Origin of the sequence: Streptomyces sp. NPDC055243 (assembly GCF_044544025.1) — a bacterium.
Classification (GTDB): Bacteria; Actinomycetota; Actinomycetes; order Streptomycetales; family Streptomycetaceae; genus Streptomyces.
On the sequence record NZ_JBITWR010000013.1, the window covers coordinates 1 to 55,829 of the forward strand.

At 72.5% G+C, this 55,829-nt stretch carries 50 protein-coding genes, 2 pseudogenes and 2 riboswitches (1 of these 54 running past the window's edge); of the genes and pseudogenes, 24 read left to right on the top strand and 28 right to left on the bottom strand.

The genetic code is table 11. The features are described 5' to 3' along the window. Positions 1–147 (bottom strand): annotated as a pseudogene (locus ACIGXX_RS31455) (IS110 family transposase); the annotation flags it as partial. Position 148: 1 nt separating this feature from the next. Between ACIGXX_RS31455 and ACIGXX_RS31460 the strand changes: the two are divergent. Next, positions 149–244, top strand: a pseudogene (locus ACIGXX_RS31460) (pirin family protein); the annotation flags it as partial. A gap of 108 nt (positions 245–352) precedes the next feature. On the opposite strand, the gene ACIGXX_RS31465 reads toward ACIGXX_RS31460, so the two are convergent. Continuing rightward, the gene (locus tag ACIGXX_RS31465) at positions 353–1,576 is read right to left on the bottom strand and encodes an FAD-dependent monooxygenase (RefSeq protein WP_399980659.1); all 1,224 of its coding nucleotides are present in this window, start codon (positions 1,574–1,576) and stop codon (positions 353–355) included. Between the two features lie 71 nt (positions 1,577–1,647). Here ACIGXX_RS31465 and ACIGXX_RS31470 point away from each other — a divergent pair, with 71 nt between their 5' ends. Continuing rightward, complete coding sequence (locus tag ACIGXX_RS31470) at positions 1,648–2,541, top strand: LysR substrate-binding domain-containing protein (RefSeq protein WP_399980662.1); 894 nt, start codon at positions 1,648–1,650, stop codon at positions 2,539–2,541. Between the two features lie 97 nt (positions 2,542–2,638). Here the strand turns inward: ACIGXX_RS31470 and ACIGXX_RS31475 are convergent, their stop codons facing one another. Continuing rightward, positions 2,639–3,844, bottom strand: a complete 1,206-nt coding sequence (locus tag ACIGXX_RS31475; protein ID WP_399980665.1) for a cytochrome P450 — start codon at positions 3,842–3,844, stop codon at positions 2,639–2,641. An 84-nt stretch (positions 3,845–3,928) separates the two neighbouring features. Next, positions 3,929–4,171, bottom strand: a complete 243-nt coding sequence (locus ACIGXX_RS31480; protein WP_399980668.1) for a hypothetical protein — start codon at positions 4,169–4,171, stop codon at positions 3,929–3,931. A gap of 332 nt (positions 4,172–4,503) precedes the next feature. On the opposite strand from ACIGXX_RS31480, the gene ACIGXX_RS31485 reads away from it, so the two are divergent. After that, positions 4,504–5,301 (top strand): VOC family protein, encoded by a 798-nt coding sequence (locus tag ACIGXX_RS31485; protein ID WP_399980671.1) that lies wholly within the window; start codon positions 4,504–4,506, stop codon positions 5,299–5,301. 156 nt (positions 5,302–5,457) lie between these two features. Here the strand turns inward: ACIGXX_RS31485 and ACIGXX_RS31490 are convergent, their stop codons facing one another. The 6 genes from ACIGXX_RS31490 to ACIGXX_RS31515 are packed head-to-tail and all read right to left on the bottom strand — an operon-like array spanning position 5,458 to position 12,119. Beyond that, entirely contained in the window at positions 5,458–6,873 is a 1,416-nt protein-coding gene (locus ACIGXX_RS31490) for a hypothetical protein (RefSeq protein WP_399980675.1), read from the bottom strand. Next, on the bottom strand, positions 6,870–8,267 hold the full coding sequence (locus ACIGXX_RS31495; RefSeq protein WP_399980678.1) for an MFS transporter: 1,398 nt from the start codon (positions 8,265–8,267) through the stop codon (positions 6,870–6,872). Before ACIGXX_RS31495 ends, ACIGXX_RS31490 begins: the two co-directional genes overlap by 4 nt. Before the next feature lie 13 nt (positions 8,268–8,280). Continuing rightward, positions 8,281–8,736 carry a MaoC family dehydratase gene (locus ACIGXX_RS31500; protein ID WP_351164216.1) on the bottom strand — a complete coding sequence of 152 codons (456 nt, stop codon included), beginning with the start codon at positions 8,734–8,736 and terminating at the stop codon, positions 8,281–8,283. Continuing rightward, entirely contained in the window at positions 8,733–10,307 is a 1,575-nt protein-coding gene (locus ACIGXX_RS31505) for a long-chain fatty acid--CoA ligase (protein WP_399980682.1), read from the bottom strand. The genes ACIGXX_RS31500 and ACIGXX_RS31505 overlap by 4 nt, the downstream gene beginning before the upstream one ends. A gap of 10 nt (positions 10,308–10,317) precedes the next feature. Next, positions 10,318–11,190, bottom strand: a complete 873-nt coding sequence (locus ACIGXX_RS31510; protein WP_399981038.1) for an amidohydrolase family protein — start codon at positions 11,188–11,190, stop codon at positions 10,318–10,320. 5 nt (positions 11,191–11,195) lie between these two features. Continuing rightward, on the bottom strand, positions 11,196–12,119 hold the full coding sequence (locus tag ACIGXX_RS31515; RefSeq protein WP_383821654.1) for an SDR family NAD(P)-dependent oxidoreductase: 924 nt from the start codon (positions 12,117–12,119) through the stop codon (positions 11,196–11,198). A gap of 250 nt (positions 12,120–12,369) precedes the next feature. Between ACIGXX_RS31515 and ACIGXX_RS31520 the strand changes: the two genes are divergently transcribed. Next, entirely contained in the window at positions 12,370–12,795 is a 426-nt protein-coding gene (locus ACIGXX_RS31520; RefSeq protein WP_351164475.1) for a MarR family winged helix-turn-helix transcriptional regulator, read from the top strand. A 21-nt stretch (positions 12,796–12,816) separates the two neighbouring features. Here the strand turns inward: ACIGXX_RS31520 and ACIGXX_RS31525 are convergent, their stop codons facing one another. Next, positions 12,817–15,930, bottom strand: coding sequence for an NACHT domain-containing protein (locus ACIGXX_RS31525; protein WP_399980685.1), 3,114 nt, complete (start codon positions 15,928–15,930; stop codon positions 12,817–12,819). A 101-nt stretch (positions 15,931–16,031) separates the two neighbouring features. Further along, positions 16,032–18,353, bottom strand: a complete 2,322-nt coding sequence (gene metE, locus ACIGXX_RS31530) for a 5-methyltetrahydropteroyltriglutamate--homocysteine S-methyltransferase (protein WP_399980688.1) — start codon at positions 18,351–18,353, stop codon at positions 16,032–16,034. Positions 18,354–18,514: 161 nt separating this feature from the next. Continuing rightward, a riboswitch (cobalamin riboswitch) is annotated at positions 18,515–18,733 on the bottom strand. Between the two features lie 254 nt (positions 18,734–18,987). Continuing rightward, positions 18,988–19,172, top strand: a riboswitch (cobalamin riboswitch). A 29-nt stretch (positions 19,173–19,201) separates the two neighbouring features. Here metE and ACIGXX_RS31535 point away from each other — a divergent pair. The 4 genes from ACIGXX_RS31535 to ACIGXX_RS31550 are packed head-to-tail and all read left to right on the top strand — an operon-like array spanning position 19,202 to position 21,983. Beyond that, entirely contained in the window at positions 19,202–19,957 is a 756-nt protein-coding gene (locus tag ACIGXX_RS31535) for an energy-coupling factor ABC transporter permease (RefSeq protein ID WP_399980691.1), read from the top strand. Further along, positions 19,957–20,349 carry an energy-coupling factor ABC transporter substrate-binding protein gene (locus ACIGXX_RS31540; RefSeq protein WP_366464402.1) on the top strand — a complete coding sequence of 131 codons (393 nt, stop codon included), beginning with the start codon at positions 19,957–19,959 and terminating at the stop codon, positions 20,347–20,349. Before ACIGXX_RS31535 ends, ACIGXX_RS31540 begins: the two co-directional genes overlap by 1 nt. A gap of 6 nt (positions 20,350–20,355) precedes the next feature. Further along, complete coding sequence (cbiQ, locus tag ACIGXX_RS31545; protein ID WP_399980695.1) at positions 20,356–21,105, top strand: cobalt ECF transporter T component CbiQ; 750 nt, start codon at positions 20,356–20,358, stop codon at positions 21,103–21,105. Continuing rightward, positions 21,102–21,983 carry an ATP-binding cassette domain-containing protein gene (locus tag ACIGXX_RS31550; RefSeq protein WP_351164224.1) on the top strand — a complete coding sequence of 294 codons (882 nt, stop codon included), beginning with the start codon at positions 21,102–21,104 and terminating at the stop codon, positions 21,981–21,983. Before cbiQ ends, ACIGXX_RS31550 begins: the two co-directional genes overlap by 4 nt. On the opposite strand, the gene ACIGXX_RS31555 is transcribed toward ACIGXX_RS31550, so the two are convergent. The 4 genes from ACIGXX_RS31555 to ACIGXX_RS31570 form a co-directional block, all read right to left on the bottom strand. Further along, positions 21,972–23,237, bottom strand: coding sequence for an MDR family MFS transporter (locus tag ACIGXX_RS31555; protein ID WP_399981043.1), 1,266 nt, complete (start codon positions 23,235–23,237; stop codon positions 21,972–21,974). The two genes, ACIGXX_RS31550 and ACIGXX_RS31555, sit on opposite strands and share 12 nt — an antisense overlap. 20 nt (positions 23,238–23,257) lie before the next feature. Beyond that, a complete protein-coding gene (locus tag ACIGXX_RS31560) occupies positions 23,258–25,087 on the bottom strand; it encodes an ABC transporter permease subunit (RefSeq protein ID WP_399980699.1) in 1,830 nt (609 codons plus the stop codon). A 7-nt stretch (positions 25,088–25,094) separates the two neighbouring features. Further along, positions 25,095–26,588, bottom strand: a complete 1,494-nt coding sequence (locus ACIGXX_RS31565) for an ABC transporter substrate-binding protein (RefSeq protein WP_351164226.1) — start codon at positions 26,586–26,588, stop codon at positions 25,095–25,097. 144 nt (positions 26,589–26,732) lie between these two features. Continuing rightward, entirely contained in the window at positions 26,733–27,266 is a 534-nt protein-coding gene (locus ACIGXX_RS31570; RefSeq protein ID WP_351164227.1) for a GNAT family N-acetyltransferase, read from the bottom strand. 161 nt (positions 27,267–27,427) lie between these two features. Between ACIGXX_RS31570 and ACIGXX_RS31575 the strand changes: the two genes are divergently transcribed. Next, a complete protein-coding gene (locus tag ACIGXX_RS31575; RefSeq protein WP_351164228.1) occupies positions 27,428–27,733 on the top strand; it encodes a PadR family transcriptional regulator in 306 nt (101 codons plus the stop codon). Positions 27,734–27,768: 35 nt separating this feature from the next. Here ACIGXX_RS31575 and ACIGXX_RS31580 read toward each other — a convergent pair whose 3' ends face one another. Then, on the bottom strand, positions 27,769–29,085 hold the full coding sequence (locus ACIGXX_RS31580; protein WP_399980705.1) for an APC family permease: 1,317 nt from the start codon (positions 29,083–29,085) through the stop codon (positions 27,769–27,771). 143 nt (positions 29,086–29,228) lie between these two features. Between ACIGXX_RS31580 and argG the strand changes: the two genes are divergently transcribed. Both argG and ACIGXX_RS31590 read left to right on the top strand, forming a co-directional pair. Next, positions 29,229–30,677, top strand: a complete 1,449-nt coding sequence (argG, locus tag ACIGXX_RS31585) for an argininosuccinate synthase (RefSeq protein WP_351164230.1) — start codon at positions 29,229–29,231, stop codon at positions 30,675–30,677. A 240-nt stretch (positions 30,678–30,917) separates the two neighbouring features. Next, positions 30,918–31,277 carry a hypothetical protein gene (locus ACIGXX_RS31590; RefSeq protein WP_351164231.1) on the top strand — a complete coding sequence of 120 codons (360 nt, stop codon included), beginning with the start codon at positions 30,918–30,920 and terminating at the stop codon, positions 31,275–31,277. Positions 31,278–31,334: 57 nt separating this feature from the next. On the opposite strand, the gene ACIGXX_RS31595 is transcribed toward ACIGXX_RS31590, so the two are convergent. Further along, positions 31,335–32,327, bottom strand: a complete 993-nt coding sequence (locus tag ACIGXX_RS31595; RefSeq protein ID WP_399980710.1) for a winged helix-turn-helix transcriptional regulator — start codon at positions 32,325–32,327, stop codon at positions 31,335–31,337. Between the two features lie 388 nt (positions 32,328–32,715). Here ACIGXX_RS31595 and ACIGXX_RS31600 point away from each other — a divergent pair, with 388 nt between their 5' ends. From ACIGXX_RS31600 to ACIGXX_RS31620, 5 genes are all read left to right on the top strand, one after another. Then, positions 32,716–33,504: an SMP-30/gluconolactonase/LRE family protein gene (locus ACIGXX_RS31600; protein ID WP_399980713.1), complete on the top strand. Its 789-nt coding sequence runs from the start codon at positions 32,716–32,718 to the stop codon at positions 33,502–33,504. A 79-nt stretch (positions 33,505–33,583) separates the two neighbouring features. After that, positions 33,584–35,566 carry a serine/threonine protein kinase gene (locus ACIGXX_RS31605; RefSeq protein WP_399980716.1) on the top strand — a complete coding sequence of 661 codons (1,983 nt, stop codon included), beginning with the start codon at positions 33,584–33,586 and terminating at the stop codon, positions 35,564–35,566. Between the two features lie 146 nt (positions 35,567–35,712). Continuing rightward, positions 35,713–36,753 (top strand): NAD(P)-dependent alcohol dehydrogenase, encoded by a 1,041-nt coding sequence (locus ACIGXX_RS31610; RefSeq protein WP_351164478.1) that lies wholly within the window; start codon positions 35,713–35,715, stop codon positions 36,751–36,753. 269 nt (positions 36,754–37,022) lie between these two features. Further along, the gene (locus ACIGXX_RS31615; protein WP_399980719.1) at positions 37,023–38,111 is read left to right on the top strand and encodes a ferredoxin reductase; all 1,089 of its coding nucleotides are present in this window, start codon (positions 37,023–37,025) and stop codon (positions 38,109–38,111) included. A gap of 17 nt (positions 38,112–38,128) precedes the next feature. Continuing rightward, positions 38,129–39,223, top strand: coding sequence for a fatty acid desaturase family protein (locus ACIGXX_RS31620; RefSeq protein ID WP_399980722.1), 1,095 nt, complete (start codon positions 38,129–38,131; stop codon positions 39,221–39,223). Here the strand turns inward: ACIGXX_RS31620 and ACIGXX_RS31625 are convergent. From ACIGXX_RS31625 to ACIGXX_RS31635, 3 genes are all read right to left on the bottom strand, one after another. Further along, positions 39,220–39,729, bottom strand: a complete 510-nt coding sequence (locus tag ACIGXX_RS31625; protein WP_399980725.1) for a hypothetical protein — start codon at positions 39,727–39,729, stop codon at positions 39,220–39,222. The genes ACIGXX_RS31620 and ACIGXX_RS31625 overlap by 4 nt on opposite strands. Beyond that, positions 39,726–40,349 (bottom strand): hypothetical protein, encoded by a 624-nt coding sequence (locus tag ACIGXX_RS31630; protein WP_351164238.1) that lies wholly within the window; start codon positions 40,347–40,349, stop codon positions 39,726–39,728. The genes ACIGXX_RS31625 and ACIGXX_RS31630 overlap by 4 nt, the downstream gene beginning before the upstream one ends. Before the next feature lie 181 nt (positions 40,350–40,530). After that, complete coding sequence (locus ACIGXX_RS31635; protein ID WP_366464862.1) at positions 40,531–41,481, bottom strand: helix-turn-helix domain-containing protein; 951 nt, start codon at positions 41,479–41,481, stop codon at positions 40,531–40,533. 108 nt (positions 41,482–41,589) lie between these two features. On the opposite strand from ACIGXX_RS31635, the gene ACIGXX_RS31640 reads away from it, so the two are divergent. Then, positions 41,590–42,657, top strand: coding sequence for a saccharopine dehydrogenase family protein (locus tag ACIGXX_RS31640; protein ID WP_399980729.1), 1,068 nt, complete (start codon positions 41,590–41,592; stop codon positions 42,655–42,657). On the opposite strand, the gene ACIGXX_RS31645 is transcribed toward ACIGXX_RS31640, so the two are convergent. Continuing rightward, entirely contained in the window at positions 42,654–43,250 is a 597-nt protein-coding gene (locus ACIGXX_RS31645; RefSeq protein ID WP_351164241.1) for a TetR/AcrR family transcriptional regulator, read from the bottom strand. The two genes, ACIGXX_RS31640 and ACIGXX_RS31645, sit on opposite strands and share 4 nt — an antisense overlap. A gap of 250 nt (positions 43,251–43,500) precedes the next feature. Here ACIGXX_RS31645 and ACIGXX_RS31650 point away from each other — a divergent pair, with 250 nt between their 5' ends. After that, positions 43,501–43,869: a hypothetical protein gene (locus tag ACIGXX_RS31650; RefSeq protein ID WP_351164242.1), complete on the top strand. Its 369-nt coding sequence runs from the start codon at positions 43,501–43,503 to the stop codon at positions 43,867–43,869. A 73-nt stretch (positions 43,870–43,942) separates the two neighbouring features. Here ACIGXX_RS31650 and ACIGXX_RS31655 read toward each other — a convergent pair whose 3' ends face one another. The 4 genes from ACIGXX_RS31655 to ACIGXX_RS31670 form a co-directional block, all read right to left on the bottom strand. Further along, the gene (locus ACIGXX_RS31655) at positions 43,943–44,203 is read right to left on the bottom strand and encodes a hypothetical protein (protein ID WP_351164243.1); all 261 of its coding nucleotides are present in this window, start codon (positions 44,201–44,203) and stop codon (positions 43,943–43,945) included. A 79-nt stretch (positions 44,204–44,282) separates the two neighbouring features. Continuing rightward, complete coding sequence (locus ACIGXX_RS31660; RefSeq protein ID WP_351164244.1) at positions 44,283–44,585, bottom strand: carboxypeptidase-like regulatory domain-containing protein; 303 nt, start codon at positions 44,583–44,585, stop codon at positions 44,283–44,285. 10 nt (positions 44,586–44,595) lie between these two features. Further along, on the bottom strand, positions 44,596–45,528 hold the full coding sequence (locus tag ACIGXX_RS31665; protein ID WP_351164245.1) for an endopeptidase: 933 nt from the start codon (positions 45,526–45,528) through the stop codon (positions 44,596–44,598). 384 nt (positions 45,529–45,912) lie between these two features. Next, on the bottom strand, positions 45,913–46,338 hold the full coding sequence (locus tag ACIGXX_RS31670) for a VOC family protein (protein ID WP_351164246.1): 426 nt from the start codon (positions 46,336–46,338) through the stop codon (positions 45,913–45,915). A 353-nt stretch (positions 46,339–46,691) separates the two neighbouring features. On the opposite strand from ACIGXX_RS31670, the gene ACIGXX_RS31675 reads away from it, so the two are divergent. From ACIGXX_RS31675 to ACIGXX_RS31695, 5 genes are all read left to right on the top strand, one after another. Then, positions 46,692–47,081: a BlaI/MecI/CopY family transcriptional regulator gene (locus tag ACIGXX_RS31675; protein ID WP_351164247.1), complete on the top strand. Its 390-nt coding sequence runs from the start codon at positions 46,692–46,694 to the stop codon at positions 47,079–47,081. A gap of 6 nt (positions 47,082–47,087) precedes the next feature. Then, positions 47,088–48,020, top strand: a complete 933-nt coding sequence (locus ACIGXX_RS31680) for a M56 family metallopeptidase (RefSeq protein WP_351164248.1) — start codon at positions 47,088–47,090, stop codon at positions 48,018–48,020. A 204-nt stretch (positions 48,021–48,224) separates the two neighbouring features. Beyond that, positions 48,225–49,562 carry a hemolysin family protein gene (locus ACIGXX_RS31685; RefSeq protein WP_351164249.1) on the top strand — a complete coding sequence of 446 codons (1,338 nt, stop codon included), beginning with the start codon at positions 48,225–48,227 and terminating at the stop codon, positions 49,560–49,562. Then, positions 49,559–50,584 (top strand): hemolysin family protein, encoded by a 1,026-nt coding sequence (locus ACIGXX_RS31690; RefSeq protein WP_351164250.1) that lies wholly within the window; start codon positions 49,559–49,561, stop codon positions 50,582–50,584. The genes ACIGXX_RS31685 and ACIGXX_RS31690 overlap by 4 nt, the downstream gene beginning before the upstream one ends. Before the next feature lie 151 nt (positions 50,585–50,735). Next, a complete protein-coding gene (locus ACIGXX_RS31695; protein WP_383821644.1) occupies positions 50,736–51,872 on the top strand; it encodes an acyltransferase family protein in 1,137 nt (378 codons plus the stop codon). A gap of 72 nt (positions 51,873–51,944) precedes the next feature. Here the strand turns inward: ACIGXX_RS31695 and ACIGXX_RS31700 are convergent, their stop codons facing one another. Beyond that, positions 51,945–54,161 (bottom strand): glycosyl hydrolase, encoded by a 2,217-nt coding sequence (locus ACIGXX_RS31700; protein WP_361466784.1) that lies wholly within the window; start codon positions 54,159–54,161, stop codon positions 51,945–51,947. 307 nt (positions 54,162–54,468) lie between these two features. Here ACIGXX_RS31700 and ACIGXX_RS31705 point away from each other — a divergent pair, with 307 nt between their 5' ends. Further along, complete coding sequence (locus tag ACIGXX_RS31705) at positions 54,469–54,717, top strand: holin (RefSeq protein ID WP_351164253.1); 249 nt, start codon at positions 54,469–54,471, stop codon at positions 54,715–54,717. Here the strand turns inward: ACIGXX_RS31705 and ACIGXX_RS31710 are convergent. Next, positions 54,702–55,829, bottom strand: the 3' portion of a protein-coding gene (locus ACIGXX_RS31710; protein WP_399980741.1) for an ABC-F family ATP-binding cassette domain-containing protein. Its footprint extends 519 nt past the window's final position; 1,128 of the gene's 1,647 nt are visible here — the last part of the coding sequence; its start codon lies beyond the right edge, outside the window; it ends in the stop codon at positions 54,702–54,704. The genes ACIGXX_RS31705 and ACIGXX_RS31710 overlap by 16 nt on opposite strands.

Sequence of the window (55,829 nt, forward strand, 5' to 3'; positions counted from 1 at the left end):
GGTGAAGACATCGTTGATCAGTCGCTCGGCCATCCGCGGGGCCTTCGGCCGGATCAGGTTGATCAGCCGTCGGCGTCCGGCTTTGCGGATCTGGGTCGGCGAGCCGAACTGGTCCAGCATTTTGAGCACGGCCGGGTGCTGCATGCGCTCGCGCTTCGGGGAGGTGAAGGGCTACGACGGCGACCGGATCCCTGCACCGGACTTGCCGCCGGTGCCGCTGAAGCCGCGGGGGCGGGTGCGCTGATCGTTCCCGTCGGCGGCCGGGCGGCAACTCCCGTCCCCGCGCGGTGTGTTCAGTGGTCGGGGCGAAGACTTCCGGCAAGACGTTCGGCGGGGGCGAGGCGCTCCGGTGTCACGCCTTCGCGTTGACCGTCGGTACGTCTCCGCCCGTCGTCCGCCGGTATCTGGCCGTGATCGTGGCGACCGAGTCGTTGCCCCTTCTTCCGCGCATGCTCCGGTCCATCTGCCGATTCGCGCGCAGCACGTCCCCCGTGGGTCCGATGCGCGCCTCCTCGTAGCGGGCGAGCGAGGCGGTCACGCCGCCCCCGGCCGCCAGTTGCGCCGCGAGGGTCCGGGCGTCCACGATCGCCTGGGAGGCGCCGTTGGCGCCCGTCGGGTACAGGGGGTGGGCGGCGTCGCCGAGCAGTGTCGTACGCCCCCGCCCCCAACGCGGCAGCGGATCACGGTCCACCATGGGGTACTCGAAGATGGCCGGGCTGCCGGTGACCAGCCTGTGGAGGTCCACGCCGAGCGCGGCGAAGTCCCAGCCCTCGAGGTGGCGCAGTACGTCGTCGGCGCTCCCCTCGCGATTCCAGCCCGCGCTCTCGATCAGCGGCCCCGGCCCTGCCTCGGGCGCCGCGCACACCCAGTTGACCAGCGGACGCCGCGCCGAGATCGGGTACACGACCAGCTGGACGTTCCGCCGGTCGTACGCGATGACCGAGGATCGGCCCGTCAGAAAGGGCGTCACCTCCGTGACGCCCCGCCACATCCGCGCCCCCGACCAGCGCATCGGGCCCTCCTGCGCGTGCAGCGCCGCCCGTACCGTGGACCGGGCCCCGTCCGCGCCGACCAGCGCCTGGGCCTCGATCACCGTCGGTAGCCCGGTCGCCCGGTCGGTCACCCGGACCCGTACCGTGTCCTGCTCGTCGACGAAGGACTCGAGGCGCGTTCCCGTGCGGACCGCGTCCGGGCCGAGCCGCTCGCGCACCGCGTCGAGCAGCAGGAGCTGCAATTCGCCCCGGTGGACCGCGTACTGGGGCCAGCGGTACCCGGCCGCCACGCCGACTGCCTCGGTGAATCGGCGTGCGCCGCGTTCGTCGGCGTAGACCTGTTCGGCGGTGGCGACGCCGGTCGCGGCGAGGGTGTCCCCGAGGCCGAGCCGGGTCAGTTCGCGCACCGCGTGCGGCTGGAGGGTGATGCCCACTCCGAGAGGAGCGATCTGCCGGACGCGTTCGACGACGGTCGCCCTGATGCCCTCCGCGTGGAGGGCGAGCGCGGCGGTCAGTCCGCCGATTCCGGCCCCCGCGATCAGTATGCCGGTCTCTTCGGCGCTGCCGAGTTCGTTGTTTTCCATGGATTCACTGTCGATCAGGGACAGTTCAGAAGTCCAAGTACTACTTCTTCGTCCAACTATGCTTCTCAGTTATGGAGTTGCGACAGCTCGAATACCTGGTGGCCGTGGTCGAGGAGGCCAGCTTCACCAAGGCCGCGGCCCGGCTGCACGTCACCCAGCCGGGGGTGAGTTCCCAGATACGCCAGTTGGAGCGCGAGCTGGGGCAGCGGCTGCTGGACCGTTCGGGCCGGGCGGTCCGCCCCACCGAGGTGGGTGCCACCGTGCTGGAGTACGCGCGCTCCGCGCTCGCCTCCGTGGCGGGCGCCCAACTCGCGGTCGACGAGTACACCGGGCTGCTGCGCGGCCGTGTCGCGGTCGGCACGGTCACCATGGCGTCCGCGCTCGATCTGCCCGGGCTCCTCGCCTCCTTCCACCGCCGCCATCCGGCCGTGGACATCAGCCTCTGGGAGGCCAGCTCGGACGAGCTGGCCGCGGCACTCACCGCCGGCCGCATCGACGCGGCCGTACTCGCCCCGGCCCAGGCATCGCCGCCCGGCGTCGAACTCCAGATCATCGCCGACGAACCGCTGGTGGCCGCCGTGAGCCGGGACGACCCACTCGCGCTGGCCGGGCGGGACCGGCTCGCGCTGACGGAACTGGCCGACCGAACGCTGATCACCTTCACGCACGCCACCGGCACCCGGGGAGACATCGACGCCGCCTGTGCCGCTGCCGGGTTCCGGCCGCGCATCGCCTTCGAGGCGAGCGACCCGAGGGTCCTGGCGCGGCTCGCGGCGCACGGCATGGGCGTGGCGATCCTGCCCGAGCCGATCGCCCGTGACCACCCGGAAGGGCTTCATGTGCTGTCCACCCGCCCCGCCCTGCGTGGTCGGCTCGCCCTGGGATGGCGGGCGGCGGGGGCCGAGAGCCCAGCGGCACGGGCGTTCCTGGCCCATGCCCGTATCACCTTGAAGCACCTCGCATGAGCACCGGCGACACCGCGAGACCGCGAGACCGCGAGACCGCGACACCGCGACGCCCGCCCCTCCAGGGTGAATGCGCCGGTGTGGCGGGGCCTCGTGGTTACCAGCGCACCGGCAGCTCTTGCAGGCTGCGCATGAGGCTGGGGCGCCACTGCGGTGTGCGGTCGCCGTCGGGGGACAGATCGGGGAAGCGGTCCAGCAGGGTGCGCAGGGCCAGGGTCGCCTCCAGGCGGGCCAGTGGGGCGCCGAGGCAGTGGTGCAGGCCGTGGCCGAAGGCGAGGTGGGCGCGGGTCGCGGCCGGATCGCGGTGGATGTCGAACCGTTCGGGGGCGGTGAAGCGCGCGGGGTCGCGGTTCGCGGCGGCGATGGAGAGCACGACACGTGCGCCCGCAGGTATCGCGGTGCCGCCGATGGTGATCGGCTCGGCGGCGTAGCGGTACGTACCCGCCGGCGCGGGTGACTCGAAGCGGAGCGTCTCCTCCACGGCGCCCGTCAGCAGCTCGGGGTCGGCCCGCAGGGCGGCGAGCTGCGCGGGGTGGCCGAGCAGCAGGTGGACGGCGTTGGCGATGAGGTTGACGGTGGTCTCGTGCCCTGCGACGAGCAGCAGGAAGGCCATGCCGAGCAGTTCTTCCGGGGTGAGCCGGTCGGGGCTCTCGCCGTGGTGGGCGCGGACCAGGGCGTGCAGCAGATCGCTCTCCGCCGCGTCCGGCAGCCGCCGCTTCTCCTCCGCGAGCCCCGCGAGATACACGGCCATCTCCTGCGAGGCGCGGGCCGACTGCTCCGGATCGTCGAGGGCGACGACCTTCGTGGACCACGCCCGGAAGGCGGCCCGGTCCGCGTCGGGCACGCCGAGCAGCTCGCAGATGATGGTGAGCGGCAGCGGATAGGCGTACGCGGCCACCAGATCGGCACGGCCGTCGGCGGCCACGGCGTCCAGGAGCGCGTCGGCGGCCTCCTGGACGCGGGGCCGCAGCGCCTGGACGCGGCGGGCGGTGAACTCGCGGGCCACCAGCGCCCGCAGGCGGGTGTGGTCGGGCGGATCGACCTGGAGCATGTTGCGGCCCACGGCGTACAGCCCGTCGTCCTCGAAGTCGGCCGAGTGCCGCACGTCGTTGCGCAGCCCGGGGGCCGCGAACGCGGCGCGCACCTCCTCGTGCCCGACCACCAGCCACGACTCGTCCCCGGTGGGGAAACGCACGTGGTGGACGGGTCCGCGGGAGCGCAGTGCGGAGAAGACGGAGTAGGGGTCGGCGGTGAAGTCGTCGGTGAGCTCGGCGAGTTCGACGGTGGGCTGCTGCGTGCGCATGGACGCTCCCGGACGGAAGTGGGGAGATCTCCCCGTTTCGAGGTCGAGGGCGACCGTAACATGAAGCGGGGAGTGGCCCCCACTTTAGGGATCGTCGATGAGCTGGGGAGCGCCGATGAGGTGTCGCGCCGCCGCGGTGAGGACGGCGGCCGTCACCTTCTCGGCGGCTGAACCCGTCCTCTCGGAGGCGTCGTCCACGTCGACGATCTCCCAGCCGTCCGCCGGCGCGAAGTCCTCGTACTCCCGGGCGCAGTCGGCCTGAACGTCGAGGAAGGTCCGGGCGGGATCGCCGCCGACGGCACGGTAGTTGTCGAACCCGACAGGCACCGGTCGGGCCCTCGCTTCTGCGCGAACGCCTCGTCCCGCTCGTTGAGGATCGCCGCCCCGGCCGTCCACAACTCGCCATCCGCCGCCTCGGGCACCTCGACGCCGGGGTCGACTCGGACCCACCCGGTCTCGAATAGATCGGACCGTCCGGTCTCGCATGGACATGCCGCCCAGCTTCCCCGCGCGGGGCATGCGGTGCCAGGCCTCGGGGGCGCGTCCCGGTGGGCGGTTCCGGTCCGGCGGGATGCCGACGCGCGACTGTCAGTGGTGAGTGCAAGGCTGGTCTTGCAAGGACCTGTGAAGGGAATCAAGGACCTGCGAAGGGAATCGTCGTGATCACCACTGATCTCACTCCCGGCTCCCCCTGTTGGCTCGACCTCGGTGCCCCCGACGTCCGGGCGGCCGCGGCCTTCTACGGCGCGGTGCTCGGCTGGGAGTACGAGTCCATGGGCGAGACCGAGGACATGGACGGCGGGATGTTCCAGAAGGACGGCAAGACCGTCGCCGGGCTCGGCAAGCTCACCGAGGAGGGCGCCCGCCCGGCCTGGATGATCTATTACACGGTCACCGACGCGGACGCCACGACCCAGGCCGTGGAGCGCGCGGGTGGCACGGTGCGGGTGGCGCCCAGGGACCTCGACGACTGGGGTCGGATGGCGCAGTACACCGACCCGCTGGGCGGCCAGTTCGCCGTCTGGCAGCCGGGCACGAACTCGGGCTTCGAGCTGGCGGACGAGCCGGGCTCGCTGTCCTGGACCGAGCTGTTGACGACCGACACCGCCGCCGCGAAGGAGTTCTACGGCGGTGTCCTCGGCTGGCAGTTCAGCGAGACGGAGCTGCCGGGCGGCGCCGGCACATACACCCTCGTCACCCCCGAGGGGCGTCCCGAGGAGCGCATGCAGGGCGGCCTGATGCAGCTCGGCAAGGAGGACCTCGCGCGGACGGGCGGGCGGCCGTACTGGCACCCGGTTTTCGCCGTCACCGACTGCGACGCCGCTGTCGCCCAGGTCACCAAGAACGGCGGCAGTGTGCAGATGGGCCCCGAGGACGTCGAGGGCGTCGGCCGCCTCGCCGTCTGCCTCGACCCGTCGAACGCGGACTTCGTAGTACTGACACCGGCTGAGAGCTGAGAGCTGAGAGCTGAGCGAGCAGGACGACCTGGCGGCCCACCGCGAGGTCGTCCTGCTCCACCCCGGTCCTGTGAACCCTTGCCGAAGTCCCGTTGGACTGGGGGTGGTTGTGGTCGAGGTGCGTGGCCTCGGACGTCGTGTCCTGGCCGTTCTCGCCTATCTGGACAACCCCTGAGGCGCCCCCTGGAAGGGGCGCGGGTACGGGCCGGGGCGGTACGTCGCGTAGCGGGCCGCGGTGGTCGGATCGGCTTGCCGGGCGCGGGAGTTGAGGGCGGCCGGTGAGGTGTCGGACCAGTGGCCCGTCGTGGTCCGGTGGTCGATCGTGTGCACGGCGGCGAGCTGTTCGGCCGGGCTGAAGGTGCAGTGCCCGGCGTTCTCGGTATAGGCCTGGCGCAGCAGCGGGGCGCGGCCCGCGGCGGTCACCGCCTGCCGGTAGGCGCTCTCCACCTCGACGGGGACGAGCGCGTCGCCGGTGGTGTGGACGGCGAGCTGGGGCTTGCTCAGGCGGCCGGAGGGCGCCGCGTGGTCGGCCATGTAGCGCACCGCGCGGGGCTCGGCGCCGACGCGCGGCGCGCGGGCGAGGTCGCGCAGGTCGCTCCGGAGGGACAGGCCGGCCGCCTTGTAGAGGGCCTTGACCTCCTTGTGGTGGGCGGAGCGGGCCAGCATCGCCGCGTAGTCGACGCCCGTGTTCCAGGACATGTTGCCGCCCGCGCGGCGTTCGGCCTCCTCCCGCCAGGCGAAGCCGGGCTGCGCCACCAGGCCGCGTACCGCCGTGTACTGGTTCGCCTGCTGGGCTGGGTAGTCGTCCGGGGCGGGGCGGGGCGTGGCCGGGTCGTTCCAGCCCGGGATGTCGTGCAGCGCGGCGGCGAGGGCGATGCGGGCCCGGCCATCCGGGGAGTTCTGCGCGGTGCCCAGCTTCTCGCCGAGCCGCTTGGCGGAGACGGCCGCGTCGGCGGCGTCCTTGAATCCGGTCAACCGGATGCTTCCGTCACCGGAGTCGGGCGCGAGGAGGGTGCGCAGGGCGAACGTGGCGTCCAGCGTGGAGTTCCAGTTGGCTACCGAGCCGTGCACGAGGCCGCACAGGGACAGGGAGCCGTCGATGCGCGCCGGGTGGCGCTCGGCGATGGTCGTGGTGACCAGACCGCCGAGCGACTGGCCCCAGGCGAGCGTCCGCCGGGCCTCGCCGACCTCCCCTCGGAAGGTGTCGAGCGCGGCCAGCTGGTCGGGCACCGCCTGCTCCACGGACCAGCCGGTCGTCGCGTACGAGGAGCCGACGAGTGCGTAACCCTCCTTCAGGAGCAGCTTCTTGGTGGGCTCGTCGGAGGTGTTCACGGCCGGGTTGGGGGAGCCTTCGGGGCGGTAGCCGTGGCTGAAGAGCAGGACGGTGCCGTTCCAGTCGTCCGGGGTGTCGATCACGTACGTGGCGCCGGACGGGAGGGTGCCCTCCAGGTGACGGGCGGCGGCGGATGGCGTGGCGGAGGCCGGGACCGCGGCGGACAGGAGGAGCAGCAGGGCCGCGGGAGCGACCACCGCGGACCGCCGGGTGGTGCGTGGCCGGGTGGTGCGTGTCATGTGGATTCTCCTTGTACGGAGGACGCGGCGGAGGGGGATGACATGGTGGGCGGCGCGGACGGTGTGGGCGAAGCGCCCTGCACGGCGAGATCGCGGGCGTTCGTCTCCTTGACCCGCCAGACGGCGAGCGCGGTGATCAGGCCCCCGGCCACGAGCAGCAGCGCTATGGCATCGCTGGAGTCGTACGCGGCGAGCAGCCCGCTGGCGATCAACGGAGAGAAGCCCGCGCCCAGCAGCGTCGCCGTCTGGTAGCCGAGCGAGGCACCGGTGTAGCGCACCCGCGTCGAGAACATCTCGCTGAACAGCGCGCCCAGCGGCCCGTACATCACGGACTGCGCGATCCCGTGCCCGATCACGCAGGCGAGGATCAGCAGGCCGGGCCGGTGGCTGTCCACGAGCGCGAAGACCGGGAAGGCGGTGGCCGCCGAGAGGAGCGCCCCGGCAAGGACCAGGGGACGGCGCCCGAAGCGGTCGGAGAGGAGGTTGGCGCACGGCAGCACGACCAGGGCCACGCAGGAGGCGACGGTGACCCCGGTGAGCACCTGCGGGCGCGTGTACCCCTCGTCGACGGCGTACGAGATCATGAAGCTGGTCATCAGCGCCTGCGCGGTGAACGGGCCGATGCCGACCGCCGAGGCGAGCAGGACCGGGCGCGGCGCGCGCAGGACTTCGAGCAGCGGCATCCGCGCGCGCTCGCGCCGCTGCGAGAGCGAGGTGAACAGCGGGCTCTCGGTGACCTTGAGGCGGATGTACAGGCCTGCGCCGAGCAGCAGGAAGGAGAGCAGGAACGGCACCCGCCAGCCCCAGGACCGGAAGTCGTCGTCGGGCAGGAGGCTCACCAGCGCGACGACTCCGGTGGAGAGCACCGTGCCCAGCGGGGCGCCGAGTTGGGTGAAACTGGTCCACAGGCCGCGCGGCCGGTCGCCCGCGTGCTCGGCGACCATGAGCGTGGCGCCGCCCCACTCGCCGCCGATCGCGATGCCCTGCACGACGCGGAGCAGGACGAGCAGGACGGGCGCCCAGACGCCGATCGCGTCGTACGTGGGCAGCAGTCCGATGAGGAAGCTGCCCGCGCCCATCAGGACCATGGTCAGGAGCATCATCGACTTGCGGCCGAGCCGGTCGCCGAAGTGGCCGAAGACGATGCCGCCGAGGGGCCGGGCGAGATAGCCCGCGGCGAACGTGCCGAAGGCGGCGACCGTGCCGACCGCCGGGTCGGCCTCGGGGAAGAAGAGGTCGCCGAAGACGAGCGCGGCGACGGTGCCGTAGACGAGGAAGTCGTAGAACTCGATGGCCGTGCCGAGCAGACCGGACAGGGCGACGCGGCGCAACTGCCGTGCTCTGTCGTCGGGTTCGGACGCGGGGCTCGCCTCTCCCGCGGGTGGGTGCGTCATGGTGCGGGGCTCCTCAGGCGTAGAAGCGGGACAGGCTGCGCAGGACGCAGGCGGGCTTGTCGCCGCCCTCGATCTCGACCGTGCCGTCGACGGCGATCTGCACTCCGCCGCGCACCTCGTCGACGGAGGCGAGCGTGGCGCGCAGACGTATCCGGGCGCCGGCCTTCACGGGGGAGGGGAAGCGCACCTTGTCCAGGCCGTAGTTGACCTTCGTGGTGACGCCCTGGACGTCGAGGAGATCGGTGAAGAGCGGGATGAAGAGGGAGAGCGTGAGATAGCCGTGCGCGATCGGCGCGCCGAAGGGGCCTTGTGCGGCCTTCTCGGGGTCGGTGTGGATCCACTGGTGGTCGTCGGTCGCGTCGGCGAAGGTGTCGATGCGGCCTTGGCCGACCTCCAGCCAGTCGGTGACGCCGAGTTCGCTTCCGGCGAGGGCGTGCAGTTCGTCAAGTCCGTTGGCGGTGACGGTCATCGGGGTGTCTCTCCTTCAGGTGTGGGTGTCTGTGGGGCGCCGCCGTGGTCGCGGCGCAGGCTGGGCTTGTGGAGCTTCCCGGAGGCGGTGCGCGGCAGTTCGGGCACGCACACCACCGACTTGGGGATCTTGTACTTGGCGAGCCGGCCGGCCAGGAAGCCGAGTACGTCGTCCGGGGCGGGGTCCGTGCCGTCGCGGGGCACGACGACGGCGCGCGGCACCTCGCCCCAGCGCGCGTCCGGCACGCCGATGACGGCGCACTCCACCACGTCGGGGTGGGCGAGCAGCGCGCTCTCGACCTCGGCGGGGTAGATGTTCTCGCCGCCGGAGATGATCATGTCTTTGAGGCGGTCGGCGATGGTGACGAAGCCGTCGGCGTCGACCCGGGCCGCGTCGCCGGTGCGGAACCAGCCGTCGGTGAAGACGGCGGCGGTCTCGTCCGGCAACTGCCAGTAGCCGAGCATGACGTGGGGACCGCGCACCAGGATCTCGCCGGTCTCCCCGGTGGCCGCCGGGCTGAGGTCGGGACGTACGACGCGTACGTCGGTGAAGAAGTGCGGCACCCCGGCCGTGCCCGCCTTGCGCTCCGCGTGCTCGGCGTCGAGATAGAGCGCGCCGGGCGCGGCCTCCGTCATGCCGTACCCCTGCTGGAAGGCGAGCCCGCGCTCCGCGTACGCCTCGATCAGCGGGGTCGGCACGGGAGCCCCGCCGCACATCAGAATCCGCAGCGAGGACAGGTCGGCCGTGTGCCAGGGCGGCTCGCGGGTGAGACGCTCGTACATCGTGGGGACCCCGAACATCGCGCTGACGCCGTGCCGTTCGACCAGGCCGAGGGCTTCGGTGGGGTCGAAGGACTCGACGAGCACGCAGTGGCCGCCCTTGAGGAGCACGGGCAGGGCGAGCATGCCCAGCGCCGCCGCGTGGAAGAGCGGGGCGGAGACCAGGGCCACGGTGTCGGCGGTGAGGTCGGCGTCGACGAGGACGTTGACGGCGTTCCAGGTGAGGTTGGCGTGGGTGAGCATGGCGCCCTTGGGGCGGCCCGTGGTGCCGGAGGTGTACATCAGGAGGCACACGTCGTCCCGGCTGACCGCTTCGTCCAGAGGTTCCTCGACGGACCGGGCTGCCTGGACCAACTCCTCGTACTGCGAGCCCACTTCGACGAAGAGGCCCACCTGTCCCGCTTCGACGAGGAGATCCCCGGGGCCAGCCTCCTGCCGCAGCTCCGCCACGACACCGGCCTGCGCGGGGGAGTGCACCAGCGTGCGGGCGCCCGCGTCGGCCAGTTGGTACGCGAGCTCGGGCGCGGCCAGGCGGGTGTTGAGCGGCACGAAGACCGCGCCGAGTGCTCCTGCCGCGAAGAAGGTCTCCAGGAAGGACGGATGGTTGGGCCCGAGGTAGGCGACCCGGTCCCCGCGCCGGACGCCTCGGGCGCGCAGGGCGTGCGCGAGCCGCAGGACGCGGGAGTGCAGGGCGGCGTACGTGATGGTGCGGCCCTCGTGGGTGAGGGCGGCGCGGTGCGGGGTCTTGCGGGCCCGGCGCGCGGGCCAGGAGCCGAGTCCTTCGTTGCGCATGGCGCCCCCTCTACTTGAGCCCGAGCAGACGGGCGGCGTTCTCCTTGAGGATCTTGGGGCGGACCTCGTCCTTGATCGCCAGCTTCGCGAAGTCGGCGAGCCAGCGGTCGGGGGTGAGCACGGGGAAGTCGGAGCCGAAGAGCACCTTGTCCTTGAGCAAGGTGTTGGCGTAGTGCACGAGTTGGGGCGGGAAGTACTTCGGCGACCACCCCGACAGGTCGATGTGCACGCCCGGCTTGTGCGTGGCGACGGCGAGGGCTTCGTCCTGCCAGGGGAAGGAGGGGTGCGCCAGGATGATCTTCAGATGGGGGAAGTCGGCGGCGACGTCGTCGACGTGCATCGGGTTCGAGTACTTCAGCCGGATGCCGCCGCCCCCGGGCAGGCCCGCGCCGATGCCGGTCTGCCCGGTGTGGAAGAGGGCGACGCAGCCGCTCTCCTCGATGACCTCGTACAACGCGTAGGCCAGAGCACGGTCGTTGGGGAAGAAGCCCTGGATGCTCGGATGGAACTTGAAGCCCTTCACCCCGTACTCCTGCACGAGCCTGCGGGCCTGTCGCACGCCCGCCTTCCCCCGGAACGGGTCGATGGAGGCGAACGGGATCAGTACGTCGGGGTGGGCGGCGGCGGCCTCGGCGACCTCCTCGTTCGGGACGGGCAGGGTGCCGGTGGCGGACTCGGCGTCCACGGTGAAGACGACGGCGGCCATCTTGCGCTCGCGGTAGTAGGCGGCCATCTCCTGGAGGGTGGGCTTGCGGTTGCGCCCCTCGACCTTGAAGTACGCGCTGGAGGCGGCGTCGAGGTCCTCGTCGAGGGAGGCGTGCCCCTGGGAGGAGACCTCGGCGTGCGTGTGGACGTCGATCGCGGTGAGTTCGGAGAGGTTCAACTCCCTCACGCTCCTGGGATCTTGGGCGCGGGGATGCCGACCGTCTCCGGGGCGCTGCCGACCGAGGTGTGCCAGGCGGCGGCGATGGTCTGCGGTGTCCAGCCGCCGTCCGCGTACGCCACGGACGCCTCCCGCGGATGCGACCACAGGGCGAGCCGGTCGCCGCCGATGCCGACGCACTGCCCGGTCACCTCGCGGGCGAAGCGGGAGGCGAGGAAGGGGACGAGTGCGGCACAGTCGTCGGCCGTCCCGAAGCCCTCGCCCTTGCGCAGGAAGTCCGGCAGCGGCTGCCCCTCCTTCATGGCCTCGATGTACGGGGCGAAGGCGGGGATGGTCTCGGTCATCGCGGTGGCGGCCACCGGCACGATCGCGTTGACGGTGATGCCGGCCCTGGCCAGCTCCATCGACCACGTACGCACCATGGCCGCGATCCCGGCCTTGGCGGCGGCGTAGTTGGTCTGCCCGAAGTTGCCGCGCTGTCCGGCGGGGGAGCCGACCAGGATCAGGCTGCCGCCCTCGCCCTGCTCCCGCATGCGTACGGCGGCGGCGCGGGCGCAGGTGAAGGTGCCGCGCAGGTGGGTGGTGACGACCGCGTCGAAGTCCTCGTCGGTCATCTTCCACAGCACCCGGTCGCGCAGGATTCCTGCGTTGGTCACCATCGCGTCCAGCCGCCCGAACTCCTCGACGGCGCGGGCGACAAGGCGGTCGGCGGCCTCGCCGGTGCCGACGGCGGCCACCTCCGCGACGGCGCGCCCGCCTGCCCCGGTGATGGTCTTGACGGCGCGTTCGGCCGCTTCGGCGTCGACGTCGTTGACGACCACCGACGCGCCGGCGCGAGCGAGGGCACAGGCGTAGGCGAGGCCGAGGCCGCGCCCCGATCCCGTGACGACGGCGACCTTGCCGCGCAGGTCCACGGTGTATGAGTCCAGCACTGGGAAACCCCTTCAACAGGCAGCGAAAGAGAGATGGCAGAAAGGAAGCTAAGACAAACCATTGTTGTCGTCAATGATTGTTTCCAACATCGATATTGCGGCATGCTGGACACTGTCACCGACGACCGCCGATGACCGCCGTACGCCCGCAGAGCACCGATCAGGGAGAGCGCCCCTCATGACCACCAGCCGGAAGACGACCGCCGAGCCCGTGGAGGAAGGGTCCGTCGACGAGGGCGCGCCCTGGATGCGCGGCCTGCACGCCGACGCGGGCTACCTGCTCTACCGCCTCGGCCTGCGCTCGGGGCAGCTCTTCAACGCGGCGCTCCAGAGATCCGGCCTGCGGCTGCGCCACTACGCGCTGTTGCGCTACCTGGCCACGGTGGAAGGCGCGGCCCAGCGCGAACTGAGCCAGGAGCTGGGCTACGACCCCAGCGCGATCGTCGGCCTGGTCGACGACCTGGAACGCCTCGGCTTCGTCGAACGCCGCCCGGCCCCCGACGACCGCCGCCGCCGCATCGTCGCCCTGGCCCCGGCGGGCCACGACTTCCTGCGCGACTCGGACGAGGTGGCCCGAGGCGTCACCGACGAACTCCTGGCCCCGCTGGACCGGGAGGAGCGGGAGACGCTGCACGTGCTGCTGTCCCGGGTGGCCCATACGGGCGGGGGCTGAGGGGTCACTGCTGGGCGGGGATCAGTCCGGATCGCCCATCAGGGCACTCTCTTGACGGTCGAGTTCCGGGCCCGCGGTGTTGCCGGAGTGATTGGTGCGCACGATGGCCATGGTCTGCTCGATCCACGCCTCGCCCGGGTCGTGTCCGATCGCCCGCCATTCGTGGAGCACGCTGCGGAGATAGCGTTCGATGAAGTCCTGGAACTCGGGCTCCGATCCGGGCAGGCTGTGCAGCGCGACATGGAGCGCGACGCGGTGCAGCTCCGAGGGCGGGGCCGGTGCGGAACCCGCGTGCCGGGCGGCCCAGAGCCCCAGCAGGACATGGGCGGCCGAGACGCTGTGATCCTCCCAGTAGCCCGCGAAGTCGGTGACGGCCATGCCGAGCCCGGCCTCGCACAAGGGCTCCAGCGCGTGCTGCAGGATGTCGCGGTCCATGTCGCACAGCAGGTGGGTCTCCCGGCGCCAGGGTTCCTCGTCGCCCCTCATCCAGGAGACGTGCCCACGCTGGTCGCTGCCGGGCTCGATGCCGTACGTCCAGTACGGATCGATCGCGGGGGCGACGGGAGCCGTGCCCGAATCGATGTCGGCCAGCGTGATGCGGACGTCCTTCAACTCCTCCAGCCAGGTGCGCTCCAGGGCGAGTGTGCGCCCGAACGTACGCCAGCCCTCGTACGTGAGCTGAGACTTGAGCAAGGTCGTCAACCGGTTCCAGTGATGCGCGGGCTCCTCCTCGGGAAACAGCTCCCGCCCCTGCACCGGTCGGCCGAGCAGGGCCAGGAGCAGCACCAGGTTCGCGGCCCAGGAGGCGTGCCGGGCCGGTACGGGAGAGTCCGCGGGCCGGTATCCGTCGAAGGCGCGTTCCTGCCTGGCATGGAGCGCGGAGTGGAAGAGCCGCAGGAGCAGCGGTCGCAGCGCCGAGAGCTGCTCCGTGGGCAGCCGCTTCAGGGCCTGGTGGAGGAAGGTGAGGGTGGCGGACCGGACGGAGAGCGCCTGGTAGGAGAGCAGCGCGTGGAGGAACGCGTCGTCGGGGGCGGGAACCCGGACCCGGTGGGCGTCAGCGCGAGCCGCCCTCGCGAGGTCTTCGAGTTCCCGCAGTGCCAGCCGTGCCACCAGGAATTCACCGAAGGTGGAGTGCAGGAACTCGAAGGACCGCAGCCGCACCCCGTCCCGCGACGCCTCGGCCCGGTGGATGAAGAAGAACCGGCCCACGACCACCTGCCCCGGCGTGAGCGCGGCCCGCAGATCGGCGGGACGTGTCGCGTGGGCGCGCTGTGGCAGAAGTACCTCCAGGTCTGCCGTCAGCTCCTCCTCGGTGACCCACTGCCTGCCGCGGTTGACCATGGCGAAGGCGGTCACGGACAGGCACAGCAGCTCGGCCTCCACCGCGTGGGCCAGCTGTTCTGCGGTCAGCCCCGGATCGCTCTTGCTGACCTCGCGTGCCGCGAAGCGGGCCAGGAGCCGTTCGTAGAGGTCGAAGCCCGCGAGTTCTCCGTGCTCGCGCCGGAACGCGTTGTTCTGCGCGTCGTACAGCGCGACCATCAGCAACAGCAGCGGCTGGGAGCCCAGTTCACGCTGCGTCAGCACATGCTCCGGAGACAGGGGCAGCAGGGACTGGTGACGGAAGTACCCCGCGTTGGTCCGGTTCCACAGGTCGAGCCACCGCGTCACCTGCTCGTCGCTGAAGGGCTCAAGGCGTACGGCGATGCCGCCCGGCGAGAGGCGGGCCCGGTCGGCGACCGCCGTACGGCTGGTGACGACCACGGCCAGCGGGCGGCCGTGCGCGGCCTCGCGCTGCTGGAAGGCGGCCACCTTCTGTATGTAGTCGGACTGGCTCACACCGGTGGCCTGGAGGAGTTCGTCGAAGCCGTCGAGCAGGACGACGGGCAGCGCACGGCGCACCGTGCGCGTCACGTCGGGCCAGGCCATGGCCTCCCCGGTGGCGTCGCGGATCGCTGTCTCGATCTGGTCCTGGATCGCCGCGTCCGCGGGTACGGCGGACAGCGGCACCCGTACGACGAGAAAGTCGTCGGCAGGCAGCCGCGCCGCCAGGACGCGGGTCAGCACGGACTTGCCCGACCCCGGCTGCCCCAGGAGCAGGAGCGGCGTCTCCACGGCCTGCGGCGCGGTGAACAGACCCGCCAGATAGCCTTCCAGGTCCTGGTGGACGGGGCGCTCCTCCCACCAGGACTCCTCCGAGAGGCGGTCGGCCGCCCCGAAAGCGGCCACCTTGAAGTCCGGGGAGATGTATCCCGCGCCGAGCGTGGGGACCACCAGGCCCTCGGGAAGGTCCTCCAGGGACAGCAATGGCGCGTTCATCGCCGCCCGCGACGCGCGGTTCAACGCCACGTACCGCTCGGCCGCGACCCGCCCGTCGGCCGCCCTGGCGACCGCTTCCTCCAGGTGCCGCAGCGTGCCTTCGATGCGGCGGACCTCGTGACGGGTCGCCTGGTGGTCGGTGATGCTGACCCAGACGGCCACCTCGGGGAACTCGGCCGCGAGGCGCCGGTACATGATCTCGTACGCGGATACGGCCCGTCGGGGAGCGGACTCCACCAGGGAGGCCCGCAGCTCCTCCCGCTCCCGCTCCGGCACGGCCTCCCAGGCCGCACAGCCCGACACGTACTCCAGGACCTGATCGGAGAGCCCGCCGTAGAAGCCGCGCAGCGTAACGAGCTCCGACTCGTAGGGACGGTGCGGCGCGGGCATCGGCACCTCGGCGTGCAGCAGCTCGTCCGCGAGGGCCGCGAGCCGCCCGGACTCCGGCGTCCGGCCGGTGGTCATGCGGAGGGCGTCCGCCCTGCCGACACTCAACTCCCGCCCGTCGAAGGGGAGATCGAGTTCCTTGAGCGTGTCGAAGTACGAGGCCAACACCACGACGGCGTGCGCCGCTGCAAGGCGTTGAGTGCGGTCGAACCGGCCGAGGCCGCGCGAGCGCTCCGCGAGGCCGGAGAACAGGGACCGGCTCAGGCGGGCCAGTTCGCCCCGGGCGTCGAACAGGCTCAACGCCAGAGCGGACCCGCCGCCGGTGGCCACCAGGAGCGCGCCGCCGGTCAGCCGGTCGAGGGCCGCGAGCGCGGGACTGTCCGCCCCGCCCAGCAGGCGCACCGCGTCCGCGTAACTCATCCCCCTGGGCACCGGTCGCCTCCCAGCTCCGTGACGGAACGGCCAGTGCGTCCATCATGGCGGGCGGGGCGGCCATGCGTCCCCACATGGCCGCCCCGGTCCGCTTGTTCGGGTCAGCGACGCTCGGGCAGTTCCGCCCTCACCTCCCGTGCCGCCGCGACCAGGTTCTCCAGGGAGGCCCGGGTCTCGGGCCAGCCGCGGGTCTTGAGGCCGCAGTCCGGGTTCACCCACAGCCGTTCGGCGGGGATGGCCTCAAGTCCCTTGCGCAGCAGGGCCGCCGCCTCCTGCGCGCTCGGTACGCGCGGGGAGTGGATGTCGTACACGCCGGGACCCGCCTCGCGCGGGTAGCCGTGCTCGGCCAGTTCGCGGGCCACCTGCATGTGCGAGCGGGCGGCCTCCAGGCTGATGACGTCGGCGTCGAGGTCGTCGATGGCCTGGACGATGTCGCCGAACTCCGCGTAGCACATGTGCGTGTGGATCTGGGTGTCCGGGCGTACGCCGCTGGTGGTGAGGCGGAAGGACTCCGTGGCCCACTCCAGGTACGCGGGGTGCTCGGCGGCGCGCAGCGGCAGGGTCTCGCGCAGAGCGGGCTCGTCGACCTGGATGACCGAAGTGCCCGCCGTCTCCAGGTCGTCGACCTCGTCGCGCAGGGCGAGGGCGACCTGGCGCGCGGTGTCGCCGAGCGGCTGGTCGTCGCGGACGAAGGACCAGGCGAGCATGGTGACGGGACCGGTGAGCATGCCCTTGACGGGACGGTCGGTGAGGGAGTTGGCGTACGAGGTCCAGCGCACCGTCATCGGCTCGGGCCGCGAGATGTCCCCTGCCAGGACCGGCGGGCGCACATAGCGGGTGCCGTAGGATTGGACCCAGCCGTGCTGTGTGGCGAGGTAGCCGGTGAGCTGCTCGGCGAAGTACTGCACCATGTCGTTGCGTTCGGGCTCGCCGTGCACCAGGACGTCGATGCCCGCCTTCTCCTGGAAGGCCAGGACCTCGCGGATCTCGTTCCTGATGCGCTCCTCGTACCCGGCGGTGTCGATACGTCCCGCACGCAAGTCGGCCCGTGCCGTGCGCAGTTCGGCGGTCTGCGGGAACGAGCCGATGGTGGTCGTGGGCAGCTGCGGCAGGCCCAGCCGCGTCCGCTGGGCCGCCGCCCGCTCCGGGTAGGCATGTGCGCGGCGGGCGTCGGTTTCGGTGACGGCGGCGACGCGGGAGCGTACGGCCGGGTCGTGGGTGAGGGCGGAGCCCGAGCGGGACGCCAAGTCGGCGCGGTTGGCCGACAGTTCGGCCGCGATGGCGCCCGTGCCCTGGGCCAGGCCGCGGGCGAGCGTGGCGATCTCGGCGGTCTTCTGGTGGGCGAAGGCCAGCCAGCGGGCGATCTGCGGGTCGATGTCCCGCTCGGCGGTGGAGTCCAGCGGGACGTGCAGCAGGGAGCAGGACGCGGAGACGTCGACCCGGTCGGCGAGGCCCAGGAGCGTGCCCAGGGTGGACAGCGACTTCTCCAGGTCGTTGATCCAGATGTTGCGGCCGTTGACGACGCCCGCGACAAGACGCTTGCCGGGCAGACCGCCGACGGCGGCGAGGTCCTGGAGCTGGCTGGCGGCGGCCTCGGTGAAGTCCAGGGCGAGGCCGTCGACCGGTGCCTTGGCGAGCACCGGAAGCGCCTCGCCGAGCCTGCCGAAGTAGGAGCCGACCAGGAGCTTCGGGCGGTCGGTGAGGGCGCCCAGGTCGCGGTAGGCGCGCGCGGCGGCGTTGAGTTCGGCCGGGGTGCGGTCCTGGACCAGGGCGGGCTCGTCGAGCTGCACCCACTCGGCGCCCGCGGCGCGCAGGTCGGCGAGGACCTCGGCGTACACGGGAAGCAGACGGTCCAGGAGGGTGAGCGGCTCGAAGCCGGCGGCCACGCCGGGCGCGGGCTTGGCGAGCAGCAGATAGGTGACCGGGCCGACGAGGACCGGGCGGGCCGCGAGGCCGAGCGCGATCGCCTCCTTCAGCTCGGCGACCTGCTTGGCCGAGTCGGCGGTGAAGACGGTGTCCGGGCCCAGCTCCGGTACGAGGTAGTGGTAGTTGGTGTCGAACCACTTGGTCATCTCCAGCGGCGCCACGTCCTGGGTGCCGCGGGCCATCGCGAAGTATCCGTCGAGCGGATCGGTGTCGACGGCCTCGCGGTGCCGCTGGGGGATCGCGCCGACCATGACGCTGGTGTCCAGGACGTGGTCGTAGTACGAGAAGTCGCCGGTCGGCACTTCGTCGATGCCGGCGTCGGCCAGATGCCGCCAGGTGGACCGGCGCAGCTGCGCCGCGGTGTCCCGGAGGGCGTCGGCGGTGACGCGGCCCTTCCAGTACCCCTCGACGGCCTTCTTCAGTTCCCGGTCGGGGCCCTGGCGGGGGTAGCCGTACACGGTGGACCGTGCTGCCGCGGCTGCGGACTTCGCTGTCACGGAAATCTCCTTCGCGAGATGACTCCTGAGCATCCCGGGGACGGGACACGGACGCGAAGGGATGACGGACCGGATGGACCGAACGCGCGCCTGCGGCACGGTGCTCCACCTGATCCGACGCCGACCCGCCCACGAGGTCACCGGGATGTCCGCACGTGAGGGGTCACGTACGGGCAACGGGCAGGTCTTCGGACTCGCGGGCACACCTGCCGAAACAGGTTCCTACTGGCCGTCGCTTCCCGGATCCGCGCTCGGATCCAGTGCTCATGACGGCGGTCGTTCCCACTCACCGCTGCGGGGCAGTCCCGGATTCCCACCGGGTTCCCTCTTACGACGCTCCTGCCTGGCGGACAGGGCGAACCAGCTGCACCGGTCAGGCTAAGGGGTGGTCCGGCCTCTTGGGCAGTACTGATCACATTCCGGACCGTGAGGTGAGACACGGCGGCGGGGCGGTCCGCCATCAGCTCCAGGACCGTCGCGCGATCGATGGCCCGCCCACTCCTGAACCTCGCGCGAGCCGGGCGCACACGGTCGAGGCACATGGGCTGACCAGGGGCGTACGCCCTGGTCGTGTGCGCTCGCGCGTGCCACAGCCGGGGCGGTCCCGCAAGTTGTCAGGAGGCTCGATCGAGCACTAGGGTCACCACGCCTTGGTGCTCGGGAAATCCGGTGTGATGCCGGTGCGGCCCTCGCCACTGTGATCGGGAAGTCCGGCTCCAGCCCTCGCGGCAGCCACTGGGTGCTCACGCACCCGGGAAGGCGGAGTCCGGTCGGTACGACCCGTCAGCCAGGAGACCGGCCAAGGCGCGTTGTCCATCCACGAGGTGCTGGAGAGGGTCTGCTTAGCCATGCACATAGCCGAGGGTTTCCTCCCGCCGGCGCACGCGATCGCCTGGGGCGTAGCGTCCGCGCCGTTCGTCGTCCACGGAGTCCGCTCCCTGACGCGTGAGGTCAAGGAGCACCCGGAGAGCACCCTGCTCCTGGGCGCATCCGGTGCCTTCACTTTCGTCCTTTCCGCACTGAAGATCCCCTCCGTCACGGGCAGTTGCTCGCACCCGACGGGCACGGGCCTCGGCGCGATCCTGTTCCGGCCGCCGATCATGGCGGTCCTCGGCACCATCACGCTGCTGTTCCAGGCGCTGCTGCTGGCCCACGGCGGGCTCACCACGCTCGGCGCCAACGTGTTCTCCATGGCGATCGTCGGGCCATGGGCCGGATACGCCGTCTACCGCCTCCTGAAGCGGTACGACGTGCCGCTCATGGTCGCCGTGTTCTTCGGCGCCTTCGTCGCCGACCTGTCCACGTACTGCGTCACCAGCGTCCAGCTGGCCCTGGCGTTCCCCGACCCGAGCAGCGGATTCCTCGGCGCCCTGGGCAAGTTCGGCGGCATCTTCGCCGTCACCCAGATCCCGCTGGCCGTCAGCGAGGGCCTGCTCACCGTCGTGGTGATGCGGCTGCTCGTGCAGTCGAGCAAGGGTGAGCTCACCCGGCTCGGCGTCCTGCTGCGGGACAAGTCGTCAGCGGCCGTGACCGCAGGGAAGAACGTGACGGCAGAGAAGAACGTGACGACGGAGAAGCAGACGGAGACGGGGGCCAGCGCCTGATGAGCCGCAACGCGAAGATCAACACTCTGCTCCTCCTCATCGTCGCCGCGCTCGCCGTGCTGCCGCTGGCGCTCGGTCTCGGCGACGACGAGAAGGAGCCGTTCGCCGGGGCCGACGCCCAGGCCGAGACCGCGATCACCGAGATCGAGCCGGACTACGAACCCTGGTTCTCGCCGCTGTACGAACCCCCCTCCGGGGAGATCGAGTCCGCGCTCTTCGCCCTTCAGGCGGCGCTGGGCGCGGGCGTCCTCGCGTACTACTTCGGTCTGCGCAAGGGACGCCGCCAGGGCGCCGAGCTCGCACTGGCCGAGAAGGCCGCCACAGCCGGGAAGGCCGCCACGGAGCGGACCGCCGACGGGGAGAGCGCCCGGGCCGAGACCGAGCAGGTCTGACCCCGCGTGCTGCCCATCGACGCGGCGGCGCACAGCAGTCGCTGGCGCCGCCGCCACCCCGTGGACAAGGCCGTGCTCGGCCTCGGTTTCACCGTCCTCGCCGTCTCTCTGCCGCCCTGGCCGGGTGCCGCCCTGGTCCTGGTCGCCGCGCTCGCCGTACTGCTCGGGCCCGCCGGTGTGCCGCCGCGCAAACTGTGGCGCGCCTACCGCGTGCCGCTCGGCTTCTGCGTCACCGGCGCCCTGACCCTGATCGTGCAACTCGGCGGCCCCGAAGGGTTCGTCACGCTCGCCGACGGCGGCCCCGCACGCGCGGGCGGTCTGCTCCTGCGCACGTCGGCGGCCTCGCTCGGCGTCCTGCTCTTCGCCTTCACCACGCCCATGTCGGACCTGCTGCCCCGCCTGGTGAAGGTGGGCGTACCGGCGCCGGTGGTGGACGTGGCCCTCGTCATGTACCGCATGAGCTTCCTGCTCCTGGACTCCATGAGCCGGATCCGGCAGGCGCAGGCCGCGCGCCTGGGCCACACCACCCGGGCCGCCACCTGGCGTTCGCTGGGCGGCCTCGGCGCCACCGCGTTCGTGCGCGCCTTCGACCGGGCGGGCCGGCTGCAGGCCGGGCTCGCCGGGCGCGGCTACGACGGGACGCTGCGGGTGCTCGTGCCCGAGGCGCGGATCTCCCGCCGCTTCGTGGCCGTCAGCGCGGTACTCCTCACGGGCCTGGTGGCCCTCACCCTCGTACTGGAAAGGCTTCTTCCATGAGCGAGCCGAGCGCTCCTCGCGAACCGGGCGGGTCCTTGGTCGCTCTGCGCGCCGCTTCCTACGCCTACGAGGACGGGCCCACCGTGCTCAGCGGCCTGGACTTCGACGTCACCGAGGGGCGCGCCCTCGCGCTGCTCGGGCGCAACGGCAGCGGCAAGACCACTCTCATGCGGCTGCTCAGCGGCGGACTCCGTCCGGACCGGGGCGGATTGACGCTCGGGGGCACGCCCGTGACGTACGACCGCAAGGGCCTGACCCGGCTGCGCACCACCGTTCAACTGGTCGTCCAGGACCCGGACGACCAGCTGTTCGCCGCCTCGGTCGAGCAGGACGTGTCCTTCGGGCCGCTCAACCTGGGGCTGCCCGATGCCGAGGTGCGGGCACGGGTCGCCGAGGCGCTCGCCGCGCTGGACATCAGCGCCCTGGCGGACCGCCCCACCCATCTGCTCTCCTACGGCCAGCGCAAGCGGACGGCCATCGCAGGCGCCGTGGCGATGCGTCCGCGCGTACTGATCCTCGACGAGCCGACCGCCGGGCTCGACCCCGACGGACAGGAACGTCTCCTGACCACCCTGCAAGGCCTGCGGGACGCGGGGACGACCGTGGTCATGGCCACCCACGACGTGGACCTGGCCCTGCGCTGGGCCGACGACGCGGCGCTGCTCACCCCCTCGGGCGTGCGCACAGGGCCGGTCGGCACGATGCTGGCCCACCGCGACCTCCTGGCACAGGCGGGCCTTCGGCTGCCGTGGGGGATCGCCGTCGCGGAGCTGCTGCGGACCAAGGGCCTGCTGGCCGGGGCGGGCGAAGGGCCGCGCACCCCCGAGGAGTTGGCGGCCCTCACGGCTCCGGCGATGCCCGGCGCGTCAGCCGGCTGACCGGGCCGGGGCCGGGGTGCGGCCGGGCAGGAGCGCCACGGCCAGCAGCGGGACCGCGGCGAGCGCGAGCCACGGCACCCAGGGCGGCAGCCCCGCGTCCAGGAGCGAGCCGGTCGCGGCGCTGCCCGCGAGGACGATCAGACCGGACACCGAGGACATGGCGCCGGTGTACAGGCCGAGCCTGCCGTCACGCGTGAGATCGGGGACCCAGGCGCGCGCGGCCGGGGCGACCAGCATCTGCCCGAGCGTGAGCAGGACCACGAACCCGGCGGCGGGCAGCAGCCCGGCCGCACCCGTCCAGGCGGCAGGCCGCGCGAGGGCCACGACGGCGAACCCGACGGAGATGAGCACGAGCCCGGCGGCCATGGAGCGCCGCTGGTCGAGCCGGCCCGCGGCCCAGTGGGTGACCGGCAGCTGCGTGGTCACCACCAGGATCGAGGAGAGGGCGAAGAGCCAGGCCAGCGGCGCCTGCGACCCCGCCGTGCGCTCCACCTCGGCCGGGAGGGCGAGATAGAGCTGGTTGTACGCCAGGAGATAGGCGCCGTACGCCCCGCACACCGCCAGGAAACGCCGGTTGCGCAGCATCTCGCCCACGCCTCCTCGTACGCGGATCCGCTCCCGCCCGGGGATGCGCTGGGGCAGCAGCCACAGGTGCCCGGCCAGGACGAGGACGAAGACCCCGGCCCCGGCCAGGCACACCGTGCGGAAGTCCACCGACAGCAACAGCGCGCCCAGGAGCGGACCGAGGAACGCACCGGCCTGGCCCGCCACGGTGAGCAGGGCCAGGACGCGGGTCCGCGGACCGCGGCCCTCCTCCTCCCAGAGGACGGCCTGCCGGGCGACCTCGGATTCCACGGCGGGGGAGAACAGGGCGGCGGCGAACCCGATCAGGAGGACAGCCCCGATGACCGACCAGGTTTGTTGCGCGTACCCGAGCCAGGCGAAACCGGCGATCCGCAGCACGCAGCCGCTGAGCACGACCGGACGTACGCCGTACCGGTCGGTCAGGGCGCCGCCCACGACGAACAGCCCTTGCTGGCTGAACGTCCGCAGGCCGAGCACGAGACCGACCAGCCAGCCCGCCATGCCGATCGCCGCGCCCAGGTGCTCGGCCAGGAAGGGCAGGACGGCGAAGAAGCCGATGTTGAAGGCGAGTTGGGTCAGGATCAGCAGCCGGAGCAGCGGGGACAGGTTCGGCCAGGTCCGCTCGCGGGGCGACCGCTGCCCGGCGCGGGACCGGAGCGTGGCGGGCAGGGGCAGCAGACGTCGACCGCTCACCGGGCGGCCGTCCCTGCCGTGGTCAACTCCCGCTTCACAGGCGGTACGTCGGCTGCGCGGGGCGGGTCTTCGGGCCGCCGCCCGCGCCGCAGCCACCGAGGAATCGGTACGCCGCCCGCCGCCGTCACCGCGAGGGCTCCCAGCAGGGCGAGCGCGGCTGCCGGGGCGAGCAGCGCCCAGGGGGCGCGTTCGGCGTAGGGCTGGTTCTCGGCGAGGAGCAGGCCCCACTCGGGGGACGGCGGCTGGGCGCCGAGGCCGAGGAAGCCGAGGGCGGCCAGGGCCAGCGCGACGCCGGGGAGCCGAAGCAGCGCGTGGCGGGTGACGGGAGGCAGTACCGCGGGCAGCAGATGGTGCCGGAGCTGGTGGCGACGGCCCGCGCCCAGGCTGCGGGTGGCCGTCAAGTGCAGGGTGGCGCGCTCCTGGAGCAGCAGGGCAGCCGTATGGGCGGCCAGGGGGACCCAGGCCACGGAGGCCACCGCGATGGCCGGGGTGGCCGCGCCGCTGCCCGCGACACCGGCGACGAGCAGGCCCGCGAGCGTGGGCGGTATGGCGTTGAGCGTGTCGAGGAGCGGGCCGGAGAACCGGGGCAGGAGGCCGAGCAGGACACCGGCCACCAGGGCGAAGGCACTGATCCCCAGGGCCAGGGCGAGGGTGTGCAGCGCGCCGTGCCCGACCCGGGCCAGCACATCGCGCCCCAAGGCGTCCGTGCCGAACGGGTGCGCCCAGGACGGCGACTGGAGCCGGGCCGCGGTGTCCAGGGCGAGGGGATCGCGGGCCAGGCTGAGCAGGACGACGCCCAGGAGCAGTCCGCCGTACAGCAGCGGCATCCGGCTCGGCGCGGGTGACGCCGGGCTGTGCAGGGTCGGCAGCGCGCCGTCGCGCAGGGCGGGACCGCTCGTGAGCCGGGCCGCGAGGCGGAAGAGGCCGCCCGCCACGGCGGCGAGCAGCACGAGCGCGAGCGTGCCCGCCTGAAGGACGGGCAGATCCTGCGCCACCGCGGCCTGGAGGGTGGTGCGGCCGAGCCCTGGGATGTCGAAGATCTGCTCCACGGCGACCGCGCCGCCGGTCAGGCCCACGACGAACAGGCCGACGTTTGGCAGCAGTCCGGGGACGCAGCGGCGCAGCGCGTGGCAGGCGATGCGTCGACTCGGGATGCCGCGGGCCGCGGCGGCCCGCGCCCACGGCTCGGCGAAGGCACCGGGCAGCAGGTCGTCGATGAGCCGCCCGAGCAGCGCCCCGGCGGGCAGGCCCAGCGAGACCGCGGGCAGTACGAGCCACTGGGGCCCGTACCAGCCGAGGGCTGGCAGCCAGCCCAACTGCACGCCGACCACGGTGGCGAGCACCGACGCGGTCAGGAACTCGGGCAGCGCGGCAAGCATCGCGGCGCCGCCGCGCGAGGTCCGGCGCCCGGAGAGCCGCCGCCGGGAGCCGAGCCACAGCGTGCGGGCGCACACCGCGCCGGCCGTGAGAACGGCCACGGCCAAGGCCACGGACATCAGCAGCAACGACACGCCCAGGGACTGCGCCACGGAGGGCAGGACCGCGTCGCCGGAGATCCACGACCGTCCGGCGTCCCCGCGCAGCAGCCCGCCCGTCCACCGGCCGAGCAGCCGCAACGGGCCGCCGTCCAGGCCGAGTTCGCCGCGGATGGCCGCCAGGACCTCGGGGGTGGGGGTGCGCTCCGCGGCCCGGGCCTTGAGCACGGTGAGCGCCGGGTCGGTCCGCGAGAGCCAGGGCAGCAGACCGATCACGCACAGCAGCGCGGCGGCGAGGACCGCGCGCCAGAGCAGCGCCGCCGGCCGGCCGGCGCGGACGAGGCTCCGCACGCCGTCCTCAGCGCCTCGTGCCGGCGGAGACCAGCGTCCGCTCGTACGGGTCGAGGATCTCGCCCCGCACCGAGCCGCCGACGCCCGTGATGATCCGCTGGTGGACCAGCGGGACGACGGCGTCGGTGCCCAGGATCGCGGCCTCGGCGGCCATGGCCGCGTCCTGGCGCTCGGCGGTGTCGGCCGCGTTCTCGGCCTTCCGCACGGCCTTGTCGACCGAGGTGTCGCACAGCAGCGAGAGGTTGTAGCTGCCGTCGCAGGTGTAGTCGCTGGCGAGGACCGAGACGGGGTCGCCGGTGTCGAGCATGGTGTTGCGGGCGCCGACGAAGGCGTCGAACTTCCCGGACAGCGCGTCGCCCTCGATGCGGGAGGACTCGCGCACCTCCAGCGTCACCTTGAACCCGGCCTTCTGCAGCTGCTGCTTGAGCACCTGGGCGACCTCGGGCAGCTCGGGCCGGTTGTCGTACGTGGCCAGGGTGATCGACCTGCCGCCGGGTGCCTTGGCCCGCGCCCGGCCCTCGGGCTTGTCGCGCTTGCCCTCGGCCCACGTCAGGGCCGGGCCGAAGATGCCCTCGCCGGTGTCGGCGTGGCCCTCGTACACGTCCTTGGCGAGTGCGGACGTGTCGATCGCGGCACGGGCGGCGGCGCGCAGGCCGGGGTCCTTGAAGGCGCCCTTCTCGGTGTTGAGCTGGAGAGCGGTGGTGCGGGCCGTGGCGGTCTCGCGGCTGTGGCCCTTGTCGAGGGAGGCGGCCTGCGAGACGGGCACGGCCTCGGCGATGTCCACGTCGCCGGTGCGCAGCGCGTTCGTGCGCGCGGTGCCGTCGGCGATGAACCGGGCGTCGACGCCGGACGCCTGGGCGCGCCCGCCCCAGTAGTCGTCGAAGCGGTCGAGGGTGGCCGCGGTGGCGCCGGTCGTCTTGGTGAGCTCGAAGGGTCCCGTGGCGGTGCCGACCGGACTGACCTTGTCGCCCTTCTCGTACGCCTTCGCGGAGAGCACGGCGAGGCCGGGGCTGGACAGACGCAGTGGAAGCGCCGGGTCAGGGTCCGCGGTGGTGATCCGGACCCGGTCGTCGCCGACGGGTTCGGCGGTGAGGGTGGCTCCCGACAGGGCGGCGGTGACGGGGTCGGCCTTGCCCGCGTGGGTGAGGGACGACGCGACGGCGGACGGCGTGACGCGGGTGCCGTCCTGGAAGTCGGCCTCGCGCAGGGTGAACAGCCAGCCGCGGTCGCCCTCCTGCTTCCAGGACGCGGCGAGTGCGGGGGCTGCGGAGCCGTTCGCGTCCAGCTTGGTCAGGCCCTCGGTGACGCCGAGACGGCTGAGGAGGGTGGCGTCGGCTCCGTACGGGGAGAAGTTCTCGGAGGGCGGGAAGGCGAGTGCGACCTTCAGCCGGGCGCCGCCCGCGGTGTCGCCCGACGCGTCGTTCTTGGCGGCGAAACAGCCGGCGAGCAGGGGCGCGACGAGCAGGCCGGCTATGAGGGGACGGTGGCGGACGGAGCGCATGGTCCTCGTTCTCGGTGGGGAGTGGGTCCGGACTCGGTGGGGAGCGGGTCCGAAAGGCGGCAGCAGCCACAGAGGTTACATGACAACCATTTCCATTAATGGCTCGGGGGTCATGATGTGGCCGCGGACGTCTGCGCACCGGGGCTACGGCCGCATGGGTACTTCGAAATGCACGACGCGCGATGCGCCCGCGTCCTCGCGCTCGTCGTGCACCACCTTGCCCAGCGAACGCCAGAACCCCTCGGCGCCGGTCACCGCCGGGTCGGTGTGCAGATAGACGGAGCGGTACCCGCCGTCCGCCGCGGCGAAGTCCAGGAGCTCGCCGACCAGGCGCCGGGCAAGGCCGCGGCGCCGGTGCTCGGCCCGTACGTAGACGCGCCGCAGCTGCGCCGTCTCGCCCGAGGGGAAGCGCTCGGCGATCCAGCGCGGGTTCGGCGGGTGTGCGGGCCCGCGGGAGTCGAGGGCGGCGGTGGCGGCGACCGTCCCGTCCCGCTCGTCCACCGCGACGAGCAGGGTGTGGCGGGCGGGGCTCAGATACGCGCCGTCGAGGTCGATGATGTCGCCGTGCCAGCGCGGTACGTACCCCGTGCCGAAGTCGTGGTAGACGGTGTCGAGCATGACGGCTCGTGCGGCGCCGAGATCGTCGGCGGTGGCCGTCCTGATGCGGTATTCATGCACGTGCACATCCTAAGCATTAGGCCGATATGGCCCGTCACCAGCGGCGTTGCCCGGCCTCGGCGCCGTCTCCGTACCGGGTGCGGTGCCGCCTCGCCGCGTAGAATCGGCAGCCGATATCGGTTTCGGCACCGACCCGGCAGGGGTCGGCGTGGAGGTGCGGGGTGCGGGAGTTCCAGCGGGGCGCCGTGCGGCTGCACATCTTGCATCACGCGGCGCGGGGCGAGATCCACGGCGCCTGGATGACCCGGGAGCTGGCGGGCCACGGCTACGCCATCAGTCCGGGCACGCTGTACCCGACGCTGCACCGCCTTGAGGCGGACGGGCTGCTCGCCTCCGAGCAGCGCGTGGTCGACGGACGTGCGCGACGGGTCTACCGGGCGACCGCAGCCGGACGCGAGGCGCTGGCCGAGGACCGCAGGGCCCTCGCCGAACTGGCCCGCGAGGTCCTCGGCGACGACCGGGTCTGAGGGGGGCGGGTCCGGCCGTCCCGTTCATGTGCCGGTCAGCTACGGGATGCCGCTGTCCGTCGTACGAAGAAGACGACCGCACCGGCGGCCAGGACGGCAGCCCCTGAGACGACGGAGGCGAGCGGAAGGCTGAAGGCGAGCAGCAGGCAGCCCGCCAGGCCGATGACGGGCACGGCGCGCGGCGGCCTGCCCTCCTCCGGTGTCAGGGTCCGGGCGGCGGCGTTGGCGATCGCGTAGTAGGCGAGCACCCCGAACGAGGAGAAGCCGATCGCGCCGCGCAGGTCGGCGAAGGCGACGAGGGCCACCACGGCCGCGCCGACGGCGAGTTCGGCCCGGTGGGGGACGTGGAAGCGCGGGTGGACGGTGGCAAGGGCGTGCGGCAGGTGGCGGTCGCGGGCCATCGCCAGCGTGGTGCGTGAGATGCCGAGGATCAGGGCGAGCAGCGAGCCGAGCGCGGCGACGGCGCCGCCGACGCGCACCACCGGCACCAGGGCGGGCGCCCCGGCCGCGCGCACCGCGTCCGCGAGCGGCGCGGTCGCGTCCGCCAGGCCGTCGGGGCCGAGCACGGCGAGGACGGCGGTGGCGACCGCCGCGTACACCACCAGCGTGATGCCCAGGGCGAGCGGGACCGCGCGGGGGATGGTGCGGCGCGGGTCGCGGACCTCCTCGCCGAGCGTGGCGATGCGCGCGTACCCGGCGAAGGCGAAGAAGAGCAGACCGGCGGCCTGGAGCACGCCGCCCACGCTCGCGTCGCCGCTCAACTCCAGCCGGGCGGCGTCGGTTCGGCCACTGGTGAGGCAGGCGGCCACGACGGCGGCGAGGACCGCGAGAACGAGGGCGACGACGGTGCGGGTCAGCCACGCGGTCTTCTGGATGCCGATGTAGTTGACGGCGGTCAGGGCGACCACGGCGGCGATCGCCACCGGGCGTTCGTGGCCGGGCCAGGCGTACGCGCCCGCGGTGAGGGCCATGGCCGCGCAGGAGGCGGTCTTGCCGACGACGAAGCTCCAGCCCGCGAGGTAGCCCCAGAAATCGCCGAGCCGTTCGCGGCCGTAGACATACGTGCCGCCGGAGGCGGGATGGCGGGCGGCGAGCCGGGCCGACGAGGTGGCGTTGCAGTAGGCGACCACCGCCGCGACCGCCAGGCCGACGAGCAGACCCGAGCCCGCGGCGCGGGCGGCGGGGGCGAAGGCGGCGAAGATCCCCGCACCGAGCATCGCCCCCAGGCCGATGACCACGGCGTCGTGCACCCCGAGGCGGCGCTCCAGCTCGGGCGCCGGCACCGGCCTCGCACCCGGACCCGGCTCCGGCTCCGGTCGAGGGGTGTTCGGTGAGGCGGGGGGAGTGCTCATGGGTGGCTCCTCGGCTGAGTGGTTCCTCTGCGGCGGGAACGGCCCGGGCGGCGTCATGACGGTAGCCGATATCGGCACTCGACAGGAGGGACGGCCGCGCGAGCGACGTTGCATGGTCATACGAAGTCATGCATACTCTTCCTATGTCCAAGGTCCTCACCTCCCTCCCCACCGGCGAGCGCGTCGGCATTGCCTTCTCCGGCGGTCTCGACACCTCCGTCGCCGTCGCCTGGATGCGCGACAAGGGCGCCGTCCCCTGCACGTACACCGCCGACATCGGCCAGTACGACGAGCCCGACATCGCCTCCGTGCCCGGCCGCGCCTCCGCGTACGGCGCCGAGATCACCCGGCTCGTCGACTGCCGTGCCGCGCTGGTCGAGGAAGGGCTCGCGGCGCTCGCCTGCGGCGCCTTCCACATCAAGTCGGGCGGGCGCCCGTACTTCAACACCACGCCGCTGGGCCGCGCCGTGACCGGCACGCTCCTGGTGCGGGCCATGCTCGAGGACGGGGTGCAGATCTGGGGCGACGGCTCCACCTTCAAGGGCAACGACATCGAGCGGTTCTACCGGTACGGGCTGCTCGCCAACCCGCACCTGCGGATCTACAAGCCCTGGCTGGACGCGGACTTCGTCACGGAGCTCGGCGGTCGCAAGGAGATGTCGGAGTGGCTGGTCGCCCACGACCTGCCCTACCGCGACTCGACGGAGAAGGCGTACTCGACGGACGCCAACATCTGGGGCGCCACGCACGAGGCCAAGACCCTGGAGCACCTCGACACGGGTGTCGAGACGGTCGACCCGATCATGGGCGTGCGGTTCTGGGACCCGGCGGTGGAGATCGACACGGAGGACGTGACGATCGGCTTCGAGCAGGGCCGCCCGGTCACCGTCAACGGCAAGGAGTTCGCCTCCCCGGTCGACCTCGTCATGGAGGCCAACGCGATCGGCGGCCGGCACGGTCTGGGCATGTCCGACCAGATCGAGAACCGGATCATCGAGGCCAAGAGCCGCGGCATCTACGAGGCCCCCGGCATGGCGCTCCTGCACATCGCCTACGAGCGCCTGGTCAACGCGATCCACAACGAGGACACCGTGGCCGCGTACCACAACGAGGGCAGGCGCCTGGGCCGGCTGATGTACGAGGGCCGCTGGCTGGACCCGCAGGCGCTGATGATCCGCGAGTCGCTGCAGCGCTGGGTCGGCACGGCGATCACCGGCGAAGTGACGCTGCGGCTGCGGCGCGGCGAGGACTACTCGATCCTCGACACCACGGGCCCGGCGTTCAGCTACCACCCGGACAAGCTCTCCATGGAGCGGACCGAGGACTCGGCGTTCGGCCCGGTGGACCGGATCGGCCAGCTCACCATGCGCAACCTCGACATCGCCGACTCCCGTGCGCGGCTCGAGCAGTACGCGGGCCTCGGCCTGGTCGGCGGCGGCCACCCGACGCCGATCGGCGCCGCGCAGGCGGCTTCGACCGGCCTGATCGGCGCCATGGACGGCGGCGGTGCCGAGGCGATCGCCTCGCGCGGTACCGCCACGGACGAGGAGACGATGCTGGACCGCGCCGCGATGGAGTCCGGAACGGACTGAGATCACGGCTGAGATCATTCATCGGTCGTCGCGCGACCGGCCGGCGGGCCCCGGCGGATCTCGATCCGCCGGGGCCCGCTGCGATGGATGCGGGCCATGCGGGCCATGCGGACCCGGCGGACCATGCGGTGCATGCGGACGATGAGCGGATGATCCTATTCCGCCCCGGTCTCGGCGGACTCGTGCATACGATCACCTTCGGTCTCCAGGGGGGAGATCTTTGTCTGCGAGGAGGGGATCATGGCCGGAGTTTCCAGGCGTGCGCTGCTGGGGTATTCGGGTTCGGCGGCGGCCGGTGCGGTCATCGCGTCGGCGGGCTCGGCGGAGGCGGCCGAGGGCAAGGCGGCCGAGGGGAAGGCGGCGGGCGCTTCGACCGCTTCCGACGTCGAGTGGGGTTCGGGGGTCGAGTTCAGCGGCAACTCCAGCATCGGCGACGTCGACGCCTCCATGCGGGTGAAGTTCAGCCTGGAGATCGAGAACGCGCCGTCGGGCAAGGACGTGACGGAGCTGGACGTCGCCAATGCCATCAACGGGCTGCTGGAGTCGCGTGGTTGGCCGCCGATGCAGTTCTACGGGACCGTGTCCGCCCCGCTGAACTGATCGCACGCCGAGGGGTCCTGGTGCCTGGTGCCGTACGGCACCAGGGCCACTCGGCCGTCAGTGAGTCGAGGCCGCACCGTCGGCGCGGACCACGCCGAAGGCGTCCGCCATCCGCAGCGCCGCGTCCAGGTCGCCGTTGACCTCGATGAGCTGCGCGCTGAGCGCGTCCTCGAGCGGCAGCGAGCCGACGCCCAGTTGGAGCAGGGTGCTCAGATCGGTGACGAGGGTGACGGCCGCGTCCGCGGCGGGTCCGAGGTCCGTCTCGACCGTGCCGTCGTCGACGCGGGCGTGGAAGACGAGATCGCCGATCACCCACTCGTACGTCTCGCGTACGCCGAGAGCGCGGTCGGGACGGAACGAGGCGCCGACCGCTCCGACGATGCCGTGCCGGCCTCCGGTGGCCTCGGGATGCGCGCCGACGATGGCGATCGCCCGTGCGGCGGCCGGGAGTTCACCCTCCAGCTGGGCGAGGCCGCGCGCCATGGCGTCCTGGACGTCCACGAGGCGCGCGCCGACGGCGAGGAACGTCCCGAGGTCGGTCGTGATGACGCAGGCGGGGTCCGTGGCGCTGCCGTTCTGGATGTCGAGTACGCCGTCGTCGACCCGGAGGTGGAACGCGTCGCCGTCCACCCGGAACTCGTACGTCTCCCGCACACCGCCGGCCTCGTCGGGCCGGAAGCTGGCGCGCAGACAGCCGAGCACCCAGTTGAGCCGGAAGGTGTCGCCCGGCCGGGAGGCCGTCGGCAGCCGCATGCCCCAGCGGGTGAGTTCGTCGACCACCGGGCACATGGCGGCGCCGAGTTCCGTCAGTTCGTACACCGCGGACGGTGCGGGGGGCGGCAGCTTGGACTGGCTGAGGACGCCCGCGTCGCGCAGCGCGCGCAGTCGCTCGGCCAGGACGTTGGGGCCGATGCCGGGCAGTCCCGCGACGAGGTCGGTGTAGCGCTTGGGGCCGAGCAGCAGCTCGCGCACGATCAGCAGGGACCATCGGCCGCCGACGACGTCCAGGGCCCGCGCCGCCGGACAGGACTGGTCATAGCTGCGTGTCATGCGAGTCGGTTCACCTTCCCCATTGATAGCAGGCACTTAGGTTTTCTATAGTACCCATCAACTCGGGGGTACCAGTGGCCTGTTGAGTCGCGCTGGGGTGTGACCGCCCCACGCAGAGCATGCGATCAGTTTTGCGCCGGACCGGCGCGGCACATCGACGCGACCATCGAAGGGACCACCTGTGACCCGGGCGACCTCTCTCCCGCACGCGCGCTTACGCCACCGCGTCGCGCGTGCCGTGCGATCCGCGCGTGCCGTGACCGCCGCAGGCCTGCTCTCGGCGCTGCTGGTGGGCGGGGTACAGGCGCCGGCGCAAGCCTCGGGGGCCCCTTCTGGCCTGGAGCGGTGCCCCGGGCGGGCGAGCGTGGAGGTGTTCAAGGAAGGGGGCGTGCCCATCCTGGACTGGCGGGAGAACCTGGAGTTCGACGGGCGCGGCACGCTCTGGGTCGCCCACATCATGAAGCACCGGGTCGAGGGATACGCCCCCGACGGGACGCTCAGGACGAGCTTCCCGGTCAACGGACCCGGCGGGATCCGCCGCGGCCCGGACGGCATGATGTACGTCAACTACGGCGTGAACCCGCTGACGTCGGCCCTCTCCGGCGGGGGCGGCATCATGCGGTTCGACCCGGCCGCCGCCCGGCCGGAGCCCGAGAAGTTCGTGGACGGCGTCTCCGGCATCAACGGCCTTGCGGTGGACGCCGACGGCAACTTCTACCTCAGCCGCGAACTCGCCACCGGCGTCGTCAAGATCCGCCCGGACGGCACGAAGGACGAGGCGTGGACGCGGGCCGCGGACGTCTTCGGCACCAACGGCCTGGAGATCGTCGGCGACCAGCTCTACAGCAGTGTCATCACCGACGCCGCGTCCCCGGTGGTGCGCATCCCGCTGAAGAACCCCGCGGGCCACACCAGGGTCACCGAACTCAGCCCGAACCCCCTGGACATCAAGCTCCTCGACGACCTGACCTCCTTCGACGGCGACTTGGTGGTCGCGAGCTTCCGCGACGGCGAGCTCATCAGGGTGGACCCGGACACCGGCAGCTCCTGCGTCCTGGTGTCGGGCCTGCGCATGCCGAGCAGCGTGCGCGTCCCGCGCGGCTTCGGCGACCACGACGCGCGGCGGGAGCTGTTCGTGGTCGAGGCGTCCGGCCGCATCGTGAAGGTGACGGTCTGACCTGGTCGTGTGACGCGGGGCGTAGTGCGAAGGCAGCGTACGGAGTACGGAACATGAATCATCGGGGGAACAGAGCAGCATGAGTGGCGACCACGGCGACGAGCGGGACAGCGGGAGCGACAGGGACAGCGACAGCGGCGGCGGTGGCATAGAACCGCTGACGCCCGGCGACCCGCGTCGGATCGGCCCCTATCCGCTCATCGGCCGGCTCGGTGCCGGCGGCATGGGCCGGGTCTACCTGGCCCGCTCCGAGGGCGGCCGCACGGTGGCCGTGAAGGTGGTGCACGAAGAGCACACCTCCAACAAGGAGTTCAGGGCCAGGTTCCGCCGGGAGATCGAGGCGGCGCGGCGCGTGGGCGGGCACTTCACGGCACCGGTGCTCGACGCGGACCCGGACGCCGCGCGGCCCTGGGTGGCCACGGGATACGTGCCGGGCCCCTCCTTGGAGCAGGCGCTCCTGGCATACGGCCCGCTGCCCGACTCCTCGGTGTACGCACTGGCCGACGGGCTGCTGCGGGCGCTGAAGGGCATCCACGGCGCCGGCATCGTGCACCGCGACCTGAAGCCGTCCAACGTGCTGCTCACCGTCGCGGGCCCGAAGGTCATCGACTTCGGCATCGCCCGAGCGCTACAGGTATCCGTGGAGTCGCTGCTCACCAGCACGGGCATGGTCATCGGCTCGCCCGGCTTCATGGCGCCCGAACAGATCCTGGGCGAGGAGACGGGCACGCCGGCCGACGTCTTCGCGCTCGGCTGCGTCCTCATGTACGCGGCGACGGGGCAGCTGCCGTTCGGCCACGGCGCGAGCAACCAGCACGCGGTGATGTACCGCATCGTCGAGGCCGCGCCCGACCTGACCCTCGTCAAGGACGAGCCGCTGCGCGCGTTCATCGCCCGCTGCCTGACCAAGTCACCCGCCGAACGGCCGGGCGTGGACGAGCTGTTGGAGGCACCCGAGCGGCCCCGCCCCTCGGGTGCGGGGAAGGGTGCCTGGCTGCCGCCGGCGCTGGTGGCCCGCCTCGCGGAGGACGCGGCGAGGCTGCTGGACGTGGAGGCGCCGGGCAGCGAGGCCGCGGGGGCTTCCGAGCCGCCGGAGCCCGCTCCGGCGGGGGACGTCGCGACCTTCGGGCTGCGGGCGGCTCCCGAGCCGCAACCGGAGGCCGGGGGAGAGGCGAAGGCCGAGCCGGAGTCGCGGGAGAAGGCGGACCCGGCAGTGATCTCCCCGGCGGTGGGCGCGTCCGCCCCCAAGCGCGCCCACCGGCGCACGCGCAGGACCTGGGCCATGGCCGTAGCGGTCACCGCCGTGCTGGCCTCCGGAGGCACCGTGGCCCTGCTCGACGGCGAGGACGGCGCCCAGGGAGCCCCTGGAGCCGACGGCACCCCGCCCGGCTCCGACAGCTCCCCGACATCTCCGGCGCCTACGGGATCGAAGGACCCCGACGGCAAGGGCAAGGACGGCAAGGACGGAAAAGACGGCGAGGAGAAGGGCAAGGGCGGCGACTCCTCGGCGGGCAAGGACGGCAACTCCTCCGGGGGCGCCGCGGGCAATGACAGCGCCTCCGGCGACGACCCCGCAGCCGCGGGGGAGGAGGGTGCAGACCCCAAGGCGCCGTCGGGCGGAGGCGGTTCGGGATCAGGCGACTCCGACTCCGACTCCGGCTCGGGCACAGGTGCGGGGTCAGGGTCAGGGTCCGGCTCGGGCTCCGGCACCTCCGACAACCGCGTCCCGCAGGGCTTCGTCGGAACCTGGACCCTCACGTCTCCGTACGTCCAGCAGCCGCAGAAGGTGATCATCTACCGGGTCGCACCGGGCGGGTACGCCGTCAAGCTCGTCACCGATTCGGGCAACGGCGGGCACTGCGAGAACCACGCCAAGCTGGTGTCGGTGGCCGACGGCGGCAAGCGCATCAACGTCGGCACCGCTCACGTGGACGAGGGGCGCTCCAGCCAGATCCTGTGCGGGGACATGGACCCCTCCTTCTTCACCCTCGACGCCCCGAGCGGCATCCGCCACGACGTCGGACCCGCCCACGGCGACGGGTATCACTACGACCGGTCCTGACCAGGTGTCCCAGTGGGTCATGTGTCCCATTGGGACATCGAGAGGAGTACAGTAGACGGACAAGGGGGACATCAGGCGCACCGTACGAGGAACGAGAAGAGGCATCCCAGATGTCAGCGCAAGAACGCCCCGAACTGCCTTCCACGATGAAGGCCGTCCAGTACCGCAGCGTGGGCACGGCCCCCGAGGTGGTCACCGTCCCCCGCCCGGAGCCGGGCCCCGGCCAGGTGCTCCTGAAGGTCACCGCCGCGGGCGTCTGTCACTCCGACATCGCGGTGATGAGCTGGCCCGCGGAGGCGCTGGCCTTCCCGCTGCCGCTCACCCTTGGCCATGAGGGCGCGGGGACCGTCGCCGCCCTCGGCGAGGGCGTCGCCGGCTTCGAGGCCGGCGACTCCGTGGCCGTCTACGGACCGTGGGGCTGCGGAGCCTGCCTGATGTGCGCGCAGGGCAAGGAGAACTACTGCACGCGCGCCGCCGAGCTCGGCATCCTGCCGCCCGGACTCGGGGCGCCCGGCGCCATCGCCGAGTACATGATCGTGGACGACGCGCGCCACCTGGTCCCGCTGGGCGGCCTCGACCCGGTGACCGCCGTGCCGCTCACCGACGCGGGCCTGACCCCGTACCACGCCATCAAGACCTCCCTGCCCAAGCTGACCCCCGGCAGCACCGCCGTGGTCATCGGCACCGGCGGTCTGGGGCACGTCGCCATCCAGCTGCTGCGCGCGCTGACCCCGGCACGGGTGATCGCCCTGGACGTCACCGACGGCAAGCTGCGCCTCGCCCACCAGGTCGGCGCCCACGAGACCGTCCTGTCGGACGAGCACGCGGCGGCGAAGGTCCGCGAGCTGACCGGCGGCCTCGGCGCCCAGGCGGTGTTCGACTTCGTCGGCGCGCCGCCCACCGTCGCCACGGCGACCGCCTGCGCAGCCGTGGAGGCGGACGTCACGATCGTCGGCATCGGCGGCGGCGCCGCGTCCGTCGGCTTCGGCACGACCCCCTACGACGCCGCGGTCCGCGCCCCGTACTGGGGCAGCAGGGCCGAGCTGATCGAGGTCCTCGACCTGGCCCGCTCCGGCGCGATCGACGTCCATGTGGAGACGTACACCCTGGACGACGCCCCCAAGGCGTACGAGCACCTGCACGAGGGCCGCATCGACGGCCGGGCGGTCATCCTGCCCCACGGCTGACCCCGCCGGCCCTCGGCGCACGGCCGCGACGACGTCGGGAAGGGCATCATCATCCGGCCATTCCCGACCGGCTCGCCGGGACTTGTCCCCCCAGCCCACCGCACCGGGGGGAGACACGCCCGAGGCGCACCGCAGATCACGGGTGGCGGGATACGGCCTCCTGGTCGTGCGCCAGTTCGCACCGGCGTGGTTACGTGGTCCCAGCCGGGCCCGGGACGACTCGACGTACGCGACACCCCTCGTGCCGCGTGACGAGAGGAACCCGCGCCATGCCTGCGTTACCGGCCCTCATGGGCAGGCTGTTGACCGCAGCCTCCTGGCTGACCAGCCCGCTCGCCCCGGACGACTATCTCGGACTGATCGATCCCCTGCTCGACGCGCGGCTTCCCGCGGGCCGGGTGACGGCGGTGCGCCCGGAGACCCCGGACGCCACCACCCTCACCCTGCGGCCCGGCCGGGGCTGGGCGGGACACAGGGCGGGGCAGTACCTCCCGGTCGGCGTCGAGATGGACGGCGTACGGCACTGGCGCACCTACTCCCTCACCTCCGCGCCGGACCGGGCGGACGGACTGCTGACGATCACCGTCAAGGCCGCGCCCGACGGCAAGGTGTCCCCGCGCCTCGCCCACCGGACGCCGCCGGGCACGGTGCTCCGACTCGGCCCGGCGCAAGGGGAGTTCGTGCTGCCGGACCCACTCCCCGCCCGCATCCTCCTGGTGACCGCGGGCAGCGGCATCACCCCGGTGATGAGCCTGCTCCGCACTCTCATGCGCCGACGGCCCCCGCCCTCCGATGCCGTCCTGCTGCACAGCGCGCCCAGCGCCAAGGACAGCATCTTCAGCGGTGAACTGCACGCGGCCCGGCGGCGGTTGACCTGGCTGTCCTACGACGAACACCACACGCGGCGGAACGGCAGGCTCACCCCGGAGGCCCTGGGGCGGCTCTGCCCCGACTGGCGCGAGCGCGAGACCTGGGCCTGCGGTCCGGCCACGCTGCTCGACGCGATGGAGGACCACTGGGGGAGGGCAGGCCTGCGGCAACGGCTCCATGTGGAGCGCTTCCGGCTCGCCCCGGTCCTGCCGCCGGACCCCGATGCCGCCCCCGGCGGCCGGGTCCTGTTCACCCGCACCGGTAAGGAGATCGCCGCGGACGCGTCGACCCCGCTCCTCGCCGTCGGCGAGTCCGCGGGGGTACCGATGCCGTACGGATGCCGACGAGGCCTCTGTTTCGGCTGCCTCACTCCGCTGACCTACGGGCGCGTGCGCGATCTGCGTACCGGCGAAATCCACGACCGGACCGGCCAGTTGATCCAGACCTGTGTCTCGGCCGCGGCCGGACCGACGGCCCTCGACGCCTAGCCACCGAAGGAGTCCTCATGACCGCGACCCCTCTCGCCGCCACCGGTGCGGAGCCCGCCAAGGAACTCGACAAGCAACTGGGGGAGGAGCTCGACCGGATCCGCTCCGAGGTCATCGCCGCGCGCGGGGCCGACGACGCCCGCTACATCCGTACGGTGATCGCCACCCAGCGCGGTCTGGAAGCGGGCGGCCGGGCGGCTCTCGCCGTCTCCCTGTTCCCGCCCGCCTGGGCGGCGGGCACCGCCATGCTCTCCCTCGCCAAGATCCTGGAGAACATGGAGCTCGGCCACAACATCCTGCACGGCCAGTGGGACTGGATGGGTGATCCGGCGATCCACTCGGCCACCTGGGAGTGGGACTTCCTGACGCCCGCCGAGGCCTGGAAGCACACCCACAACCATCTGCACCACACCTGGACCAACGTCGTCGACCGCGACCGGGACCTCGGGTACATCCTCTTCCGGATGAGCGCCGACCAGCCCTGGCAGCCGCGCCATCTGGCCCAGCCGCTCTACAACTTCGTGCTCGCACCGTTCTTCGAGTGGGGCATCGCGCTGTACGACCTGGAGCCCGAGGCTGTCGCCTCGGGCTCCAAGTCATGGCGTTCGCTGACGGCCGACCTGACCGGGGTCCTGGCCAAGGCCACCCGCCAACTCGCCAAGGACTACGTACTCTTCCCGCTGCTCGCGGGGCCATCGGCGCTGCCCTGCCTGATGGGCAACCTCACGGCCAACACCGTGCGCAATCTGTGGTCGCACACCATCATCTTCTGCGGTCATTTCCCCGGTGACGTCCAGACCTTCACCGAGGAACACATCGAGGGCGAGACGCGGGGCCAGTGGTATCTGCGGCAGATCCAGGGCTCCGCCAACATCGAGGGGAGCCGGCTCTTCCACATCCTCAGCGGAAACCTCAGCCACCAGATCGAGCACCACGCCTTCCCCGACCTGCCGAGCAACCGCTATGCCGAGATCGCTCCTCGCGTGCGCGAACTGTGCGAGAAGTACGACATCCCTTACGTCACGGGGCCGTTGCGGCGGCAGTACGGCTCAGCGTGGGGACGCATCCTGCGCTTCGCTCTCCCCGCGCTGCGCCGACCGGCGCGGACCTAGATGCGCAGCAGCCGTTCCATGGACTCCCGGTACTCCCGCAGCGCGAGGCGCAGTTCCTCCGTGTGCGCCTCGGTGTCGTGACCGTGCCAGCTCGCGCGCAGGGTGCGCCGCCGTTCCGTGAGGGTCTCGGTCAGGTGCCTGACGGCGTCGTCGAAGAGGCTGTCGGCCTCTTCGACCGCCTGGCGCGGGCTCTCGACGAAGGTGCTGAGGGCCTGTTGGAGCCGCAGGCCGAGCTTGTCCCGTTCGTCCTGCGGGAGCAGGACGGAGCCAGGGGCGTGGGCCCCGGAGGCAGCGGGCGTACGGGTGGGTGCGCCGGACGCTGGGCCACCGGGCGCGCCGGACGCGGGGCCACCGGGTGCGCCGGGCCCGCGGCCACCGGACGCGGGGCCACCAGGTGCTGCTGCACCAGGTGCGGGCGCACCAGGCGCTGGTGCGACAGGGGTGGGTGCGGGGGCGGCGCCACCGGCGGCCGGCTCGCGCGGTGTGAAGTGCTGGGAATCGGTCATGACGTGCCACTTCCCTTCGCATGGCGCCGGGGCAGTGCCCACGGCGTGTGGCCGCGGTCGGCGGTGGACGGTCGGCCGTTACGGGACGAGTCGGCCGGGTGTTCGGCGACCAGGGCATCGAAGAGGCGCCGGGCCTCGACCATGGCCTCGCGCATTTCCTCGGTGCCGCTCTGCCCACGGGTCGCCGTGTGCACGCTGCGGTAGCCGTGGACGGAGTGTGCGTGGTGGACGGAGAGCGCGGCCACCTGCTCATCGAAGTGCTGACCGTCGGGGAAGCCCCGGTCCCTGGCGAGGCGCGACAGCAGCGCGTCGGCCTCGGTGACGGCCTGCTGCGGTGATTCGACGAACTGTTCCTGGACGCCGGCCCACTGGGCCACGTAGCGCTCGCGCGCCCCGGGCGGCAGGGGTTCGGCCTTGACGGAGCCGTGGAGCCGTACTCGCTCGCGGAGTTCCTGTTCGGCTGCCCGGACGTCCCCGTCGTGACGGGCGACGGTGTGGTCGTACTCGGGCCCGAAGCGGTGCTTCAGGCCGCGTCCGCCGCCCCGGGCTCGCCGCAGTCCGACGAAGAGGACGGCGGCTGCCGCGATGACGACCACGGCGATGATGACGGCGGTGATCATGGCTGCCTCCCTTGATCTCGTGGTCCGTTCGCCGCTGAGGCCGGCCGATGGGCGCCCACGCGACGCGGGCACCGATCGGGGCGTATGTGATCAGCGGTGGAACGGCTGGTTGTGGTTTCGCACGGCGGCCGAGTACCCCCATGTCCGGAGATCAGTCGGCGGTGACCGTACGTATCGACGCTCAGGAGGCGCCGAACGTCCGCCGGTAGGCCTCGGGCGGCAGTCCCGTGACGCGGGCGAAGTGGCGCCGGAGCGTGGCGGACGTTCCCATGCCGGTCCGGGCCGCGATCCGTTCGACGCTCTCGTCGCTCGACTCCAGCAACTCCTGTGCCAGCCGCACGCGTTGGCCGAGCAGCCAGCGCAGCGGGGCGGTTCCGGTGACGGCGTGGAAGTGCCGGGACAGATTGCGGCTGCTCATGCCCGCCTGCCGGGCCAGGTCCTCCACCGTGAGCGGGGAGTCGAGCCGGGCGAGCACCCAGGGCAGCAGATCCGCCAGCGGGTGGTCGCGCCCGTGCGCCACCGGCGCCGGGATGAACTGTGCCTGGCCGCCGTCCCGGTGGGGCTGGGTCACGAGCAGCCGGGCCAGCGCGTTGGCCACCGTCGCCCCGTGGTCGGTGCGGACGATGTGCAGGCACAGGTCCATGCCGGCGGCCTTCCCGGCCGAGGTGAGCACGCTGCCCTCGTCGGTGAAGAGCACCCCGGCGTCGACCCTGACGCGGGGGTGGCGCTCGGCGAGCCGGTCCGCGTGCGCCCAGTGTGTGGTGGCCCTGCGGCCGTCGAGGAGGCCCGCCGCGGCCAGGACGAAGGCGCCGGTGCACAGCGAGACGATCCGGGCGCCTGCCGCGTGCGCGGCACGCAGGGCATCGATCAACTCGCCCGGCGGGCCGAGCTCGACGTCGCGCCAGGCCGGGACGATCACCGTCTGCGCGGTGGCGAGGGCCTCCATGCCGTGGGAGGTCTCGGCGCGGAGCCAGTCCCCGACGCGTGTTCCGTCCGTGCCGCACACGGTGAAGGAGTACCAGGACCCGGCCAGGTCGGAGTGGTCCGTGCCGAAGACCTCGAAGGCCGCCGCGGCCTCGAAGAGCATGCTGCCCTCGGGAAGTGCCATCGCCACGGTCGCCGCAGTGCGCATGTCCGAAACTGTACGCCCCTCGTCATTCCGGCCACTGGTGGGGCGTGCGCCGGGCCCGGAACATGGTGGGCGCAGGGCACACCGCCCTCCGGACACCAGGAGCCCACCATGAGCAACACCCCTTCCACGCCTGCCGTAGCGGATGCCGACGTCTGGTCCCAGGGGCCGACGGTGGCCGTCGTCGGCGCCTACGGCCACACCGGCCGCTTCGTCGTCGCGGAACTGCTGCGCCGCGGCGCGACGCCGCTGCTCGTGGGCCGGGACCGGGGGAAGCTCGACGCGCTGCGCGGCCTGGCCCCCGACGCGCCGGTGCGCGTGGCGTCCACCGAGGACGCGGCATCCCTCGACCGTGCCCTGGACGGCGCGGTGGCGGTCGTCAACTGCGCGGGACCGTTCCTGATGACGTCCCTTCCGGTCGTGGACGCGGCGCTGCGCGCGGGCATCCCGTACCTGGACGTCGCGGCCGAACAGGGCGTCACCGCCGCCCTGTTCGACACCTACGGCGACCGTGCGCGGGACGCCGGCGTCGTCGTCGCGCCGTCCCTTGCCTTCTACGGCGGCCTGGGCGACCTGCTGGCCACCGCGGCCCTGGGGGAGTGGCCGGACGCGGACGAGATCACCCTCGCGTACGGCCTCGACAGCTGGCACCCGACCCAAGGCACCCGCCTGACCGGGGAGAGCAACGCCGGGCAGCACCTCGTCCACTCCGGAGGCGGGCTGCGCCCCTTCGACTACTCCCAGGACGTCTTCTCCTGGGACTTCCCCAAGCCGTTCGGCACCCAGGACGCCTCCGCGTTCGCCACGGCCGACCAGGTCACCCTGCCGCGCCATGTGCGCACCCCCGAGGTGCGCGCGGTGATGAACCTCGCGCCGCTGCGCGACGTCCGAGCGGCGCGGACCCCGGAGCCGGTCCCCGCCGACGCCGACGGGCGCTCCGCCCAGACCTTCGTGGTCGAGGCGGTCGTCCGGCGGGGCGAGGAGACCCGGCGCGCGGTGGCGGGCGGACGTGACATCTACGCCGTGACGGCGCCGCTCGTCGTGGAGGCACTGGAGCGCGTCCTCGACGGACGCTGCGCGAGGCCGGGCGTCCGCGCCGCCGGGGAGGCGTTCGACGCCGCGGACTTCCTGCGCGCGCTCACCCCCGGGCACCTCACCCGGCTCGACCTGCCGGTCTAGTCCGGCCGCAGCGAGCACCAGATCCGGTCGGGCAGGAACCGTGCGGCCTCGGCGAGATCCATGTCGTACGTGCCCGCCAGCCAGCGGTGCGACGCCTCGGCGACCGGCCCCATGACCAGGACCTCGAGCACCGGTCCGGGCACGGCCGCGATCTCGCCCGCCGCGACCCGCGGGAGCATCCACCGCGCGAGGACCGCCAGCTTGGCCGCCTTGGCCGTGCGGATCTGGTCCGCGTGCGCCGCGAGGTAGCCGGAGTAGCCGGAGGCGTGCAGGAAGAGGGCGGCGTCCGGGTGCTCCTCGGTGAAGCGCAGATAGGCGGCGACCAGGGCGCGGACCCCGGTGCGGGCGGTGCGCGCGCGGCTCAGGGCGGCGATCATCTCGTCGAACAGCTGCTCCATGCAGCGGGTGTACAGCGCGGCGGCCAGGCCGTCGATGCTGCCGAAGTGGTGGTAGAGGCTGCCGAGGCTGACATCTCCGGCCGCGGTGACCGCGCTGACGGTGAACCCCGGCCGGCCCGACGCGGCGTACACCTCCAGCGCCGCGGTCAGGAGCCGCTCGACGGTGGCTTCGCCGCGTTGCTGCTTAGGCGCCACAGCGCACCGGGCCCGCTCCGCCACTGTGCGTCATGGGCGGAGCCTATCCCATCGAAACTAAAACGAGTATCTAGAAATCAACTCCACAATCAGGTTCATGGCGCGGGCCGCGCGAGTGGGGCGACACGCCTGCTCCGTGGCGGTCGCCGGATCCGCCGCGTCGGATGACATGCTGAAACGATCAGTGAAGTGGAGAGTGCGGTACGGCGAGTGCCGGTGACATCTGGACCACGCGAAGGACGAGTGCGAAGTGCTGACCGTGCTGGTGCTGGCCGCCGATCACCGGGCCAGTCGTCTGATCCCGCAGATCGAGACCGTCCCCGGTGTGTACGTCATCTCCCAGACGGACGACAGCTTCCTCGCCCTGGCCCGGGCCCGCGCCCTGCTGCCCGACGTCCTGGTCATCGACCTCAGCGCCCGCTTCGCCGGCGACGCCGCCACGGTCATCGACCAGGCCCGCCAACTCCGGCCGCCCAGCCACATCCTGGTCCACGAGGGCGACGTCGTGGTGGGGACCGTATCGCCCACCGGCGCGGTTGGAACCGCTCCGGTGGGCGCATCGCCGGGACTCGCGCACACGCTGGCACGCCTCGCCGGCGACGCGGCCCCGCCGCCGTGACCGCGCCGACGCTCCGGCAGCGCCGGGCCCGGACCCGCTACAGGTCCGCGACCCGCTACAGGTCCGCGACCCGCTACACGTCGGCGACCCGCACCGAGAGCCCGTAGTCCAGCTCGGACCCGTCGACCAGGAGCGCCTCGACGGTGCGGGTCCCGGGGTCGATGTCGGCCTCCATCCCGTCACCCGCGTACCGGGGAAAACCGGAGGACCCGGTGTCCCCCGTGGCCACCACGACGGCCGAGCGCAGGGCGCCGCGGGCATCGGTCGTACTCTCGCCGTCCCCCGAGAACGCGGGGACCAGCAGGATCTCGAAACGCTGCGGGACAGTGTTCATGCACGTGACGCTAGACAGGACTGGCCCACCACGCACGTCCACCGCTGCCGGTCGGCGCCGCACGCGTCCCCCGGCCGAGCTAGCCGAGCGTCAGATCGACCCGCAGCCGCCCCGGCAGGACGGCCTGGGCCGACGGCTCGACGCGGACGGTGGCCTCGGCCGTGCCGGGCGGACCCGAGAGGGGGTCCGCCCGGCAGGTGAGCGTGTACACGCCCGCCGTGGGAGCGCTGAGGGAGAACCGTCCCTCGGCGTCCGTCAGGGCAGCGATGTCCGGCAGGGGCCGTGGCCCGTCGGTGAACAGGACGTGAGCGCCCGTCACCGGGGTGCCCGACGCGTCGCGGACGACGCCGGTGATCTCCACTGCCGAACCGCTGTCGTTCATCGGGGTTGGCTCACGCCTTCCATGCCACGTAGTTGTTGTAGACGGGTGTGGTGAACCGGGTTCCCGAGTTCACCCGGGCACCGCCGTAGGCGTGGATGCCGAAGCCGTAGCGGCCGGTGCTGTCGATGCGGTAGACGGAGCTGCCGCTCTGTCCGCCCGCGGTGTCGATGTCGTAGTACACCTTGCGCGGAGCGACCGAGTCGATCCCGCGCGCCGCGTACCACTGCGTCCCGGACGGCTTGTCGCCCGGATAGCCGGAGATGTTGCCGGTGGTCTTGAGCAGGTCGGAGTCCGACCAGACGCCGAAGCCGAACCAGCCCGTGGTGGAGCCGATGTTGGAGGGCGTGATGATCGCGCCGTAGTCGAAGTTCTCGTCGCCGTTGCTCGTCCAGCCCGTCACGGATCGGAAGCTGGTGCAGGTGATGCTGCCGTAGGGCAGCGAGGCGCCGTTGCGGCCCGGCATGACCTGGATGCTCTTCACCCAGCCGTCCCGGCCCGCCACACCACTGCCCTTGATGTAGACGCAGTGGCCCGCGGTGGCCAGGGTGTGCGGTCCCAGGAGCCAGCCGGTGCCCTGGTAGAGGGCGTTGTCGCGGGCGGTGATCAGCAGGTAGCAGTGCACCCGCCAGGGATACACGCTGGTGTTGGTGATCTGGATGCGGTCATCGGGACCGTGCACGGTCTCCGGAGCCAGGGGCGGCGGGCCGTACGACGCCTCGCCGATGTCGGGCAGCGTGGCGGTCGGGGCCGTCCAGGCCTCCGGCGCGAAGTGCTCCGGGCGGCGGTAGCCCTCGACGTGCTCCAGGCCTTCGCCCGTCGAGTGCTGGGCCTGGCCCTCGGTGCCCTCGGAGGGCGGCTGCAGGACCGCCTCCTGCTCGGCGGCCAGGGTTATGGCTCCGTCGTCCGGCTCGTTCGTCACTGCGGTGTGTGGATCTTGCGCCATTCTGGATCACCCGGCTTCTCTCAGAGCTGCGATGTGATGCCTTTCAGGACGCCGCGGCCGCAACGTTTTTTCGGGTCGATTCCCCTTCTTACTGCCGCCGGACAAGTGTCGCAATGAGCCTTTTGCGCCGACCGTCGCGCGTGCGCAGGTTCTGCCGTCCGGGGCGCGCAGTGCGTCAACTGTCCGACTCCCGGGGCCCACAGGGCGCTCGGGGCGTCACCCCGCCCCGCCGCCCCACGGCGAACGGACCCGGACCGGGCCTCAGCGACCTCGGCCGGACACAAGCGCCCCGCCCGCTGCGGGAGCGGGCGGGGCGCTATGCCTCAATCACGATTCGAACAGGCAAACAGCCCCCGGGAGCGGGCCGTTCCGCCCCCGCGGACGCTAGGGGCGGGCGTAGGGACGGGTCATGATCTCCATGTTGTGGCCGACCGGGTCGTCGAAGTACGCACCGCGGCCGCCGAACAGCCGGTTGATCCGGCCCGGTTCGGTGTGGTTGGGGTCGGCGTAGTAGGTGACCCCGACCGTCTCCAGGCGGGTGATCATGGAGTCGAACTGTTCGTCGGGCACGAGGAACGCGTAGTGCTGCGACTGGATCGGCTCGTCGCGCAGCTCGTAGTAGTCGAGCGTCACGCCGTTGCCGAGATCGACGGGCAGGAACGGGCCGAACGGCGCGCCGACCTTCAGGCCCAGGATCGCGGCGAGGAACTCGGCCGACAGCTGCCGGTCCTTGGCGAAGACGGCGGTGTGGTTCAACTGGGCGGTGGTGACAGGTGAAGTGGTCTCGTGCGGGAGCTGGTCGTACGGCATGGGTGAGGTCTCTTCCGGATCTTGGGGTCCACTGAGGGCGCGCCGCAGGAGGGGGCGCGGGGAGGGGAAGTCGGAAGAGGGGACGGCGGGGCTCTGGCCCGCCTCGCGCTCACGCCGAGGCCGGACGCCTTACTCGTGCATGGCCCAAGGCCGACCCGGCAGTCACGTCAGTGACCTTAAGGGGCGCCACGGGGGCGGGGCAACGCAGTTCCGGCCGTGCGCCGCCCGGGGCCGGGGCGGGGGGCAGGGACCCGCGCCGCGTCCGGCCGGCGGCGCACCTCCGGCCCGCGGGCGTTAGCCTCGTCCAAGGCGACGAGGCAGTGGGACGACGAGGCAGCGGAAGGGAGACGGGCGTGGCGGAGCAGCGGGGGCGTTCCCGGCGGCGGGGGCAGGGTGAGCTGGAGGCGCAGGTCCTCGCGGCCCTGCGCGAGGCGGAGGGCCCCGCGACCGCGGGCTGGGTGCAGGAGCGGCTCGGCGGGGATCTCGCGTACACGACCGTCGTGACGATTCTGACCCGGCTCCTGGACAAGGGCGCGGTGACCCGCGAGCGCGCCGGGCGCTCCTTCGCGTGGACCCCCTCGTCCGACGAGGCGGGCCTCGCGGCACGCAAGATGCGCAAGGTGCTCGACGGCGAGCGCGACCGGGAGGCGGTCCTTGCCAGCTTCCTCACCGCCCTGCCGCCCGGCGACGAGCAGCTGCTGCGTGAGCTCCTGGGCCAGGCCGAGGCGGAGAGGGACGTCTGAACCGTCATGGGGATGTTCGTCCTTCTGCCCCTCGTGCTGCCGCTGACCGCCTGGCCGGTCGCCCGGCTCGCCGAGCAGCGCCTGCACCCCCGCACCGCCACCCGGCTGCTCACGACGGTCGCCGCGGTCATGGCGCTCGCCAGCACCCTGTGCCTGGGCCTCCTGATGGTCGTCGGCACCGCCCAGCTGCCCGGGAACCCGCTGCCGGACGGCTGGTCCGACCCTGAGGTGCGCGCCGCCGTCCCGTACGACGGGGTCGCGGGGCGTCTGGCCATTCCGGGGCTGCTCGCCGTGGCCGCTGCCTGTGGCCGGACGCTGTGGCGCCACCGCCAGGTGCGCCGCCGTGCCCACCGCGCGCTGGCCGGACTGCCCGGCACCGCCGTCGCGGTCCTGCCCGACGACGTGCCTTACGCGTACGCGCTGCCCGGCGGCGCACGCGACCGGGTCGTGGTCACCACCGCCCTGCTCGACTGCCTCGAACCCGCCGAGCGCCGCGCCCTGTTCGCCCATGAACGCGCCCACCTCGCGACCCGGCACCACCGCTACCTCCTCGCCGTGCAGCTGGCCGCGCGCGCCAATCCCTTCCTGCGCCCGCTGCGCACGGCCGTGTCCTACACGACCGAGCGCTGGGCCGACGAGGACGCCGCCCACACCGTCGGCGACCGCAAGGCCGTCGCCCGCGCGATCGGCAAGGCGGCCCTGCACTCCCGTGGCGCCCCGGCCCCGACCCTGGCCGGACTCGCCGCCCCGGGGCCCGTGCCGCGCCGGGTCGCGGCCCTTCTGGGCCCGGCCCCCGCGGCCCGCAGCTGGCCCTCCCTGTTCACCGCGGTGGGGCTCGCGGCGTGGGCCGCGGCGGCGGGGGCGGCGGCCTCCGCCATGTCGTCGGCGAACTCCGCCGTGACGATGGTCCTCATCCTGCACGCGGCCACCCCGCTCTAGTTTTCGCGTCGGACTCCCGGCGAACCTGGTTTGCCGTTCCTTTACAGTGGCTGTAGAAGCAGTACCGCTTCCCCGCCACCGCCCTCGTACGACACTTCGTACGAGTACGAGAAGGAGCCACGGACCCGCAATGGGTGAGCCTCCCAGTACGAACCGTGCCATGTCCCGGCCGCTGTCCGAGCGTGAGGGAACGGGGGTGGCACGGTGACCGAGATCCTGCTTCTGCTGCTCGCCCTGCTCCTCACCCTCGCCTGCGCGCTGTTCGTGGCGGCCGAGTTCTCCCTGACCACCGTCGAGCGCGGTGACCTGGAGCGCGCCGCCGGCGCGGGGGAGCGAGGCGCCGAAGGCGCCCTGAAGGCGGTCCGGCGGCTGACCTTCCAGCTGTCCGGCGCCCAGCTCGGCATCACCGTCACGTCGCTGGTCATCGGCATGCTCGCCGAGCCCTCGCTCGCGGTCCTGCTGCGCGGGCCGCTCGAAGCGGCCGGGCTCGGCGGAGCCGCGTCCCCGGTGGCGAGCGTCCTCGGCGTGATCGTCTCCACCGTGGTCCTGATGGTCGTCGGCGAACTGGTGCCCAAGAACTGGGCGATCTCCCGGCCCCTCGCCGTGGCCAAGGTGGTGGCGGCGCCGCAGCGCGGCTTCACCGCCGCCTTCGGACCGTTCATCCGGCACCTGAACAACACCGCGAACCACGTCGTACGCCGCTTCGGCCTGGAGCCCGCCGAGGAACTGGCCTCCGCGCGCACCCCCGAGGAGCTGGTCGCCCTGGCCCGGCGCTCGGCCGCCGAGGGCGCCCTGGAGGCGGACTCCGCCGAACTGTTCGTCCGTACCCTGCACCTGAGCGAGCTGACGGCACAGAACGTGATGACCCCGCGTGTGGACGTACGGGCCCTCGAGGCGCACGCCACGGCCGCCGACGCCGCGAACCTGACGCACGCCACGGGCCTGTCCCGCTTCCCCGTCTTCCGCGACAGCCTGGACGAGGTCATCGGCACCGTGCACATCCGCGACGTGCTCGCCCTGGCCCCCGAGATGCGGCAGCTCACCCCGGTCACCGACCTGGCCGCCGAGCCCCTCCTGGTGCCCGACAGCCTGCCCGCCGACCGGCTTCTGGAGCGGATGCGTCGGACCCGCACGATGGCCGTGGTCATCGACGAGTACGGCGGCACGGCCGGGGTGGCGACGGTGGAGGACATCGTCGAGGAGGTCGTCGGCGAGGTCCGCGACGAGCACGACCCCGTCGAGGTCCCCGACCTGCTGCCCGCGCAGGCCGCGTCGGACGGCCGCACCACGTGGGAGGCCGACGGCGGCGTCCGCATCGACCAGCTCGCCGCGATAGGGCTCACCGCGCCCGAGGGTCCGTACGAGACCGTCGCCGGCCTGATCGCCACCCGCCTCTCGCGCATCCCGGCCAAGGGCGACGCCCTGGACCTCGACGGGTGGGAGCTCGCCGTCCTGACCGTCGAGCACCACCGCGCCGACCGGATCCGCATCACCGAACCGGCGCTCCAGCTGCCCCGCCAGGCCGTGGAGGAAGCCCGATGACCACCCTGCAGCTCGCCATCGGCGCCCTGACCCTGCTCACCAACGCCTTCTTCGTCGGCGCCGAGTTCGCCCTGATCTCCGTACGCCGCAGCCAGATCGAGCCCCGCGCCGAGGCGGGCGACAAGCGCGCCCGCATCACCCTGTGGGGCCTTCAGCACATCTCCGCGATGATGGCCACCGCCCAACTCGGCATCACCGTCTCCTCGCTGGTGCTCGGCGCGGTCGCCGAACCCGCCATCGCGCACCTCCTGGAGCCCGCCTTCGAGGCGGTCCACATCCCGCACGCGCTCGTGCACCCGATCGCCTTCGTCATCGCCCTGACCGTGGCGACATATCTGCACATGCTGATCGGCGAGATGGTGCCCAAGAACATCGCGCTCGCCGCGCCCGCGAGGACCGCCCTGCTGCTCGGCCCGCCGCTGGTGGCGCTCACCCGCGCCCTCAAGCCGGTCGTCTTCGGCATCAACGCCTTCGCCAACACCCTGCTGAAACTGCTCAAGGTCGAGCCGAAGGACGAGGTCGAGTCCGTCTACACCGACGACCAGCTCGCCCGCATGGTCGTCGACTCCAGCGCGGCCGGGCTCCTGTCGGCGGCCGACGGCGAGCGGCTGCGCGACGCGCTGGAGCTGGGCACCCGGCCGGTGGGCGAGATCCTCGTACCGGTGGCCAAGATGCGCACCGTCGAGGCCTCGGTCACCCCGGCGCGCCTGGAGCGGGTGGCCGCCGACGCCGGTTTCTCCCGCTTCCCGGTGACCGGTCCGGGCGGCACCCTGCTCGGCTACCTCCACATCAAGGACACCCTGGGCATCGCCGAGCGGGACCGGCCCTTCCCGCGCGGCGTCCTGCACGTGGTCACGCGGGTGCACATCGACACCCCGCTGGACGACACCCTCACAGCGCTGCGGGCCGCGGGCAGCCACCTGGCGGCGGTCACCGGCGAGAGCGGCACGGTGCTCGGGTTCGTCACCATGGAGGACGTCCTGTCCGAGCTGGTCGGGCCCTCACCGGCGGCGCTCAGCTGATTCACAGGTGGCGTGGCTGTACGTGCGGGGGCTCCGGTGGCTAGGGTGCCCGTGATGTTCTACACAGGTGTAGCACCCGCATTGGACGTAAGACGCGCGACCGCGGGCCCGGGTTCCCCCGGGAGGTCCCGTGAGTGAGCCTGTCCGCTCGATGAACCAGACCGGGGCACTGCGGGCGCCGCTGCCCGCCGCGCGCAGTGCCCCTCCGGCGGCGGCTGAGGCCCCCACCGTGGCGCCGAAGCCGCTCGTCAAGCGCCGGGACTCGTTCTTCGACAACGCCAAGTACCTGGCGATCGTGCTGGTCGCGATGGGCCATGCGTGGGAACCGCTGCGCGGCGACAGCCGGGCCGCGGCCGCGCTCTACATCACCGTCTACACCTTCCACATGCCGGCGTTCATCGTCATCTCCGGCTACTTCTCGCGGAGTTTCGACGCGAGCCCGGGCCGCCTCAAACGCCTGGTGACGGGCATCGCGGTGCCCTACGTCATCTTCGAGGTCGCCTACACCTTCTTCAAGCGCTGGGCGGGCGACGACCCGACGTACCCGATCAGCCTGCTCGACCCCTGGTACCTCACCTGGTTCCTGGTCGCGCTCTTCGTCTGGCGGCTGACCACCCCGCTGTGGAAGCTGGTCCGCTGGCCGCTGCCGATCGCGCTGGCCATCGCCATACTCGCCTCCGTCTCGCCGGACATCGGCGACGACCTGGACCTGCAACGGGTGCTGCAGTTCCTGCCGTTCTTCGTCCTCGGCCTCTGCCTGAAGCCCGAGCACTTCCAGATCGTGCGCCGCCGTGAGGCCCGGCTCCTGGCGCTGCCCGTCTTCGCCATGGCGCTGCTGTTCGCCTACTGGGCCGCGCCGCGCATGAACGCCGCGTGGTTCTACCGCAGGGACAGCGCGCAGGAGTTGGCGGCGCCCGGCTGGTCCGGGGCCGTGATGACGCTCGGGATGTTCGGCTGCTCGATGGTCCTCGTCGCGTGCTTCTTCGCCTGGGTCCCCGGCCGCAGGCTCTGGTTCACCGCCCTTGGCGCGGGCACGCTCTACGGCTATCTGCTGCACGGGTTCATCGCCAAGGGCTCCCGCTTCTGGGACTGGTACGACCTCGACTGGCTGCACACGCCTCTCGGCGAGATCACCGTCACCCTCGGCGCCGGGGCCCTCATCACCGTGCTGTGCACGCCACCCGTGCAGCGCCTCTTCCGGTTCGCGATGGAGCCCGACATGGAGTGGGCGTTCAAGAAGGACGCGAAGGCGGTGGCCCGCGGCAGAGGCGCACACCGGCGGCGCTGACGGGCCGTGCGTCCGCTCCGCTCCCGGCGGCTCGACTGCCGCCGGGAGCGGAGCAGTTGCCCGTCCCGTGGATCAGGCGGTGTTCAGCTCGTAGAAACCCCTGCCGAAGGTCGCGGCCACCAGGCGGTGGTTGCCCGCGTCGTACTCGATGTCGTCGACCGGCACCGCGGGCATCCCGCGGCCCAGGCGCGTCCAGTGGCCTCCCTTGGCGCCCGAGGTGAACACACCCTGGTCGGTGCCGATGTGGAGCGTGCCGCCCCGTGCGATGACGAGGTCGTTGACGGGCGCGTCCGGCAGGTTGCCGGACAGGTTCCTCCAGTGCGCTCCGCCGTCCGTACTGCCGTAGACGTGCGGCGTGCCGGAGCCGGAACGGTAGGCGGAGTGCGTGGTGTACACGCGGTCGGCGTCACGCGGGTCGACGACGACGCGGGTCACCCAGGGGAGCCCCTCGGCGAGCTTCGTCCAGTGCGCGCCCCGGTCCTTCGTGACCCAGACGCGGCCGTCGTCCGTGCCGGCGTAGACGGTGCGGCCGTCCGCGGCCGGGGCGATCGAGGTGATCGTGCCGTAGTTGGTGTAGATCGGGTCGGGGCCGGGGCCGCCCGACAGATCCGGGCTGATGGCCTGCCAGGTGGCGCCGCCGTCCGTGGAGCGGTTGAGCACCTCGGAGCCGTAGTAGAGGATCTTCGGATCGCGGGGATCGAAGACGACCGGCGTGAACCAGTTGCGGCGCAGATACGTGGTCTTGTCGGCGAAGTACGTGAGCGTGTCGCCGCCGTCGGTGGAGCTGAAGCAGTTGCCGTACTGGTAGCAGGCGTAGACGTTGTTCACGTCGGTCGGGTTGATCAGGTTCTCCTCGCCGTCCCCGCCGAGGTACTCGTTGAAGCGATCGCCTCCCCAGGAACGTATCGAGCCGTTGTCCTGCGAGCCCCCGGAGATCCGCGAGGTGTCCTGCGGGGATATCGCCGCGCTGTAGAGCTGGGTGTACGGCTCGTGGCGCGCCTTGACCCAGCCGCCGTCGCCGTTCGCGTCGGAGCGGTAGACGCCGCCGTCGTTGCCCAAGTAGACGCGGCCGGGGCGGCGCGGGTCCCAGATCATCGCGTGCTGGTCGACGTGGATGCTGGTGTCGTCGGCCGTCCAGGTGGCGGCACCGTCCTTGGAGGTCATCAGCGGGACGCCGGCGACGTGCACGTGCTCGGCGTCGCGGGGGTCGGTCCAGATCTTGCCGAACCACCAGCCGAACGTGGACTGCGAGTCGGTGAGCTTCTGGTCGGCCGGGGTCCGCTTCCAGGTGTCGCCCGCGTCCGTGGAGGCGTAGAAGCCCTCGAAGGGGCCGTCCGTCTTGTTGACGATGGCGTAGGCACGCTCCCCCGCGACGGCCAGACCGATCCGCCCCACGTCCGGGCCCCGCGCGGGCAGGCCCCCGCCGAGCCGCTTCCAGGTCCTGCCGTCGTCGCCGGAGCGGAAGATGCCGGAGCCCTCACCGCCGTAGGTGCGGCGTTCGGGTGTGCGGCGGTGGTCCCACAGCACGGCGTACAACTGCTTGCCCCGGACGACGATCTCGGTGGCGCCGGTGAACTCGTTCGCCCCGGTGAGGATGCGCTGCCAGGTCCTGCCGCCGTTCTCCGAGCGGTAGACGCCGCGGTCACCGCCGCCGTTGTAGAGCGAGCCCGCGGCGGCCACGTAGATGCGCCGCGGGTTGGCCGGGTCCACCGTGATGGCGCTGATCGCGCCCGAGTCGCGAAGGCCGGACTGCTTCCAGTGCCTGCCGCCGTCGGTGCTGCGGTAGAGGCCCGTTCCCTCGTACGTGATGCTGCCGCCGCCGGGGTTGGGCTCGCCGGTCCCCGCGTACAGGGTGCCGTCGGGCCCCGTGGCGAGCGCGCCCATCGCCTGCGTCCAGCCGTCGGGCCACGCGGACTCGAAGGTCTGCCCGGCGTCCGTGCTGCGCCAGACGCCGCCGCTGGCCGCGGCGGCGTACAGGGTGTCCGCGCGCTTGGGGTCGAGGGCGAGGGAGACGACGCGCCCGCCGATGTTGGTCGGCCCGACGGACTTCCACCGGCCGCCGGTGGTGGGCAGTTCGCGGGCCTGCGCGGCGGCGTCCGCGTGGGCGTGGCGCGGAATCGACTCTCCGGGGACGGTCTTCTGGAGGTAGCGGTACTCGGCGGGCGCGGCGGGACCGCGTACGGGGCGGTAGACGTCCCCCGGTGGCGGGGGCGCCGCGGAGGCCGGTGCCGTGACCATCAGGACACCCGCGAGCGGGGCGAGGAGCAGGTGAAGCAGGCGTCTGCGCATGGGCTTCCCTCTTCTTCCTTCCACGTCCTTCGGCATGGCCATTTCAAGCTGTGCCGACGGTAGGGGAGGGGACGGGGGAGCAGAAGGTCACAACCCGGCCGTTGTGCCGCACGGGCCCGGGTGTGCGTGTGTGCCGCGGGAGTTCGGCGGCGGCTCACCGAGGCGGCGGCCCCGGCCGGCGCCAAGATCGTGGTCCTCGAACCCGCCGGGATCTCTGAGTGCGACGCGCAGGCCCCCTGGGCACCGGTACCCGACAGCGGTATGCCGGGTGTTGATGACCCGTCAACCACGAAAGGGTGGGCCAGAGATGTGGACCGCCGGATTTTGGAAGGCCACCGCGGAGCGTGCGCTGCGTACGTTCGCGCAGTCGCTCGCCGCCGTCCTGGTCGCCGGGGCGACGACCCTCCTGGACGTCGACTGGAAGGCGGCGCTCGCCACCGCGGGGATGGCGACGCTGCTCGCCGTCCTCACGGCGGTCGGCGCCGCGAACGTCGGGGCGCGCGGGCCCGGCATCATGGAGACGCCCACCGCCCGCAGCCGTCAGGCCGGGCCCTGATCGGACCGGTCCACGCGGCCCGCTTCCACCGCGAGCCGTTCGCCCTTGAACCGCTCCCGCAGCCTTCGGTCGTGCGAGACCACCACCAGCGTGCCCCGGTAGCCCGCAAGCGCCTCGTCGAGCTCTTCGACCAGCGCGGGGGAGAGGTGGTTCGTCGGTTCGTCGAGCAGGAGGAGGTCGGCCGGGCGGGTCACCAGGCGGGCCAGGGCCAGGCGGCGGCGCTGGCCCACCGAGAGGCCCTTCAGCGGCACCACCAGATCCTCCTCGCGGAACAGGCCGAGGGACAGGAGCGTCGGGGCGTGGTCCTCGGGCAGGCCCGCGAGGCCCGCCGCGAACGCGTCGAGCAGGGGGAGGGTGGTGTCCTCGCCGGTCACGTACTCGATCTCTTGCGGCAAGTAGCCGATGCGGGAAGGGAGTTGGGTGTCCCCGCCGTCCGGGGGCAGCACTCCCGCCAGGACGCCGAGCAGCGTCGACTTGCCCGCGCCGTTCACGCCGGTCACCAGCGTGCGCGAACCGGGGGCGAGGAGAAGGTGATCGACGGTCAGGCGCTCGCCCACCGTGACGCCGGTCAGGCAGACCGGGCGTACGAAGGGGTGGTCGCCGCCCTCGATGCCCTCGCCGGGCGTGAAGTGCAGCGGGTCGGGCGGGCGCGGCACCGGCTCCGCGTGCAGCCTGCGCAGCCGCTCGCGCGCGTTGCGGACGAGACCGGAGATCTGGCCCTCCACCGACCGCTGGTGGCCCGCGAAGCGCGGGCTTTCACTCATCCGCCAGCCCGTCGCCAGGCGGTCACAACCGCCCTCCGCGAGTCGCTCCTGGCGCGCGACCTCCTCGCTCCACTTCCTGTAGCGCTCCTCCCAGCGGCGCCGGGCCGTGGCGCGCTGCTCCAGGTAGCCGTGCCAGCCGCCGCCGAAGCGCGCCACGGACCTGCGGTCGCCGTCGACCTCGACGATCACCTCGGCGACCCGGTCGAGGAAGACGCGGTCGTGGGTGACGGCGACGACCGTGCCCCGGTGCGCGCGCAACCGCTCCTCGAGCCAGCCGAGCGCCTGGTCGTCCAGGTGGTTCGTCGGCTCGTCCAGGAGCAGCAGTTCGGGCTGCGGCGCCAGGACGCA

Excerpts from the sequence above, each read along its gene's own strand:
- ACIGXX_RS31465 (WP_399980659.1), bottom strand. The coding sequence starts at position 1,576 with ATGGAAAACAACGAACTCGGCAGCGCCGAAGAGACCGGCATACTGATC.
- ACIGXX_RS31470 (WP_399980662.1), top strand. The coding sequence starts at position 1,648 with ATGGAGTTGCGACAGCTCGAATACCTGGTGGCCGTGGTCGAGGAGGCC.
- ACIGXX_RS31475 (WP_399980665.1), bottom strand. The coding sequence starts at position 3,844 with ATGCGCACGCAGCAGCCCACCGTCGAACTCGCCGAGCTCACCGACGAC.
- ACIGXX_RS31490 (WP_399980675.1), bottom strand. The coding sequence starts at position 6,873 with ATGACACGCACCACCCGGCCACGCACCACCCGGCGGTCCGCGGTGGTC.
- ACIGXX_RS31495 (WP_399980678.1), bottom strand. The coding sequence starts at position 8,267 with ATGACGCACCCACCCGCGGGAGAGGCGAGCCCCGCGTCCGAACCCGAC.
- ACIGXX_RS31500 (WP_351164216.1), bottom strand. The coding sequence starts at position 8,736 with ATGACCGTCACCGCCAACGGACTTGACGAACTGCACGCCCTCGCCGGA.
- ACIGXX_RS31505 (WP_399980682.1), bottom strand. The coding sequence starts at position 10,307 with ATGCGCAACGAAGGACTCGGCTCCTGGCCCGCGCGCCGGGCCCGCAAG.
- ACIGXX_RS31520 (WP_351164475.1), top strand. The coding sequence starts at position 12,370 with ATGCGCGGCCTGCACGCCGACGCGGGCTACCTGCTCTACCGCCTCGGC.
- ACIGXX_RS31535 (WP_399980691.1), top strand. The coding sequence starts at position 19,202 with ATGCACATAGCCGAGGGTTTCCTCCCGCCGGCGCACGCGATCGCCTGG.
- ACIGXX_RS31540 (WP_366464402.1), top strand. The coding sequence starts at position 19,957 with ATGAGCCGCAACGCGAAGATCAACACTCTGCTCCTCCTCATCGTCGCC.
- ACIGXX_RS31550 (WP_351164224.1), top strand. The coding sequence starts at position 21,102 with ATGAGCGAGCCGAGCGCTCCTCGCGAACCGGGCGGGTCCTTGGTCGCT.
- ACIGXX_RS31565 (WP_351164226.1), bottom strand. The coding sequence starts at position 26,588 with ATGCGCTCCGTCCGCCACCGTCCCCTCATAGCCGGCCTGCTCGTCGCG.
- ACIGXX_RS31580 (WP_399980705.1), bottom strand. The coding sequence starts at position 29,085 with ATGAGCACTCCCCCCGCCTCACCGAACACCCCTCGACCGGAGCCGGAG.
- argG (WP_351164230.1), top strand. The coding sequence starts at position 29,229 with ATGTCCAAGGTCCTCACCTCCCTCCCCACCGGCGAGCGCGTCGGCATT.
- ACIGXX_RS31590 (WP_351164231.1), top strand. The coding sequence starts at position 30,918 with ATGGCCGGAGTTTCCAGGCGTGCGCTGCTGGGGTATTCGGGTTCGGCG.
- ACIGXX_RS31595 (WP_399980710.1), bottom strand. The coding sequence starts at position 32,327 with ATGACACGCAGCTATGACCAGTCCTGTCCGGCGGCGCGGGCCCTGGAC.
- ACIGXX_RS31605 (WP_399980716.1), top strand. The coding sequence starts at position 33,584 with ATGAGTGGCGACCACGGCGACGAGCGGGACAGCGGGAGCGACAGGGAC.
- ACIGXX_RS31610 (WP_351164478.1), top strand. The coding sequence starts at position 35,713 with ATGAAGGCCGTCCAGTACCGCAGCGTGGGCACGGCCCCCGAGGTGGTC.
- ACIGXX_RS31615 (WP_399980719.1), top strand. The coding sequence starts at position 37,023 with ATGCCTGCGTTACCGGCCCTCATGGGCAGGCTGTTGACCGCAGCCTCC.
- ACIGXX_RS31620 (WP_399980722.1), top strand. The coding sequence starts at position 38,129 with ATGACCGCGACCCCTCTCGCCGCCACCGGTGCGGAGCCCGCCAAGGAA.
- ACIGXX_RS31625 (WP_399980725.1), bottom strand. The coding sequence starts at position 39,729 with ATGACCGATTCCCAGCACTTCACACCGCGCGAGCCGGCCGCCGGTGGC.
- ACIGXX_RS31630 (WP_351164238.1), bottom strand. The coding sequence starts at position 40,349 with ATGATCACCGCCGTCATCATCGCCGTGGTCGTCATCGCGGCAGCCGCC.
- ACIGXX_RS31635 (WP_366464862.1), bottom strand. The coding sequence starts at position 41,481 with ATGCGCACTGCGGCGACCGTGGCGATGGCACTTCCCGAGGGCAGCATG.
- ACIGXX_RS31640 (WP_399980729.1), top strand. The coding sequence starts at position 41,590 with ATGAGCAACACCCCTTCCACGCCTGCCGTAGCGGATGCCGACGTCTGG.
- ACIGXX_RS31655 (WP_351164243.1), bottom strand. The coding sequence starts at position 44,203 with ATGAACACTGTCCCGCAGCGTTTCGAGATCCTGCTGGTCCCCGCGTTC.
- ACIGXX_RS31660 (WP_351164244.1), bottom strand. The coding sequence starts at position 44,585 with ATGAACGACAGCGGTTCGGCAGTGGAGATCACCGGCGTCGTCCGCGAC.
- ACIGXX_RS31665 (WP_351164245.1), bottom strand. The coding sequence starts at position 45,528 with ATGGCGCAAGATCCACACACCGCAGTGACGAACGAGCCGGACGACGGA.
- ACIGXX_RS31670 (WP_351164246.1), bottom strand. The coding sequence starts at position 46,338 with ATGCCGTACGACCAGCTCCCGCACGAGACCACTTCACCTGTCACCACC.
- ACIGXX_RS31680 (WP_351164248.1), top strand. The coding sequence starts at position 47,088 with ATGGGGATGTTCGTCCTTCTGCCCCTCGTGCTGCCGCTGACCGCCTGG.
- ACIGXX_RS31690 (WP_351164250.1), top strand. The coding sequence starts at position 49,559 with ATGACCACCCTGCAGCTCGCCATCGGCGCCCTGACCCTGCTCACCAAC.
- ACIGXX_RS31695 (WP_383821644.1), top strand. The coding sequence starts at position 50,736 with ATGAACCAGACCGGGGCACTGCGGGCGCCGCTGCCCGCCGCGCGCAGT.
- ACIGXX_RS31700 (WP_361466784.1), bottom strand. The coding sequence starts at position 54,161 with ATGCGCAGACGCCTGCTTCACCTGCTCCTCGCCCCGCTCGCGGGTGTC.
- ACIGXX_RS31705 (WP_351164253.1), top strand. The coding sequence starts at position 54,469 with ATGTGGACCGCCGGATTTTGGAAGGCCACCGCGGAGCGTGCGCTGCGT.